The sequence below is a fragment of the Nesterenkonia flava genome, assembly GCF_031432335.1.
Lineage (GTDB): Bacteria > Actinomycetota > Actinomycetes > Actinomycetales > Micrococcaceae > Nesterenkonia > Nesterenkonia flava.
The window spans coordinates 1-57,671 of the sequence record NZ_JAVKGT010000007.1 but is presented as its reverse complement, the minus strand read 5'-3'; the positions used below and the strand labels follow the sequence as shown (position 1 = coordinate 57,671).

Annotated in this window: 48 protein-coding genes and 1 pseudogene (1 of these 49 running past the window's edge); 28 read left to right on the top strand and 21 right to left on the bottom strand. The window is 63.4% G+C overall.

The window, feature by feature from the left end:
- The 6 genes from RH857_RS03970 to RH857_RS03945 form a co-directional block, all read left to right on the top strand.
- A protein-coding gene (locus RH857_RS03970) for a pyridoxal phosphate-dependent aminotransferase (protein WP_310536680.1) crosses the window boundary here: on the top strand, window positions 1–66 show its final stretch. It extends 1,185 nt beyond the left edge of the window; 66 of the gene's 1,251 nt are visible here — the last part of the coding sequence; its start codon lies beyond the left edge, outside the window; it ends in the stop codon at window positions 64–66.
- 24 nt (window positions 67–90) lie between these two features.
- Complete coding sequence (locus RH857_RS03965; RefSeq protein WP_310536679.1) at window positions 91–1,329, top strand: pyridoxal phosphate-dependent aminotransferase; 1,239 nt, start codon at window positions 91–93, stop codon at window positions 1,327–1,329.
- Between the two features lie 107 nt (window positions 1,330–1,436).
- On the top strand, window positions 1,437–3,038 hold the full coding sequence (locus tag RH857_RS03960; protein WP_310536678.1) for an NAD-dependent epimerase/dehydratase family protein: 1,602 nt from the start codon (window positions 1,437–1,439) through the stop codon (window positions 3,036–3,038).
- A 191-nt stretch (window positions 3,039–3,229) separates the two neighbouring features.
- On the top strand, window positions 3,230–4,921 hold the full coding sequence (locus tag RH857_RS03955) for a catalase (RefSeq protein WP_310536677.1): 1,692 nt from the start codon (window positions 3,230–3,232) through the stop codon (window positions 4,919–4,921).
- Between the two features lie 168 nt (window positions 4,922–5,089).
- Window positions 5,090–6,313 carry a D-arabinono-1,4-lactone oxidase gene (locus RH857_RS03950; RefSeq protein WP_310536676.1) on the top strand — a complete coding sequence of 408 codons (1,224 nt, stop codon included), beginning with the start codon at window positions 5,090–5,092 and terminating at the stop codon, window positions 6,311–6,313.
- A gap of 2 nt (window positions 6,314–6,315) precedes the next feature.
- Complete coding sequence (locus RH857_RS03945; RefSeq protein ID WP_310536675.1) at window positions 6,316–6,756, top strand: sensory rhodopsin transducer; 441 nt, start codon at window positions 6,316–6,318, stop codon at window positions 6,754–6,756.
- 9 nt (window positions 6,757–6,765) lie between these two features.
- On the opposite strand, the gene RH857_RS03940 is transcribed toward RH857_RS03945, so the two are convergent.
- The 5 genes from RH857_RS03940 to RH857_RS03920 all read right to left on the bottom strand — a co-directional run bounded on the left by RH857_RS03940 (window position 6,766) and on the right by RH857_RS03920 (window position 10,821).
- Entirely contained in the window at window positions 6,766–7,617 is an 852-nt protein-coding gene (locus tag RH857_RS03940) for an NAD-dependent epimerase/dehydratase family protein (protein WP_310536674.1), read from the bottom strand.
- Window positions 7,618–7,761: 144 nt separating this feature from the next.
- The gene (locus tag RH857_RS03935; protein ID WP_310536673.1) at window positions 7,762–8,016 is read right to left on the bottom strand and encodes a DUF7218 family protein; all 255 of its coding nucleotides are present in this window, start codon (window positions 8,014–8,016) and stop codon (window positions 7,762–7,764) included.
- 36 nt (window positions 8,017–8,052) lie between these two features.
- Window positions 8,053–8,943: an SDR family oxidoreductase gene (locus tag RH857_RS03930; protein ID WP_310536672.1), complete on the bottom strand. Its 891-nt coding sequence runs from the start codon at window positions 8,941–8,943 to the stop codon at window positions 8,053–8,055.
- A 47-nt stretch (window positions 8,944–8,990) separates the two neighbouring features.
- A complete protein-coding gene (locus RH857_RS03925) occupies window positions 8,991–10,190 on the bottom strand; it encodes an alcohol dehydrogenase catalytic domain-containing protein (protein WP_310536671.1) in 1,200 nt (399 codons plus the stop codon).
- Between the two features lie 157 nt (window positions 10,191–10,347).
- Complete coding sequence (locus tag RH857_RS03920) at window positions 10,348–10,821, bottom strand: DUF3054 domain-containing protein (RefSeq protein ID WP_310536670.1); 474 nt, start codon at window positions 10,819–10,821, stop codon at window positions 10,348–10,350.
- 205 nt (window positions 10,822–11,026) lie between these two features.
- Between RH857_RS03920 and RH857_RS03915 the strand changes: the two genes are divergently transcribed.
- From RH857_RS03915 to RH857_RS03900, 4 genes are all read left to right on the top strand, one after another.
- A complete protein-coding gene (locus tag RH857_RS03915) occupies window positions 11,027–11,932 on the top strand; it encodes a putative RNA methyltransferase (RefSeq protein ID WP_310536669.1) in 906 nt (301 codons plus the stop codon).
- A gap of 68 nt (window positions 11,933–12,000) precedes the next feature.
- Complete coding sequence (locus tag RH857_RS03910; protein WP_310536668.1) at window positions 12,001–12,486, top strand: NfeD family protein; 486 nt, start codon at window positions 12,001–12,003, stop codon at window positions 12,484–12,486.
- 52 nt (window positions 12,487–12,538) lie between these two features.
- On the top strand, window positions 12,539–13,843 hold the full coding sequence (locus RH857_RS03905) for an SPFH domain-containing protein (RefSeq protein ID WP_310536667.1): 1,305 nt from the start codon (window positions 12,539–12,541) through the stop codon (window positions 13,841–13,843).
- A 56-nt stretch (window positions 13,844–13,899) separates the two neighbouring features.
- Window positions 13,900–14,241 (top strand): RNA polymerase-binding protein RbpA, encoded by a 342-nt coding sequence (locus RH857_RS03900; protein WP_310536666.1) that lies wholly within the window; start codon window positions 13,900–13,902, stop codon window positions 14,239–14,241.
- Window positions 14,242–14,294: 53 nt separating this feature from the next.
- Here RH857_RS03900 and RH857_RS03895 read toward each other — a convergent pair whose 3' ends face one another.
- From RH857_RS03895 to RH857_RS03885, 3 genes are read right to left on the bottom strand one after another with little or no spacing between them, the layout of a single operon-like run.
- Window positions 14,295–15,035, bottom strand: a complete 741-nt coding sequence (locus RH857_RS03895) for a polyprenol monophosphomannose synthase (protein ID WP_310536665.1) — start codon at window positions 15,033–15,035, stop codon at window positions 14,295–14,297.
- Window positions 15,036–15,066: 31 nt separating this feature from the next.
- The gene (locus tag RH857_RS03890; protein WP_310536664.1) at window positions 15,067–16,293 is read right to left on the bottom strand and encodes a hypothetical protein; all 1,227 of its coding nucleotides are present in this window, start codon (window positions 16,291–16,293) and stop codon (window positions 15,067–15,069) included.
- Entirely contained in the window at window positions 16,280–19,252 is a 2,973-nt protein-coding gene (locus tag RH857_RS03885) for a DEAD/DEAH box helicase (protein ID WP_310536663.1), read from the bottom strand. Before RH857_RS03885 ends, RH857_RS03890 begins: the two co-directional genes overlap by 14 nt.
- 152 nt (window positions 19,253–19,404) lie before the next feature.
- On the opposite strand from RH857_RS03885, the gene RH857_RS03880 reads away from it, so the two are divergent.
- Both RH857_RS03880 and gdhA read left to right on the top strand, forming a co-directional pair.
- A complete protein-coding gene (locus RH857_RS03880) occupies window positions 19,405–20,652 on the top strand; it encodes an MFS transporter (RefSeq protein ID WP_310536662.1) in 1,248 nt (415 codons plus the stop codon).
- Between the two features lie 105 nt (window positions 20,653–20,757).
- A complete protein-coding gene (gene gdhA / locus RH857_RS03875; protein ID WP_310536661.1) occupies window positions 20,758–22,116 on the top strand; it encodes an NADP-specific glutamate dehydrogenase in 1,359 nt (452 codons plus the stop codon).
- Window positions 22,117–22,162: 46 nt separating this feature from the next.
- On the opposite strand, the gene RH857_RS03870 is transcribed toward gdhA, so the two are convergent.
- Window positions 22,163–23,173 carry a LacI family DNA-binding transcriptional regulator gene (locus RH857_RS03870; protein WP_310536660.1) on the bottom strand — a complete coding sequence of 337 codons (1,011 nt, stop codon included), beginning with the start codon at window positions 23,171–23,173 and terminating at the stop codon, window positions 22,163–22,165.
- Between the two features lie 28 nt (window positions 23,174–23,201).
- Window positions 23,202–24,887 (bottom strand): glycoside hydrolase family 13 protein, encoded by a 1,686-nt coding sequence (locus RH857_RS03865; RefSeq protein ID WP_310536659.1) that lies wholly within the window; start codon window positions 24,885–24,887, stop codon window positions 23,202–23,204.
- Between the two features lie 200 nt (window positions 24,888–25,087).
- On the opposite strand from RH857_RS03865, the gene RH857_RS03860 reads away from it, so the two are divergent.
- The 4 genes from RH857_RS03860 (at window position 25,088) to RH857_RS03845 (ending at window position 30,793) form a co-directional block, all read left to right on the top strand.
- Complete coding sequence (locus tag RH857_RS03860) at window positions 25,088–26,365, top strand: sugar ABC transporter substrate-binding protein (protein WP_310536658.1); 1,278 nt, start codon at window positions 25,088–25,090, stop codon at window positions 26,363–26,365.
- 3 nt (window positions 26,366–26,368) lie between these two features.
- Window positions 26,369–27,991: an ABC transporter permease subunit gene (locus tag RH857_RS03855; RefSeq protein ID WP_310536657.1), complete on the top strand. Its 1,623-nt coding sequence runs from the start codon at window positions 26,369–26,371 to the stop codon at window positions 27,989–27,991.
- A 1-nt stretch (window position 27,992) separates the two neighbouring features.
- Window positions 27,993–28,874, top strand: coding sequence for a sugar ABC transporter permease (locus RH857_RS03850; RefSeq protein WP_310536656.1), 882 nt, complete (start codon window positions 27,993–27,995; stop codon window positions 28,872–28,874).
- A gap of 92 nt (window positions 28,875–28,966) precedes the next feature.
- Window positions 28,967–30,793 carry a glycoside hydrolase family 13 protein gene (locus RH857_RS03845; protein ID WP_310536655.1) on the top strand — a complete coding sequence of 609 codons (1,827 nt, stop codon included), beginning with the start codon at window positions 28,967–28,969 and terminating at the stop codon, window positions 30,791–30,793.
- Between the two features lie 37 nt (window positions 30,794–30,830).
- Here the strand turns inward: RH857_RS03845 and RH857_RS03840 are convergent, their stop codons facing one another.
- Together RH857_RS03840 and RH857_RS03835 are read right to left on the bottom strand one after the other, a co-directional pair.
- Complete coding sequence (locus RH857_RS03840) at window positions 30,831–31,220, bottom strand: DUF779 domain-containing protein (protein WP_310536654.1); 390 nt, start codon at window positions 31,218–31,220, stop codon at window positions 30,831–30,833.
- Between the two features lie 86 nt (window positions 31,221–31,306).
- Window positions 31,307–32,626: pseudogene (locus RH857_RS03835) on the bottom strand (aldehyde dehydrogenase family protein); the annotation flags it as partial.
- 183 nt (window positions 32,627–32,809) lie between these two features.
- On the opposite strand from RH857_RS03835, the gene RH857_RS03830 reads away from it, so the two are divergent.
- Window positions 32,810–33,328 (top strand): hypothetical protein, encoded by a 519-nt coding sequence (locus RH857_RS03830; RefSeq protein ID WP_310536653.1) that lies wholly within the window; start codon window positions 32,810–32,812, stop codon window positions 33,326–33,328.
- A 63-nt stretch (window positions 33,329–33,391) separates the two neighbouring features.
- A complete protein-coding gene (locus RH857_RS03825) occupies window positions 33,392–34,090 on the top strand; it encodes an IMPACT family protein (RefSeq protein WP_310536652.1) in 699 nt (232 codons plus the stop codon).
- Here the strand turns inward: RH857_RS03825 and RH857_RS03820 are convergent.
- The 5 genes from RH857_RS03820 to RH857_RS03800 all read right to left on the bottom strand — a co-directional run bounded on the left by RH857_RS03820 (window position 34,087) and on the right by RH857_RS03800 (window position 39,521).
- The gene (locus RH857_RS03820; RefSeq protein WP_310536651.1) at window positions 34,087–35,664 is read right to left on the bottom strand and encodes a DUF6297 family protein; all 1,578 of its coding nucleotides are present in this window, start codon (window positions 35,662–35,664) and stop codon (window positions 34,087–34,089) included. The two genes, RH857_RS03825 and RH857_RS03820, sit on opposite strands and share 4 nt — an antisense overlap.
- An 80-nt stretch (window positions 35,665–35,744) precedes the next feature.
- Window positions 35,745–36,248 (bottom strand): ABC transporter ATP-binding protein, encoded by a 504-nt coding sequence (locus RH857_RS03815; RefSeq protein WP_310536650.1) that lies wholly within the window; start codon window positions 36,246–36,248, stop codon window positions 35,745–35,747.
- A complete protein-coding gene (locus RH857_RS03810; protein ID WP_310536649.1) occupies window positions 36,245–36,385 on the bottom strand; it encodes a hypothetical protein in 141 nt (46 codons plus the stop codon). The genes RH857_RS03815 and RH857_RS03810 overlap by 4 nt, the downstream gene beginning before the upstream one ends.
- Window positions 36,382–37,326 (bottom strand): heme o synthase, encoded by a 945-nt coding sequence (locus RH857_RS03805; protein WP_310536714.1) that lies wholly within the window; start codon window positions 37,324–37,326, stop codon window positions 36,382–36,384. Before RH857_RS03805 ends, RH857_RS03810 begins: the two co-directional genes overlap by 4 nt.
- A 119-nt stretch (window positions 37,327–37,445) precedes the next feature.
- Window positions 37,446–39,521 (bottom strand): DNA gyrase/topoisomerase IV subunit B, encoded by a 2,076-nt coding sequence (locus tag RH857_RS03800; RefSeq protein ID WP_310536648.1) that lies wholly within the window; start codon window positions 39,519–39,521, stop codon window positions 37,446–37,448.
- 211 nt (window positions 39,522–39,732) lie between these two features.
- Here RH857_RS03800 and RH857_RS03795 point away from each other — a divergent pair, with 211 nt between their 5' ends.
- Window positions 39,733–39,942 (top strand): DUF7455 domain-containing protein, encoded by a 210-nt coding sequence (locus tag RH857_RS03795; protein ID WP_310536647.1) that lies wholly within the window; start codon window positions 39,733–39,735, stop codon window positions 39,940–39,942.
- Window positions 39,943–40,103: 161 nt separating this feature from the next.
- Here the strand turns inward: RH857_RS03795 and RH857_RS03790 are convergent, their stop codons facing one another.
- The 3 genes from RH857_RS03790 to RH857_RS03780 form a co-directional block, all read right to left on the bottom strand.
- Window positions 40,104–41,438, bottom strand: a complete 1,335-nt coding sequence (locus RH857_RS03790; protein WP_310536646.1) for an RNA polymerase sigma factor — start codon at window positions 41,436–41,438, stop codon at window positions 40,104–40,106.
- 154 nt (window positions 41,439–41,592) lie between these two features.
- Window positions 41,593–42,906, bottom strand: a complete 1,314-nt coding sequence (locus RH857_RS03785; RefSeq protein WP_310536645.1) for a DUF4192 family protein — start codon at window positions 42,904–42,906, stop codon at window positions 41,593–41,595.
- A 72-nt stretch (window positions 42,907–42,978) separates the two neighbouring features.
- Window positions 42,979–44,076, bottom strand: a complete 1,098-nt coding sequence (locus RH857_RS03780; protein ID WP_310536644.1) for a PAC2 family protein — start codon at window positions 44,074–44,076, stop codon at window positions 42,979–42,981.
- Window positions 44,077–44,163: 87 nt separating this feature from the next.
- Here RH857_RS03780 and RH857_RS03775 point away from each other — a divergent pair, with 87 nt between their 5' ends.
- From RH857_RS03775 to sucB, 3 genes are all read left to right on the top strand, one after another.
- Window positions 44,164–45,717 carry a leucyl aminopeptidase gene (locus RH857_RS03775; protein ID WP_310536643.1) on the top strand — a complete coding sequence of 518 codons (1,554 nt, stop codon included), beginning with the start codon at window positions 44,164–44,166 and terminating at the stop codon, window positions 45,715–45,717.
- A gap of 73 nt (window positions 45,718–45,790) precedes the next feature.
- On the top strand, window positions 45,791–47,155 hold the full coding sequence (gene lpdA, locus RH857_RS03770; RefSeq protein WP_310536642.1) for a dihydrolipoyl dehydrogenase: 1,365 nt from the start codon (window positions 45,791–45,793) through the stop codon (window positions 47,153–47,155).
- Window positions 47,156–47,201: 46 nt separating this feature from the next.
- Window positions 47,202–49,001, top strand: coding sequence for a 2-oxoglutarate dehydrogenase, E2 component, dihydrolipoamide succinyltransferase (sucB, locus tag RH857_RS03765; RefSeq protein ID WP_310536641.1), 1,800 nt, complete (start codon window positions 47,202–47,204; stop codon window positions 48,999–49,001).
- Between the two features lie 16 nt (window positions 49,002–49,017).
- Here sucB and RH857_RS03760 read toward each other — a convergent pair whose 3' ends face one another.
- On the bottom strand, window positions 49,018–50,373 hold the full coding sequence (locus tag RH857_RS03760; RefSeq protein ID WP_310536640.1) for a serine/threonine protein kinase: 1,356 nt from the start codon (window positions 50,371–50,373) through the stop codon (window positions 49,018–49,020).
- Between the two features lie 71 nt (window positions 50,374–50,444).
- On the opposite strand from RH857_RS03760, the gene lipB reads away from it, so the two are divergent.
- The 6 genes from lipB to ruvX all read left to right on the top strand — a co-directional run bounded on the left by lipB (window position 50,445) and on the right by ruvX (window position 57,422).
- Entirely contained in the window at window positions 50,445–51,185 is a 741-nt protein-coding gene (gene lipB / locus RH857_RS03755) for a lipoyl(octanoyl) transferase LipB (RefSeq protein ID WP_310536639.1), read from the top strand.
- A gap of 56 nt (window positions 51,186–51,241) precedes the next feature.
- Window positions 51,242–52,222, top strand: a complete 981-nt coding sequence (lipA, locus tag RH857_RS03750; protein WP_310536638.1) for a lipoyl synthase — start codon at window positions 51,242–51,244, stop codon at window positions 52,220–52,222.
- 202 nt (window positions 52,223–52,424) lie between these two features.
- The gene (locus tag RH857_RS03745) at window positions 52,425–53,219 is read left to right on the top strand and encodes a DUF4191 domain-containing protein (protein WP_310536637.1); all 795 of its coding nucleotides are present in this window, start codon (window positions 52,425–52,427) and stop codon (window positions 53,217–53,219) included.
- Window positions 53,220–53,452: 233 nt separating this feature from the next.
- Complete coding sequence (gene rpsD, locus RH857_RS03740; protein WP_310536636.1) at window positions 53,453–54,085, top strand: 30S ribosomal protein S4; 633 nt, start codon at window positions 53,453–53,455, stop codon at window positions 54,083–54,085.
- 117 nt (window positions 54,086–54,202) lie between these two features.
- Complete coding sequence (gene alaS, locus RH857_RS03735; RefSeq protein WP_310536635.1) at window positions 54,203–56,899, top strand: alanine--tRNA ligase; 2,697 nt, start codon at window positions 54,203–54,205, stop codon at window positions 56,897–56,899.
- A gap of 10 nt (window positions 56,900–56,909) precedes the next feature.
- Entirely contained in the window at window positions 56,910–57,422 is a 513-nt protein-coding gene (ruvX, locus tag RH857_RS03730; RefSeq protein WP_310536634.1) for a Holliday junction resolvase RuvX, read from the top strand.
- Window positions 57,423–57,671: the final 249 nt, after the last annotated feature.

Sequence of the window (57,671 nt, the reverse complement as noted above, 5' to 3'; positions counted from 1 at the left end):
GAGGAAGCGATTGCAGGGATCGCTGACTTTTTGAGCGAGTACCGCGACGCGTTCGCCAGGGCCTGACCCACGGCGTGTCAATATATAGGGATGCAGCAGTTCGAGGAGTTCACCCAGTCGCCCAAGCTTGCCCAGGTCCGCTACGACGTGCGCGGGCCCATCGCACAGGAAGCGGCGCGGCTGGAGCGAGCGGGCCACCGCATCACCCGCCTGAACATCGGCAACCCGGCGCCCTTCGGCTTCGAAGCGCCCGATTCGATTCTGCAGACCATGATCAAAGAGCTGCCCTCCGCCCAGGGCTACTCCGACTCCCAAGGAATCTACTCGGCCCGGGTGGCCGTGGCGCAGTACTACCAGTCCCGGGGAATGACTGAGGCGGACCCAGACGATATCTATCTGGGCAACGGCGTCTCCGAACTCATCACCATGGTCCTGCAGGCCCTCCTGGGCCCAGGTGACGAAGTGCTGATCCCTGCGCCGGACTACCCTCTCTGGACCGGCGCCACCACCCTGGCCGGGGGACGGGCAGTGCACTATATCTGCGACGAGCAGAACCGCTGGTGGCCAGACCCCGAAGCCATCGAGGCTCAGGTCACTGACCGAACCAAAGCTCTCGTGATCATCAACCCCAATAACCCCACCGGAGCGGTCTACCCCCGAGAGATCCTCGAGCAGCTGGTCGATATCTGCCGCCGCCATGATCTGATGCTGCTTTCGGACGAGATTTACGAGAACATCACGTTCGACGACGTCGAAATGGTCAACGCGTGCACTCTGGCCGACGACGTCCTGACCATCACCTTCTCCGGGCTCTCCAAGACCTGGCGCGTGGCCGGATTCCGCTCAGGCTGGATCTACGTCTCCGGCCCCAAGCACCGCGCGAAGAACTACCTCGAGGGCCTGACCCTCCTGATGAACATGCGCATGTGCGCAAACGTCCCGGCCCAGCATGCCATTCAGGCGGCTCTGGGCGGGCACCAGTCCATCCAGGACCTTGTGCTGCCAGCGGGCCGGCTCTATGAGCAGCGCAATGCCGCACATCGCCTGCTGTCTGAAATCGAGGGCGTCGATGTGCATCAGGCGGACGGGGCGCTCTACCTCTTCCCGCGGCTGGATCCCGAGATCTATCCGATCGAGGACGACGAGGCGTTCGTCATCGAGCTGCTGCGACAGCAGAAGATCCTGGTCTCCCACGGTCGCGCCTTCAACTGGATCGACTCTCAGCACTTCCGCCTTGTGAGCCTGCCCAGTGTGGAGGACCTCGAAGAGGCCATCGGTCGCATCGCCGACTTCCTCGGCGAGTACCGAGACGCTGCCGCGCGCCGGTAGCCCCGCCGCGGCAGACTTGGTGACCGCGCCCTGTCGGCCAGCACATATGCACGATCCTCCCAGGTAACGTCCGCCCTCACCCCAGACGGCAGTGGCACGGTGGGCATATGCGCATTGCAATCGTCGGAGCGACAGGAAACACCGGAACTGCCCTGCTAAGCGAACTTCAGCGGCGGCCTGAGGTGAGTTCGGTCGTGGGGGTTGCGAGGCGTCTGCCTGAGGTCGACGCAGCGCCCTACAACCATGCCGAGTGGGTCACCGCTGATATCCAGTTCCTCGAATCCAAGCAGACACTGGAGGATGCCTTCCAGGGTGTCGACGGCGTCGTGCACCTGGCCTGGCTCATCCAGCCCAACTCCAAGCGTGAGCTGCTGCGTCGGGTCAACGTCGACGGGACGCGGCACGTGCTGGAGGCTGCTGCGGCAGCTGGAGTGAAGAACGTTGCCGTGGCGTCCTCGGTCGGAGCCTACTCACCCGTGGAGGATGATGAGCCGCGGCGGGAGGACTGGCCCACCGGGGGAATCCCCACCTCGCACTACAGCGTGGACAAAGCCGCTCAGGAAGCCGTCTGCGACGATTTTGAGCAGGCTCATCCCGAAGTCAACCTGGCCCGGATCCGCCCGGCCCTGATCTTCCAGGCCGACGCTGGGTCTGAGATTCAGCGCTACTTCGCCGGTCGCTGGGCTCCGGTGCAGATCCTCTCGATGGTTCGCCCGCCCATGGTGCCCATGCCCCAGGGAGTGCGCAGCCAGGCGGTCCATGCGCGGGATGTGGCTGCCGCTTACGCTGAGGCCATCCTGCGCGGAGCCCGCGGTGCGTTCAACATTTGCGCTGACGACATCCTTGACGGCGAGACCATCGCACGAGTGGTCGCACGTCGCCAAGGCGGCAGGGCCGCGCTGTCGCTGCCGTCCCAGCCCATTCGTCCGCTGATTAAAGCGGCCAACCGCGCTCACCTGTTGCCCATGGACGAGGGTTGGCTCGATATGGCGACGCGCGTGCCGATCATGGACAATACTCGCGCCAAAGAGGAACTGGGCTGGAAGCCCACCATGACCGGAGCGGAGGCTCTCCAGGAGCTCCTCGAAGGAATGGGCTCGGGAGAGGGACGCCCCTCCATCCCCATGCGACCGCGCACGGCGGACAGCCCGAACAAGTACCCCCTGCCCTCACGGCACCATCGCGCGGACCCCGACCGGATCGATCTCGGGCTCCTGCGCCAGTACATGGCGGACCACCTCTCGGGTGCCACGGCAGGTCTTCAGCGCATCCGGGCCATGGCGGACGACTTCATCGACACCCCAGTCTTCCCCCGGCTCTCCGAGGTGGCTGAGGCCATCCGTGCGGAACACGATTACCTCACAAAGCTGATGGAGCGACAAGGCTTCCCACGCCCAGGGATCCAGGCTCCGCTGCTGTGGGCGGGGGAGCGGGTCTCCCGTCTGAAGCCCTACGGTCGCTCGCCCCTGCAGCGCTCACCCTCGGCTCTGGTGCTGGAGGCCGAACTCATGATGGGGGCAGTCACCGCCAAGAAGCACGGCTGGGTGGTGCTCCGGGAGCACGCTGCTGCACTAGGAGTTCCCGAATCCGTGTTCGACGAGCTGATTGACGCCGCCGATCACCAGCGGGAAGCTCTGGAGGAGGTCCACACGTACGCGAGAGAGCGGGCCTTTCGCACGGATCGTGAGACGTTCGTCCCGGGCCGCTGACACTGACAGCCACGGCGAGTCTCTCGGATTCACCACCACGTCCAGGTTGGCCCAAGAAAATTCCTAGTGAATTCTGAGCCAAACCTCCTTGGCACTACTTCTGAATAACTCAGATTAAGCGATAGGGTGGAGGGGTCCACCCGAATCAGTGCTCCGTCACCGCACCGTGCGGAGCAGGACCAAGGAGAAACATGGCAGAGCAGGACCAGATTCTCACGACTCGACAGGGTCATCCCGTCCAGTACAACCAGAACATGCGAACCATCGGTTCGCGTGGGCCGGCGACCCTGGAGAACTACCACTTCCTGGAGAAGATCTCCCACTTCGACCGCGAGCGCATCCCTGAGCGCGTCGTTCACGCCCGCGGATTCGTGGCCTACGGTGAGTTTGAGGCCACCGGCAAGATTGGCGATGAGCCGGCGTCGAAGTACACCCGCGCCAAGATTTTCCAGGAGGCGGGCAAGAAGACCGAGCTGGCCATCCGCTTTTCCACCGTGATCGGCGGACGCGACTCGTCCGAGGCGGCACGCGATCCTCGCGGCTTCGCCGTGAAGTTCTACACGGAGGACGGCAACTGGGATCTGGTCGGCAATAACCTCGCGGTCTTCTTCATCCGTGACGCCATCAAGTTCCCCGACGTCATTCACTCCCTCAAGCCGGACCCGGTCTCCTTCCGCCAGGAGCCTGCACGCATCCTGGACTTCATGAGCCAGACGCCGGAGTCCATGCACATGCTGACCCACCTCTTCAGCCCCCGTGGCATCCCGGCGACGTACCGGCACATGGAGGGCTTCGGCGTCAACACCTACAAGATGGTCAACGCAGAAGGCGAGACCGTCCTGGTGAAATACCACTTCCACCCGCGCGCCGGTGTGGCATCGCTCTCCAGCGAAGAGGCCGCCAAGGTGCAAGGTCAGGACACCGGCCATGCCACCCGCGACCTGTTCGACGCCATCGAGCGCGGCGAGTATCCCCAGTGGGACATGTACGTCCAGATCATGGAGGATCACGATCACCCCGAGCTCGACTGGGATCCGCTGGACGACACCAAGATCTGGCCTGAAGACCAGTTTCCGCTGCGCCACGTGGGCACCATGACGCTGAACCGTAACGTGGAGGACCACCACAACGAGAACGAACAGATCGCCATGGGCACCGGCGTGCTGGTGGACGGCCTGGACTTCTCGGATGACAAGATGCTGGTCGGACGGACCTTCTCCTACTCGGATACCCAGCGCTACCGCGTGGGTCCGAACTACCTCCAGCTGCCGGTGAACTCGCCCAAGGGCGTGAAGGGTCGCGTGCACACCAACCAGCGCGGCGGACAGATGAGCTACGGCGTGGACCTGGCTCCCGGTCAGAACCCGCATGTGAACTACGAGCCCTCCATCACCGGTGGACTCACCGAGGCGGAGAAGAAGCCCAACAACCCGCCGGCCGTCAACGGCACGCTGACTTCTTCCAACCTCGAGCGGACCAATGACTACGTCCAGGCCCGGGCCCGTTACAGCACCATGAACCAGTGGGAGCGTGACGAGCTGGTCAAGGAGCTCGGCGGTATGATCCAGGAGGCCGCGCCGCAGGTGCAGGAGCGCTTCCTGTGGCACCTGTTCATGGTGCACGACGAGTACGGCGCACGCGTTGGTGAGTACATCAACAAGACCGCCGAGGACGTGAAGCACCTTGAGCCGCTGCCGACGCAGAACCTCACCGAGGATGAGAAGAAGCGCCTGGCGAACCTCGGCAACAACGGTGACACCATCGATCCCACCGTGTGGGGTACCTGGACCTCCTCCGTGGTGAACCACCAGGTCACCGCCGAGCAGGTGCTGGGCGGTCTGGGCGACCTTGAGTACACCCGTGAGGACGCCCCCTCGAACTAATAGGGCAAGCTCCCTCGCGGCAGAACCCCGCGCGACGGCGCCAGGTCACGGTCCATCACGAGGACCGGCACCTGGCGCCGTCGTCGTGTGCAGGGGTCTTTGAGCGGCCGTCCAGGTCAGAGCGAAAGACTGGCAGCGGACACGCACGCAACCATCAAGGGTTCCTATATGGCTGAGACGTTCACCAACTGGTCCGGAAGCATCGAATTCACGCCCACGGCCCGTGCGGCGCCCGGCAGCGCGGACGACATCGTGCAGCTCGTCGCTGAGGCCAGGCGCACGGGCGGCACGGTACGCCCGGTGGGATCGGGACACTCCTCGGTCCCCATCTTCAACACTCCGGACACCCTGGTGTCACTGGAGAACCTCACTGGTGTCCTCGATGCGGACGCTTCCGCTCGGCAGGCGCGGGTTCTGCCCGGAACTGGCCTACGGGATCTCGGCTCACAGCTAGCAGATCGCGGCTTGGCAATGGAGAACCTGGGCGACGTCGACTACCAGGCCATTGCAGGGGCCATCGCCACGGGCACCCACGGCTCAGGGGTGCGTCTGGGAAATCTCTCCTCCACCCTGGTGGGCGGCCAGCTCATCAACGGCCTGGGGGAGGAGGTTCCGTTCGGCGTCGATGCGGGCGAGGGCGAGGATCACGACCTGCTGCGGGCGGCCCAGGTCTCCCTGGGCACCCTAGGCATCATGACATCACTGACCCTGCGCCTGGAGGAGGCTTATGACCTCCATCGGCAGAACTACATCACCCACATCGACTGGGTGCTGGAGAACTTTGAAGCACTCATCGAGTCCAATCGGAGCGTGGACTTCTACTGGTATCCCCGCAGCGATCTGGCCCAGGTGCGCATGCTGAACAAGCCGGGAGACGAGCCTGACCTTAAGCCTCAGGGTGAGCTCAAGAAGGATGAGACGGGCCCCAATTACGAGATCATTCCCAACGACCGGGCGCTGCATTTCGAGGAGATGGAGTACATGCTGCCGCTGGACACCCAGCTGGAGGCGTTCCGGCAGGTCCGCGAGCGGGTTAAGGCCAAGCACCGAGCAAGAGTCGGATGGCGTGTTCTGGTACGCACCATCGCCCCGGACCACGCGCTGATCTCCAACGCAGAGGCCCGGTATCGCGACGGATCGCCGACCATGACGATTGCGCTGCTGCAGAACAACACTCTGCCCTATAAGCAGTATTTCGATGACCTGGAACCGCTCCTGCAGGAGTTCGATGGCCGGCCCCACTGGGGCAAGAAGCACACCATGACCGCCGAGCAGCTTGCGCCCCTGTACCCCGAATGGGAGACGTTCCAAAAGATCAGGCGGCAGATGGATCCCGACGGCATCTTCATGAACGACTACCTGCGCAGTCTTCTGGGAGAGGAAGGGAAGTAGAGATGGCACTGAAGGAGACCCTGAATCAGGTCAAGGAGACCGTCACGCAGGCGGCTCAGCAACTGCCGCCGGCGGGAGGGCCGCTGGGGCGCACCACCTGGGTGTTCTCTGCCGGATTCGCCCCGAGCCAGAGCACAGGCCATGAACCCGAGTTCACCTCGCGGAATACGCTGTGCCTTCTCAACACGGCCGATCAGCCCGCCTGTGTGAGGCTGACCGTGTTTCACGAACAGGCCGACCCAGTGGGCCCCTACGAGGTGCTCGTAGACCCCCGGCGGGTCAAGCACCAGCGCATCAACGATCTCATTGAGCCCGAAGCGGTGCCCCTGGATTCCCCCTATGGCCTGGTGCTTGAATCAGACATCCCCGTGGTAGCGCAGCTCTACTACCTGGACAGCCGTGGGGGAGAGCTTTCCGTCTCCCATCTGAATCCCGCCCCCTGAGCTGGATCCTCAGAGCGTACTGATGACGTGAGCGTAGCCCTCGCGGTAGGTGGGGTACATGAGTCCGCCCGCCCCCAGCAGGCGATGTACCAGGGACCCGTCAATCACCTTTCCGCGAGGGGAGCGGGTGTCCGCGCTGGGTCCAGCGTGAGGTGGTACTGGCACCCCCAGTGTCGAGGCGATGAAGCGAAGGACGTCACCTAGAGGCGCTGGCTGGCGGTCGACGACGTGGACCAGGGGTACGATCTGAGGCGTTTCCAGCAGGGCGACAGCGGCGCTGACCAGGTCATCTCGGTGGATTCGGTTGGTCATCAATGCATGGTCAGCCACCTCGGCGCGCTGCACTTTGCTGATGGTGCGGAGTCGCCCCGGGCCGTAGATGCCTGCTGGGCGCAGGATAGTCACCTGAGGGAAAAGGTCGCGGGCGTCCTCTTCGGCGGCTTTCAGCACCCGCGCGGTGCTGCGGGTCGGGACCGCGGGTGTCTGCTCTGTGACAGTCTCGCCGTGATAGTCGCCCAGGACGCTGGTTGATGAGACGAAGACGAGTCGTTCCGGGGGTTGGCGCAGGGTTCGTGCCAAGCCGCGCAGGGTTTGGCGGTAGGCCAGTTCATAGCCGTCGGCATCGGGCCGGTCCGCGGTCAAGGCGACGACGACGGCGTCGGCCTCTGGCAGGCGCCGGACCCCTGGATCGCTCAGGTCTACTGTCTGTACGGGGAAGGGGAGTGGCGAGCTGGGAGGACGGCGTTTGACCCCGGTGACCTGCCATCCCTGTCGGTGTAGTCGCAGGCCGATGTGTGCACCGAGATCACCGCATCCGGCCAGCAGCACGCGGGGCGCACGGGCCTCCGGGAATGGTGTCATGAAGGGCCTTCCTGACGAGTCGATTGCGATCTCTCACCTTAGCGGTGGGAACGCCCATTCGGGCTGGTGAGAGCACGAGCAGACGCGGTTACGCCGCCAGGCACCTTTTGGGCCTGACGGCGCAACCGCGTCTGACAATGGGACCTAATGGTTGCGAAGGGCTTGGATGAGCTCGTCCTTGGTCATGTCCGAATAGCCGGTGATGTCCAGCTCTTTGGCGCGTTCCTTGAGCTCGTCGACAGTGCGGTCCTCATAGTTCTCCGCATTGCCGCCCTTCTTGCCTTGGTTTTCACGGCCCTCCTTGGCGGCGGAGTTGGCGATGCGGGCAGCCTTCTCCTTGGAGTTGCCTTCGTCACGGAGCTTCTCGTAGAGCTCCTCGTCCTTGACGGAATTCGCCATGGCTATTCTCCTTAAGTCACCTGGTGCTGGGGTGCGTTAGAAGCCCTTGCCGCCGGTCACCGGAATGATGGACCCGGAGACGTATGATGCTTCCTCGCTGGCCAGGTACACGTATGCTCCTGCCAGCTCGGCCGGCTGACCTGGCCGGCCCAGGGGAGTGTCCTGGCCGAACTCCGGAACGTTGTCCTCGCCGAAGCCCGTAGCGGGAATCAGGGGAGTCCAGATCGGCCCCGGCGCCACACCGTTGACGCGAATGCCCTTCTCACCGAGGTCCATGGCGAGGGCCTCGATGAACGCCTTCTGCGCTGCCTTGGTCATTGCATAGTCGAACAGTGGAGGCTTCGGCTCGGTGGCCTGAATGGAGGTGGTGACGATGAGGGAGCCACCCTTGGGCAGGTGGGGCACTCCCTCCTTCGCGAAGGCGATATGAGCCACGAGGTTCGTATCGAAGACCTTCTTGACTTCGTCGATCGGCGTTTCGTCGATGCTCGTGCGGGCCCGCTGGTACGCCGCGTTGAGAATAAGCACGTCGAGTCCACCGAGATCATCCAGGGTGCTGCGGATAATGCGCTCTGCCGCACCTTCCTCACGGATGTCCTGGCCGTAGGTGGCAGCCTTCTGCCCGGCGTCACGAATTAGCTGCGCCGTGGCTTCAGCGTCTTCGGCCTCCTCGGGGAGGTGAACGATGGCGACGTCGGCGCCCTCCCGGGCGTAGGCGATGGCCACCGCACGTCCGATGCCGGAGTCGCCGCCGGTAATCAGGGCTTTCTTGCCCTTGAGGCGGCCGTGGCCCACATAAGACTCCTCGCCGTGGTCCGGCTTGGGGTGGGTTTCGCTCGTGAGGCCGGGCTGCCCTACGTCCTCGTGCTGGGGCAGCTCCTCATTCTGGTGCTTGTCGCGGGGATCTTGGGTTGTCTCTGTGGTCATCGTTCTCCTCAGTTGGGTGGTGATGAGCTCTGCGGACAAACGTGGGTTCAGGCCTGCGCTGGAGCCTGTGGGTCCAGCACCACCTTGATGCAGCCCTGCTCCTTCTTCTGGAACATCTCGTAGGCTGCCGGGGCGTCGGCGAGCGGCAGTCGGTGTGTCACGAAGTCATCGACGCCGAGGGGATCAGTGGGGTCTTCCACAAGCGGGAGGATGTCGTCGATCCAGCGCTTGACGTTTGCCTGGCCCATGGTGACGTTGATCTGCTTATCGAACAGCGTCAGCATGGGCAGGGGAGAGGCTTGCCCGCCGTAGACACCGCTGAGGGAGACCGTTCCCCCGCGGCGCACCAGTTCGATGGCCGTGTACAGGGCGCTCAGGCGGTCCATGCCAAAGTTGTTCATCATGGGCTGGCTGATCGCCTTGGGCAGGAACTGTGCGGTCAGCTGGGAGAACTTGGCCATCGCGCCCTGCATATCGCCGTGGGCCTCCATGCCCACGGCGTCGATGACGGCGTCAGGCCCTCGGCCCTCGGTGGCGTCCTTAATAGCCGCCACAGAATCCTCTCCGGGCTCGTAGACGAGAATGCCGTGCCTAGCGGCCATCTCACGGCGATCAGCCTCGGGCTCAATGGCGTAGACGGTCATGCCCAAATGCTTGGCGATACGAGCGCAGAACTGTCCGATGGGCCCCAGGCCCATCACAGCGACCGAATCGCCCTGCTCGACCTTGGCGTAGGCGACAGCCTGCCACGCCGTGGGCAGGACGTCAGAGAGGAAGAGGTAACGGTGGTCCGGCAGCTCCTCACCCACCTTGATGGGACCATAATCGGCGTGAGGGATCCGGAGGTACTCCGCCTGTCCGCCCGGCACAGAGCCGTAAAGCTGGGAATACCCGAAGAGTTGAGCGCCCATGCCGTGTTCCCGAACTTGGGTAGTCTCGCACTGGGTCTGCAGTCCCTTACTGCAGTAGTAGCAGCGGCCGCAGGCGATCTGGAAGGGGACCACTACGCGATCGCCAACGCTGAGACCAGAGGCGCTGCCGGCTTCCACCACCCGACCCATGGGTTCATGACCCACAATGTCGCCCTCGTTCATGAACGGGCCCAGCACCTCGTAGAGATGGAGGTCGGAACCGCAGATGGCGGTAGAGGTGACTTCGATGACGGCGTCGTTGTCCGCCTGCAGTGTGGGATCTGGAACGGTCTCCACGGAGATTTTTCGGGTGCCTTGCCAGGTTGCAGCTTTCACGGAGAGAGTGCTCCTTATGTCAGGATGTCAGGTTGGCGTCTCAGTGCTGATCAGAACGGGATCAGCTGATGGCACCACCGTAGCGACAGTGACCTTGGTATCTCCTGGACATGAGCCGAGGATTGGGTCAGAGTATGAGAAGCGGCATTTCTCCTGGTCAGAGCCGGGCGCGACGGGCGATGATGCCGCTCAGTAAGCGACGCCCGAGCAGCAGGACGCTCAGGACGAGTGTTGCGACCATGACAAAGGAGACCTGAACTCCGCCGTCGGTGAACGCAACTCGCAGAATCATGCCAAGCGCCACTGTTCCGACCACGGTGAACACGCCCTGAGGCCAGAGCGAGTGAGGGCGCAGGAAGGATCGCGTCAGGCACCAGCTGAGGGCAAGCCCCACCAAGAACGGCCAGGCGGTAGAGAGGACATCCGCCGGACTCAGCCCGGTCTCATGCGAACGGTTGCCCGCGGCGGCGAAGGACAGGACAAGGACCGCGTCCACAGCGAACAGTCCAAGAGTGAGACCCCAGCTGTGATGCTCCCGCAGTGCTCCACTGCGCCCAAGAGCCTTTGGAGCGTCCGCGGGTGATGAGCCATGGGAGGAGGGAGCAGCGGTGCGGATGGTGTCATCGGCCATAGACCCAGCGTAGTCCGTCTACTTCCGTCCATTAGTTGACATAATGTAGATTATCGGTCATTTACATCACGGTATTTCTCGTCCCTGACTCGGCCTGGGGCGATCAGGCGCGAGGCGGTGCAACCCCGCAGAGCCGCGGCCGCGATATCAGCCCACGCGGTGCGAGCAACAGCGCTGATCGGTGTGCTCTCGTAGGCTTACGTCAGTGAGCGAAATTCCCGAGCAACCCTCCGCATCGCAGCATCCGGTGCCGCTGAGATGCCCGCACTGTCGCCAGACGCTGCAGGCCATCTTTCACGAGGACGCAGTGCCGCCGCGCCTGCGAGGAGTGCGCTGCCCCGCTGGGCACCGCTTTGACGCGGCCCGGCAAGGTTATGTCAACTTGCTAGTCGGCAGGCCCAGTAAGTTCACTCCGGACACCGCCGAGATGATCATGGCCCGGGAACGCGTCCAGTCAGGCGGCGTGTTCAGCCCTCTGACCGCTGCGCTCCGAGGGCTCCTGGCAGGGACCGAGCCCGCAGTGTTCTTAGACTGCGGCGCGGGCACCGGATACTACCTCCACGACCTGCTCGCACAGCGCCCCGAGAGCCAGGGCATCGCCCTCGACCTCTCCCCTGCGGGGCTCAAACGAGCCGCTAAGCATCCCCGCAGCACGGCCCTGGCCTGGGATCTCTGGCAGCCCCTCCCCCTGGCGGACGATGGAGTCGACGTCCTGCTCAACGTCTTCGCTCCGCGCAATCCGGAAGAATACGCCAGGGTCCTTCGCCCGGGCGGGGTCGCCGTCGTCGTCATCCCTGGACCCGGCCATCTCGCTGAACTGGCCCAGCGGGGACTGCTGAAGCAACAGCAGGACAAGCGTGAGCAGGTTGTAGCGCAGATGCGTCCGCACTTCGGCCCTCCCGAGGAGAACGTCCACCTCCAACACACGCGTCCTGTCTCAGTTCAGGAGGCAGCGGACCTGATCTTCATGGGACCCGCCGGCCACCACGGGACGCTCGCGGCGATTCGCGAGGAGATCGACTCCCACGAAGAGCTCACCCAGGTCAGCCTGGAGCTAGACATCCTGCTCTGGCGTAAGCAGCCCCTGGGCGAACATCCGCCAAATGGATAGGGTGGGTAGCAGGCCCAACGCCGCATGGACGCGGTGTACCCCACAGCGGCAGCAAGGAGGCAAGAGGCATGATCGAGTGGTTCGGTGAGAATCTGTGGGCCGCGTGGCTCTCGTTGGCCTTTGTCCTGCTAGTCCTGGAGGTCCTGATGCTGGACCTGCTGTTCCTGATGCTGGCTGCCGGGGCGATCGCAGCATTCACAGTGTCCCTGGCCGGCGGAGAAGCCTGGCTCCAGGTCGTCATCGGTTCCGTCACCGCGCTGCTGATGCTCGGCGCTGTCCGTCCGCTGGCGCTGAAGCACCTGCGGAAGGGCCCGGCTGATCAGCTGACCAACATCGCTCGCATGACCGGCGCTGAAGCCGAGGTTCTGGAAACGGTCACCGCCCATTCGGGTCTCGCTGAAGTCGATGGTGACACCTGGACCGCCCGTGCTGCCGGCGAATTCCGACTTGAGCCGGGCATGACCGCGGTGGTGCAGTCGGTGGACGGAGCCACCGTCTACCTCAAGCCCGCCCCCAGCATCGCGTGGGACGATCCGCAGACACGCGAAGCCTGATCAATGAGCAGAAAAGATATGCATCAAGCCCCTAGTGCAGGAACGGATAGCAATGCCTGATATCGCCGTAATAGTGGTCCTGCTGGCGCTGGTGGCCTTCGTGGTCGCCATCATCGCAAGCTGCGTGAAAATCATCCCCCAGGCGCGCGCCGGTATTGTCGAGCGCCTCGGCAAGTACCACAAGACCCTCGGCCCAGGTCTGACCCTGCTGGTCCCCTTCATCGACAAGTTGCGTCCGCTGCTGGACATGCGTGAGCAGGTGGTGAGCTTTCCCCCGCAGCCGGTCATCACCGAGGACAACCTCGTGGTCTCCATCGACACCGTGGTGTACTTCCAGATCACGGATCCAAAGGACGCCACGTACGAGATCCAGAACTACATCGTGGCCGTGGAGCAGCTGACCACCACGACTCTGCGCAACGTCGTCGGCGGTATGAACCTTGAGGAGGCCCTGACCTCCCGCGACCAGATCAACTCCATGCTGCGCGGCGAGCTGGACAAGGTCACCGGCCGCTGGGGAATCCGCGTCGCCCGCGTGGAGCTCAAGGCTATTGATCCGCCCCACAGCATCCAGGACTCCATGGAGCAGCAGATGCGCGCCGAGCGCAATCGGCGTGCGGCCATTCTGACCGCTGAGGGAAATAAGCAGTCTGCGATCCTCAACGCTGAGGGCGACCGGCAGGCCGCCATCCTGAAGGCCGAGGGTGAGGCGCAGTCCCGCATCCTCGCGGCCAACGCAGAGGCGCAGGCCATCGAGACGGTCTTCAACGCCGTCCACGCTTCGGAGCCGAGCCCCGAGCTGCTCTCCTACCAGTACCTGCAGACGCTGCCAGAAATGGCCAAGAGCGAGTCCAACACCATGTTCGTCATCCCCGGCGAGTTCGGCGAGGCGCTCAAGAGCCTCTCGGGCGCATTCGCGGCCGACGGAGGCTCAGACTCCAACGGGCTCTCTTTTGAGGAGCGGGAGAAGGCGCGGGAAGCCCGCGCCGAGAGGCTGCGCCAGCGCCGCGAGGCCGACGCCGAGGGCACCGGAGCCAAGGGCAAACCGGGGATCTCCGACGCGATCGCCAACTTGGCGGAGTCGGCCCGTTCACGTTCGGTGACCGACGATAACTCCCACTACCTGAGCTCCCAGGAGCTCGAGGCCGAGGCCCGCAAGGCCGAGCACGGCAACGCCGCACCGTCCCGCGGGAGTGCACCGGTGCCGGGTCTTGAAGAGGAGTCCAGCGCCGAGGCGCTCAAGCGGGTGGCGGAGTCCGCTCCCCCAGAGGCTGACACCTCACTGAACCCCAACGATCCGCCGCATCCTCAGGACGGTCCCGACCAGCAGGGCACGGAGAACCGGAATAACCAGTAGGCTGGTGCGGTTGAAGATTGGGAATACGACTGTCCCCTGGCTCTTAAGGAGAACCGATGAGCGATCGCAGCCTGCGCGGAATGCGCCTGGGCGCCCAGTCCATGGAGACCGAACAGGGCGTGGAGCCTGCGCCGCGCCAGGACGTGGAGTACGTCTGCGAGGATGGCGAGAAGATCACCGTGACCTTCGCCGCCGATGCTGAGATTCCGCCGACCTGGACCGCGCCGTCCGGCAAGGTCGGGGTGCTGGCCGAGGGCGACAAGCCCGAGGAGGAGCCGGAGAAGCCGGCTCGTACTCACTGGGACATGCTGCTGGAGCGCCGCTCCATGGAAGAGCTGGAGGATATCCTCCAGGATCGCCTGAAGATTCTGCGCGAACGCCGCGGCGAGAAGGTCTGAGCGAGGCTTCCCTCCCCCTGCCTTCCCGCCAGCAGCAGATCCGCGTCTTCGCCCTACGGGGTGAAGACGCGGATTTTCTGTGTGAGCGTCTCGGCCCGTGCGGCAAGTCCCCACTTGGTGACGTTTGCCACGGCCTCCAGGACGATGCCGCCGTTCATCTTGGACTCCCCCAGCGTGCGTTCCACGAACGTAATGGGAACCTCAGTAATGACTTTGCCCTGACGGGCCACCCGGAAGGTCATATCCACCTGGAACCCGTAACCTACGGATTCGATGGAGCTCAGGTCGATGTCTTCCAGGGTGGAGCGGCGGAAGACGCGGAACCCGGCGGTGATGTCCCGGACCTTGAGCCCCAGCATGGTGCGTGAATAGAAGCTGCCGGTGCGCGAGATGACCTCCCGGTGCAACGGCCAGTTCACCACCGAGCCGCCGGGGACCCAGCGCGAGCCGATTACCAGGTCTGACTCATCGAGCCGGGACAGCAGGTCCGGCAGCTGCTCCGGCTGGTGGGATCCGTCAGCGTCCAGCTCAACGAACGCGTCATAGTCGCGAGCAAGTCCCCATTGGAAGCCCGCGATGTATGCTCCGCCCAGCCCGTTTTTCTGCGTGCGGTGGAGCACGTGGATCATCTCATCTGCGGCGCTCATCTCATCCGCCAAGTCCCCGGTGCCGTCGGGGCTGTTGTCATCGACGATCAGCACCTCGGACTCGGGTACTGCTGCGCGCAGTCGGTCCACGGTCGTGGGGAGCGCGTCAATCTCGTTGTATGTGGGGATGACGGTGAGGATCTTCATGCACACCACATTACCCGCTCATCTGGGCGGATTATCGGGATCCGGCAATGACGGTGCTCACGATTCTTGGCAGCCGATCCTGCTCCTCCGGCGTGTTCAGATAGGGCAGCAGCGGGGTCCGTGCGCGGGTGTCCGTGCTCCAGGCCGCAGCGGTGGAATGAGGCGCCTGGACGGCCAGGGACTCCACCTGCCAGACCACGTAGGTGGCAGGTGACCCCAGGTTCAGCGCACCGGGCTGAGCTTGGGCCGCGTGCGGCAGTGCCGTGGTTCCGGAGGCGCCCTGCGGCAACGACCGGTAGGCCCCGCGGGTCTGTGCGTTGAAGCCGGCACGCCCCGAGACTGGATCAGTCTCAGCGTGCACGTGCTGGGAGATCAGAAGCCAGGGGTTCTGCCCCTGGGGCGGTGCTGCCGAGGTGGGAACCCCCACGCTGAGCGCCGTGGCCAGATGGCCTGGCCCGCTCAGGAGCACATGGGCGCCCGTATTGAGCAGAGCCTCCCACTGATCACGCTCGGCTGTGTCGAATCCCATGAGCACGGTGGGGGTCTCCGGCCTGGGGGTCTGCTTGAGCTCTCGCAGGTGCTTGGTGGTGGTCACCATCGCGTCCACCGTGTCAGCAGCTGCCACATCCCCCACCGCCAGAATCAGCTGGTGCCCGGCCTCCGCCGCCCAGGACCTCACACCCAACAGGTTCGGCAGAACCTCGGATAGATGTAACAGCGCAGCCGCGGGAAGTCCAGCGGCTTCCTGGGCGGGCACCAGCAGATCCAGCAGTTGGTTCACGGGGGCGATGGAGGGCGCTCCGCCGTCTGCCTGCACACCAGCCAGCTCCACCACCGGATAGGCGGTCACGGGGTGGGCCGCCGCGGCGTGAAAAGCCCGCGTCAGCGCCGCTGTTACCGCGCCGGACCCGCGGGCTGCGAGGTCCTCCACGCTGATCTGCAGACTCAGTCGCACGACAGCGTAGCCCTGCTCCTGTGCTTCATCCAGTAGTGCGGCAATGTCAGCGGAGTCACCATGCCCCAGAGGCATGGACGTGAAACCGACGAACGCGGGCGCGACCAGGGCACGGTCCAGGTCCTCGCGAATGAGGCCGGAAGCATCCATCCGTTCCGCAGTCTCGTCCGACCCCAGCCACGCGATCTGTCCGTCCTCCACCAGCATGGCCTCGGCATAGGGCTCCGCGGTGGAGTGGATGGTGCCGTTGACTAGCAGTCGGGGCGCGTGCCGATCGGCGGACGGGGTGCTACTCAGTGTCAATCTCTTCCTCCGTTGAAAGGGCGTCCTCTACGGACTGATACGCGACCGAGGAGTAGGCAACCACTCCCCTGGCGATGAGGTCCACTGCCTCTTGGCAGCGGGAGGCGAGCTTCGACGTCGTCGCGGGGACCTTCGAGAGCTGGTCCAGGACGTCGATGCACTGCTTGGCCCAGCGAACGAAGTCGCCTGCGGCCAATGGGGACTCCTCGAGGGCAGAGCGCAGGCTGGCACCCTGGGCCCAGTGGTACATGGGCAGACTCAGGCCGAGCTCGGGAGCGTCGGTGGGCTCCAGATGGTGCCGCTTCTCCAGGGCTTCAAGTTCGGCATGAACTTCAAGGGCGGAGCGTACGGCCTGGCTGAGCTTCTTGGTCGGCATGTAAGGCACGGTGCCCTCATCCTCGCGCTTGGCCTGGTAGACCAGGAGCGTGGCGAAGGCCGCTAACTCTTGCGAGTTCAGCTGGCTGAGGATGCCACGGTCCACGAGCAGCTCGGTGAACAGGTCACGTTCGCCGTAGATCCGCCGCAGGCGCTGGCCCCGCTCGGTGACCAAGAACTCCTCAGAGTGAAACTCCTCCGGCAGCGGGTCTGTGGTGGGAACCCGTTCGCCATCAGCCGCCTGGAGATGGCCCAGGTCAAAGAGGACGCCGCAGACGCGGTCAAAGGTCTTGGCGATGGAGCCGGTGCGCCGGTCGATCTTGGCCTTGAGCTGGTCCGTCTCACGTTTGAGCTTCCACCAGCGCTCAGCCCAGCGTGCATGCTCCTCGCGCTCCGAGCAGGAATGGCAGGGATGCTTCTTCAACGCGGTCTGCAGGTCCTCGACCTGCTGCTCGCCATCGGTCGGCTCGGCGAAGCCGAAGCCTGGCTGCGGCGCGTTCTTGCGCGGGGGCACCCGGTCGTGGAGCGCGGCTCTCATAGCCGAGGCGAGGTCTCGACGAATCTTAGGGACCTTGACCTGAGGTTTGCGTGGCAACCGGACAGTGGAGATCACCTCCGGAGGCTGAGAGAAATCCTCCACGGTGAGATTGCGCAGCTTGCCGTCAGCTGTGATGACCCCGGGCCGCGGATCATGTTCGGGTGCCGAATGAACGACCAGGCACTCCCCTAGTCGGCGTTTGCCACCTACCTCAATGACATCTCCAGGCTCCAGCGAACTGAGCACCCTGACGATCTCGCGGCGGCGCTGTCGGTTGCGCGCCTTGGCCTGGTCCTTCTGTTGCTCGTTCAGGGCCCGGCGCAGTTCCGCGTACTCTCGGAAGTCGCCCAGATGGCAGGCCATGGACTGCTCGTATCCGATGAGTGAAGACTCGCGCTTGGCAACGTCGCGGGCCAGGCCCACCACGGCTCTGTCAGCTTGAAACTGAGCAAAGGATGACTCGAGAATGGTCCGTGCCCGACGCCGCCCGAACTGAGCGGTCAGGTTGACTGCCATGTTGTAGCTGGGGCTGAAGCTGGAATTCAGCGGATAGGTGCGCTTGGACGCCAGACCCGCCACCTGTCGTGGATCCATACCGGGCTGCCAGACCACGACGGCGTGACCTTCCACATCGATACCTCGTCGTCCCGCCCGCCCGGTGAGCTGGGTGTATTCGCCCGGGGTGATGTCCTCATGAGTTTCGCCGTTGAACTTATCGAGTTTCTCCAGCACTACTGTGCGCGCAGGCATGTTGATGCCGAGGGCCAAGGTCTCAGTGGCGAATACCACCTTCAGCAGGCCCTCTGCATAGAGGTTCTCTACCAGTTCCTTGAAAGGCGGGAGCATTCCGGCGTGGTGGGCGGCAATGCCGTTGATCAGAGCTTCCCGCAAACTGTCGAAGCCGAGTACAGAAAGATCTTCAGCTGGCAGCTCCCAGCCCATTTCCTCAACCCGAGACGCGATTTCCGCGGCCTCTTCTTTGGAGGTCAGCTGGATTCCGGCATGCAGACACTGCTCCACCGCTGCCTCGCAGCCGGCGCGGGAGAAGATGAAGCTGATGCAGGGCAAGAGACCCTGACGATCAAGAGCTCTGATCATGCGTGGCCGATGCAGTCGGGGTCCGCCAGCAGGAGATCCAGAAATCTTGGAGACATCCTTGCCGCTGGTGCTGAGCTCACGTCTAGGTCCGCCGGGGCGGCCATAGCCGTGGCGGCCCCGGCCTCTACCGCGATGACCCCCACTTCGCCGTGAAGGCGGGGATTGTGAGAACGCCACGGCACGCTGCAGCTCCGGATTCACCAATTGGCCACCGGATGCGTCGTCGTTCTCCTCGGTGATGACGAAGAGGTCATAGATCTGGTGATCCACCAGCATGTGCTGCCAGAGCGGCACTGGACGGTGCTCTGAGACCACCACGGCCGTCTCGCCACGTACTGTGTCCAGCCAGGCGCCGAACTCTTCTGCGTTGGACACTGTTGCCGAAAGCGCCGCCACCTGAACGCTCTCGGGCAGGTGGATGATGACTTCCTCCCACACTGCACCGCGGAAGCGGTCGGCTAGATAGTGGACCTCATCCATGACCACGAACTTCAGGTCGTCCAAGGTTGAGGAGGACTGATACAGCATATTGCGCAGCACCTCGGTGGTCATGACCACAACCTGGGCCTCGGAGTTGATTGAGGTATCACCGGTGAGCAGCCCCACCCGGTCAGCACCGTAATCGGCCACCAGCTCCTGGTACTTCTGATTCGAAAGGGCCTTAATGGGCGTGGTATAGAAGGCTTTCTTGCCCTGGGTGAGGGCGAGATGGACGGCGAACTCACCGACGATCGTCTTACCGGCACCGGTAGGAGCAGCTACCAGGACAGCACGGCCAGCTTCCAGGTGCCGACAGGCCTCCAGCTGGAAGTCATCGAGGTCAAAAGCCTGCTCGGCACGAAACGCAGCCAGTTCGGTCTTGGCTTCTGCGGCCCGCCGGCGTGACTGGGCATAACGCTGTGCCGGTGATAGGCACTCATCAGAGGATCGATCAGCCGGTGAACTCATAGCCTCCACCCTATCGGTCCGTACTGCACAGACTCTGTTCACCTCGCATCCTGCATCGAGGTAATCAACAGCCGCGACAACGCCGCCGTGCCGAGCATCTGTGAGCGCGGGACTAGTTGCCCGCTGCAACAACAAGAGTAGGCTTGCGCTCTGTGAGCACCCCGGCCTCCCGCGAACCGATGTTCCCCTTCCGCACCGTAGTGCTTGGCGCGCTGATACCGGCTTTCATCTTCAGCACCGGCATCGGTGCCATGATCCCGGTGCTGGTCTCATTTTCCGTAGAACGCGGAGCAACTATTGCTCTAGCGGGTGTGATCGCGGCGATGCTTCCCATCGGGCAGATCGTCGCTGACCTACCTGCGGGGGCGCTAGCTTCGAGAATCGGGGACCGGCGGGCCATGCTGATCGCGGGAGCCTTCGCGGCCGCGGGGTTTCTGGCCGCCGGTTTTGCGCCGTCGCTGTTGACTCTCGGTGCCGCGATCTTCTTGGTGGGAGCGGCCAACGCAGTTTTCCATCTCGCCCGGCACTCCTACCTCACAGAAGTCACCAATCCCCTGCAGCGCGCGCGGGTTCTCTCTACGCTCGGCGGAGTACACCGGATCGGTCAGTTCGCCGGCCCCTTTCTCGGTGCAGCCCTGACCCTTGGTGGCGATCTGCGCTGGGTCTTCGCCCTGGCGGCAGTCACCTCCCTGGCCGCCGTCGCTACGGTGTTCACAGCGCGGGCGGCGAAAGGTGAGGATGATCCGGACCAGCGGACGCACAGGGCTGGCACTCCCCCAGTGCGGCTGAAACAGGTGCTGCGCGACTACCGGCATCTCTTGCTGACACTGGGCATGTGCGGAATGTTTGTGGGTGCCATCCGCGGGGCGAAGCAGCAGGTTCTGCCCCTCTGGGGTGAGCACATCGGACTGGATCCGACCACGATTTCGCTGATCTATGGCATCTCCAGCGGCATCGATATGCTGCTGTTCTACCCGGCCGGAAAAGTCATGGACAGCTTCGGCAGACTCTGGGTAGGAGTTCCGGCCATGCTCGCACTGGGGGCCGCGATAGCTATGGTCCCGCTCAGCAGTACAGCGGCGCAATTGGCAGTAGCAGGCATCTTCACTGGCTTCGCCAATGGCATGGGATCCGGCATTATGATGACCATCTCCTCTGATATCGCCCCTGCTGAGGCCCGGCCCCAGTTCTTAGGCGCCTGGCGGGTACTGACCGATATCGGCATAGGCCTGGGACCGCTGACACTGGCAGCCGGCGCGGCTCTAGGCTCGCTGGCCATCGGTGTGCTGATAGCTGCCAGCTATGGCCCGATGGGCGCGGCAATTATGCAGCGCTGGCTGCCGCGGTATTCAGATCACGCCAACCGGTCCACGCGGCGTCGAGCCGGCATCACCCGCTAAAGGATTCCGTTGGGCCGAGTCTCAGCATGTGACACGCGGCGCCGACCAAGGGCAGCCGCCGGATAGCATGTTCCGCAATGCGGAAACGCCTTTGAGAGGAATTGTGTGAGCCCTAGCAGTCAGCGGATCGAGAAGGTCTACGAACAGGTCATCAGCCGAAATCCCGGCGAGATTGAGTTTCACCAGGCGGTTCGGGAAGTTTTCGACTCCCTTCCTCAAGTCCTCTCCCGGCACCCTCAGTATGTGGAAGCGTCCATTCTGGAGCGCATCTGCGAGCCCGAACGGCAGATCATCTTCCGAGTCCCTTGGACTGATGATGAGGGCAATGTGCATATCAACCGCGGCTTTCGAGTTCAGTACAACTCTGCACTGGGTCCGTATAAGGGCGGTCTGCGTTTCCATCCCAGCGTGCTGCTGGGGACAGTGAAGTTCTTGGGCTTCGAGCAGATCTTCAAGAACGCCCTCACCGGACTCCCCATCGGCGGAGGAAAGGGCGGCAGTGATTTCGATCCCAAAGGCCGCAGCGACGCTGAGATCATGCGATTCTGCCAGTCCTTCATGACTGAGGCTTATCGTCACCTCGGCGACCGCGTCGATGTTCCAGCCGGAGACATCGGCGTGGGCGGACGCGAGATCGGTTACCTCTTTGGCCAGTACAAACGCATCACCAACAGGTATGAATCCGGTGTCCTGACCGGTAAGGGCATCAGTTGGGGCGGCTCTCTGGTACGCACGGAAGCCACCGGCTACGGCACGGTCTTCTTCACCCAGCACATGCTGGCCACGCGCGGACGCTCATTCGACGGCGCCAAGGTGCTGGTCTCAGGCTCAGGCAATGTCGCCATCTACGCCATCGAGAAGGTCACCGAACTCGGCGGCACCGTAGTGGGCGCATCAGACTCCTCCGGCAGCATCTACGATCCAGACGGAATCGACCTTCAGCTGCTGCGCCAGATCAAGGAGGTCCGCCGTGGCCGTATCAGCGAGTACGCTCAGGAACGCGACCGGGCAGAGTACATCGGCGGTGCCCCGGTCTGGGCGGTGGCCGAGAAGACACCCGTGGATGTGGCCTTGCCCTGCGCCACTCAGAATGAACTTGATGAGCACGACGCCGCACTGCTCATCGCCGCGGGAGTACAGGCCGTAGCTGAAGGCGCGAATATGCCGACCACGCCTGAGGCCATCCGTGCCCTTCGCGATGCCGGTGTTCTCTTCGGCCCCGGCAAAGCAGCCAATGCCGGCGGTGTAGCCACCTCAGCATTGGAGATGCAGCAGAACGCCACGCGGGACTCATGGAGCTTCGAATACACCGAGCGGCGCCTGGCAGAGATTATGGAGAACATCCATACGCGCTGTGCTGAAACCGCAGAAGAGTACGGGGTACCCGGAGACTACGTCTCGGGGGCTAATATCGCCGGCTTCACCCAGGTGGCCGATGCCATGATCGCCCAAGGCGTGATCTAAGGCTAATGGCGTAGGGACCAGGGAAAGCCTTGGCAGGCACCTCGGCCTATCCGTCAATCAACGGTGCTGCGCTGCTGCCGCGGACTACCAGCTCATAAGACAGGGTGGGCTGGCCGTCATGTTCGCCATCAACCTGACGCAGAATACGTTCTGCCGCCCGTCGGCCCTGATCGGCTGGCTTCTGATCCACTGTGGTCAGCGTGAATAACGCTCCGAGTTCGTGGCCGTCCACGCCCACCACAGATAGCTGCTGCGGAACTCCCAGTCCCAGGTCCCGGGCTGCCAGGATGGCGCCGATGGCCATCTCATCCGAAGCCGCGACTATACCGGTCAGACTGTGCCCGGGAGTGCCCAGCAGCTGCTTGGCGGCCTCGTATCCGCCTTCGATGGTGAAGTCTGCCGCCCGCACCCGTGCCGCATCCGGGTCCGCATCCCAGGCTTCTAACGCTTGGTTGAACCCTTCGCGACGGCGCGTGGGAACGTGAAAATCAACATCAAAGGCCTGGTCGCCGCCGATGTACCCCAGCCGCCGGTGTCCTAACTGCAAGAGGTGTTCAGCAGCTAACCGGGTGACCGCACGGTCATCGATGGCCATTCCAGGAATGCCGCGCTGGGACCCGCCGATGATGATCACCGGCAGATCAAGCTGCTCCAGCTGCTCGGCCTCCCAATCGTCGAGTTCCAGGGCTATCACAATGACGCCGTCAACCCGACGTCGCCGCAGGAATGCCTGGAAGATCTCGCGGCGCAACTTGGGGTCCGCCGTCACGTTGTACAGCGTGAGGTCATAGCCGGAGCGGGTCAGCGTGTCTGAGATGCCAGTCAGCACACTATTGAAGAACCATCGGTGCAGATCGGGGGTAATCACCCCGATACTGCGGCTGCGACCTGAAGCAAGACTGGATGCGGCGGAGGAGACGACGTAGCCCAGCTGCTCGGCAGCAGCCAGAACCTTCTCTCGGGCTACAGCTGAGACCTGACCTCGACCACTTAGTGCCCGAGAGGCCGTGGCGGAGGACACACCGGCTGTTCGGGCGACTTCGTGGAGGCTGACCATTGGGCGCCGCTCCTCCGCTCGCCTGTCACTAATGAGTAATCTCTTTCAACCATACTGTGACGTCACGGGGCACTGTTCGATTCTCAATCGGCGTACTGGTGGCTAGGACCTCGTGCCCGTCAGGAAGAGTGACGTCTGTACCGCTGATATTTGCCACCACCAGCACACCCGAGTTCTTAAACGCCAGAACACCGCTGCCGAACTCCGGCGCCCATTCAAGCGTGCCGCTGCCCAGGTCGGCCTCGCGGCGCAACTGCAGGAGCCGGCGGTAGAGATTCAGTGTAGACCCTGGCTGCTGAGCCTGGACTGACCGGGCTAGAGGCGCCCAGCGCTTTGGCTGCGGAAGCCAGGACTCGCCGGTGTGGCTGAAGCCAAACGCTGGCGCGGAATCTTCCCAGGGCAGCGGCACCCGGCAGCCGTCACGTCCGTAGCGTTCCCCCTGCGTGCGGAACCAGGTGGGATCCTGACGCGCCTCCCCCGGCAGATCATGGACCTCATCGAGCCCGAGCTCCTCACCCTGGTAGAGGTAGGAGGAACCTGGCAGAGCCAGCATCAAGGTGGTGGCAGCCCGGGCCCGGCGTACCCCGTCCTCATACTCTGGAATCCCGGGGAAGTCTGGGCCGATGCCTGTGCCCTGGGGATTCTCGCCGGTCAGTGAAAGCCGGGTGGCGTGGCGTACGACGTCGTGATTGGAAAGTACCCAGGTGCTGGGCGCGCTCACGCCGCTGAATGCGGCCAGGGATCGGTCAATAATGTCTCGCAGTTCGGCCTCATCCCAGGAGGCCATGAGGTATTCGAAATTGAAGGTCTGGTGCATCTCGTCTGGGCGCACCCACAGCGCCATCTTCTCCACTGAGGAGACCCATGCCTCTCCGCACAACGCCCGGTCGCCGTCATATTCACTCAGAATGCGATGCCAATCCCGGTAGATCTCATGGACACCGTCCTGCTCGAAGTAGGGAGCCGGAGTCTCCTCCCCGCCCATGGATGCCGCATCAGGTGACGGGGTATAGTCCGGCAGCGCCGAATCCTTGACCAGACCATGGGCGACATCAACGCGGAAACCGTCCACGCCGCGGTCCAGCCAGAAGCGCAGGATTCGGCGGAACTCTTCTTTGACCTCCTCGTTATCCCAGTCGAAGTCGGGCTGGCTGGAATCGAAGAGGTGGAGGTACCACTGGCCGGGAACGCCATCAGGGTCGGTGACACGAGTCCAGGCGGGGCCTCCGAAGATGGACTGCCAGTTATTCGGAGGCAGCTCGCCGTTCTCGCCCCGGCCGTCACGGAAGATGTAGCGGGCACGCTCGCGGCTGCCCGGTGCTGAGGCCAGCGCCTGCTGGAACCAAAGGTGCTGGTCCGAGGAATGGTTGGGGACAAGGTCCACGATGACACGGATGCCGCGTTCATGGGCGGCTCGCAGCATGTCGTCGAAGTCCTCCAGAGTGCCAAAGAGCGGGTCTACATCGCAGTAGTCCGCCACGTCATAGCCAGCATCCTTTTGCGGGGAGGTCATAAAGGGGCTCAGCCACATGGCATCGATGCCCAGTTCAGCCAGTGAGTCCAGGCGGGAGGTGATGCCGGGCAGGTCCCCGATGCCGTCACCGTTGGAGTCGGCGAAGGAGCGCGGATAGATCTGATAGATGACGGCACTGCGCCACCACTCATGACCGACTGCCGCGGGCGTTGCGTGATCCACATCATGTTCGAGCGTCATGCCACCACTGTAGCTGCAAGCGCTTCCACTGACCAGCGCACTTCCGGCGACGTGGGGCGCCTGCGGTTTTGCTGCAGCAGCAGAAATGACCCCTCGGCATAACGAGAGTTGCATACGTCACACTCTGCGTCCATACTGGAAGCGCTTGCAGTCAGCTGGCACGACTGCGCACCTTACGACTCAACGAAGAGAGGCACATCATGAGGGCTACATTCTCAGCACCTATCCGCCTGGGTGCCCTGCTCGGCGCCGGCGCTTTCGCCCTGACCGCCTGTGGCGGCTCCGGCAGTGAAGAACCCAGCGGATCCCCCGCCCCGGAGCAGAACGGTGAATCCTCCAATGCGGCCCCGGAAGCCGCTGGCGAACTGACAGTTTGGGTAGACGCCGACCGCGCCGATGTTCTTGCAGATGCTGCGGAGGACTTTGAGGCCGATACCGGGATCGCAGTCAATCTGGTCCAGCAGGATTTCGGTGAGATCCGCGACCAGTTCGTTTCTCAGGTCCCCACAGGTGAGGGGCCGGACATCGCAGTCGGTGCCCATGACTGGCTGGGCGTCTTGGTGACCAACGGTGTGGTCGCGCCCGTAGAACTCGGAGATAGTGCCAATGACTTTGAGCAGGTCACTGTGGATGCCTGGTCCTATGACGGTCAGACCTACGGTGTGCCCTACTCGATCGAGAACATTGCTCTGCTGCGCAATACCGAACTAGCACCTGAGGCCCCTGAGACTTTCGATGAAATGATCGAGATGGGAGAAGCCTCCGGCGCCACATACCCCTTCCTGGTTGGCCTTGATCCTCAGAACGCAGACCCCTACCACCTGTACCCCTTCCAGATGTCCTTCGGAGCACCAGTCTTTGGCACCAATGAGGACGGCTCCTACAACCCCGAGGACCTGCAGATCGGGAATGAAGGCGGCCAGGAGTTCGCCCAGTGGTTGGCCGAGCAGGGTGAAGCTGGAGTGCTGAACACTAATATCGATGGCGACCTGGCACTGGAGAACTTCAACTCCGGTGACTCGCCGTTCTATCTGACCGGTCCGTGGAACGTTCCAGCCGCCCAGGAGAACGGCATCGACGTTGCTGTTGATCCCATCCCGGCTCCCGGGGACAGCCCGGCACAGCCCTTCGTCGGAGTCCAGGGCTTCTTCCTCTCCGCCCAGAGCGAGAACGTGGTAGCGGCGACGAACTTCCTGATCAACTACATCGGTTCCCCTGAGGTGCAGACCGCACTCTATGAGGTGGGTGGTCGCGCACCGGCCTTGACCGAGTCCTTCGACGCAGCCCTCGCTGACGATGAAATCGTTGCCGGCTTCGGTGCCGTAGGCGCAGATGCCGTCCCGATGCCTTCCATTCCGGAAATGGGAGCCGTGTGGGATTTCTGGGGAGCAACTCAGACTGCCATCATCAACGGTGAAGGCGATCCGGTTGAACTCTGGGACCGCATGGCAGAGGACATTGAAGGAGCGCTTGACTAAGCCATGACTGAACCGACCACCACCTCGGACCCCCGGCCGCCGGCAGCAAGCCGGAAAAACCGACGACGACACCAGGCCGCCCGCATTGTCGACGGCACCACAGGCTGGAAGCTGATGCTCTTGAAGATCATCGTGCTGAGCATCCTGTGCGCTACAGCGGTCTATGCCGCCCTGGTGCTGTTCATGAACGATCGCTGGCTCATCGGGTCCCTGGTGGTGGTCGGCGCTGCAGCGCTGACCTGGATATATCTGCAGCGTGGAGCGCTTCCTGCGAAGTATCTGGCACCAGGTCTGGTTTTTCTGCTGATCTTCCAGATCTTTGTCGTTCTCTACTCCGGATATGTGGCCTTCACCAACTACGGAACCGGTCATAACAGCACTAAGGATCATGCGATCCAGGCAATTTTGCTGCAGACACAGGACCGAGTACCTGACTCCCCCACCTATCCCTTGACAGTGACCGAGTCCGACGGCGAGATCCACTTCGCCATCATCAATGACAACGGTGAAGTTCTCATCGGTGCTGAAGAACAGCCCCTGGAACCGGCGGAGGGGGCCGTCGTCGACAATGGCACTATCACCGCGATTGAAGGACATCACGTCCTCAGCTTCGCTGACCTGCTGAACCGCCAGCAGGAGATCACCAACTTGGCCGTACCGCTGGAGGAGGACCTCAACGCCGGCTACCTCCGCACCCAGGATGGCCAGCGCGCCTACCTCTATACCTCCCGCTACGTGTATGACGAGAACGCCGATACGCTCACCAACTCCGAGACCGGTACCGTGTACCGAGATACCGGCGAAGGCGCTTTCATTGCAGAGGACGGCGAGAAGCTGATGCCGGGGTGGAGGGTCAACGTAGGCTTCGACAACTTCGTGCGGGCCGTGACAGAAGAGTCCATCCGTGGACCGCTCATCTACGTCACGCTCTGGACCTTCGCCTTCGCTCTGCTGTCCGTAGCGACGACTTTTATCCTGGGTCTGTTCCTGGCGATCGTCTTCAATGACCGAAAAATGGTGTCCCGTAAGTATTACCGACTGGTGATGATCCTCCCCTACGCCTTCCCGGGGTTTCTTTCTGCCCTGGTATGGGCGGGGATGATGAACCAGGAGTTCGGATTCATCAATAACGTCCTCTTCGGCGGAGCAGCAATTCCCTGGTTGACCGATCCGTGGCTTGCCAAGCTCAGCATTCTGATAGTGAATCTTTGGTTGGGCTTCCCATATATGTTCTTGGTCTGTACCGGTGCCCTGCAAGCGATCCCCGATGAACTCACCGAGGCGGCCCAGGTGGACGGCGCCAAGCCGTTCCAGGCTTTCCGGATGATCAAACTTCCTCTGCTGCTGACAGCTATCGCTCCGCTGCTGATCTCCTCCTTCGCCTTCAACTTCAACAACTTCAATCTGATCTACATGCTCACCGGCGGCGGTCCGCGCGATGTCAGCGCAGGTGTCAATGTGGGGTCCACCGACATACTGATCTCGATGGTCTACAAGGTCGCTTTCGTCGGTGCGCGGGCGGACTACGGCCTCGCCAGCGCATTCTCCATTCTGATCTTCATCATTGTGGGAACTATCTCGATAATGGCGTTCCGCAAGACCAAGGCCCTTGAGGAGCTGAATTGATATGGCAGAGACGCTCACCCATCATCGGCGCCCAATGCGCCGCTGGTTCCGGGAAACCGGATGGAGGCATCTTGTCGGGGCGGCCGTGGTGCTGTTCTCCGTGTTCCCGCTGATCTACGTGTTCTCAGCGTCGCTGAACCCAGCCGGTACGCTCATCACCGCGAACAGACTCTTCGCCACGGTGAGCCTGGACAGCTACATCGACTTGTTCAACCGACCGCAGCAGCCCTATGCCGCCTGGTTTGTTAATACCCTGGTCATCGGCCTCAGCGCCTCAGCCGGATCTGTGCTGCTAGGAGCGCTGGCGGCTTACGCCTTCTCCCGGATGCGTTTCACCGGACGCCGCGTCGGACTGATCACTCTGGTGCTGGTGCAGATGTTTCCCCAGCTGCTGGCGATGGTCGCGATCTACCTGCTGATGCTCGGTATCGGCGAGATCTTCCCAGCCATCGGCCTCAACAGCCAGGCAGGGCTGGTCATGGTCTACCTGGGCGGTGCTCTGGGTGTGAACACCTATCTGATGTATGGGTTCTTCAATACCGTCCCACAGTCCATCGATGAAGCAGCGTGGATCGACGGCGCCGGTCACGCCCGCATCTTCTTCACCATCATCCTGCCACTGGTCTCCCCCATTCTCGCGGTGGTCGCGCTGCTGTCCCTAGTGGGTACCCTCAGCGAGTTCGTCATCGCCTCGGTACTGCTGCGCGACCCGCACAAACAGACTCTTGCGGTGGGCCTCTACCAGTTCATCTCCCAGGAAACCTCGCAGAACTGGTCGGTCTTTGCAGCCGGTGCTGTTCTCGCGGCCATCATTCCGGTAGCGCTGTTCCTGCTGCTTCAGCGCTATATTGTCTCCGGCCTCGTGGCAGGAAGTGTGAAATGACCCCTCAGCCGTTGCCCCATCACGATGGTTCACCGCTCCACGTCTCCACTGCGCATCCAACGCTGGGTGAAACCGTTACCCTGCGCCTACGTGTGCCGCAGCAGTACCCGAAGTTACGCAACGTCATGGTCAGGTCCAATCCCGATCATGAGCCGCACTGGGATACTGCCACCGACCTAGGTATCCACAACGGCTGGCGTTGGTGGCAGGCGCAGGTCAAGGTGGCCAATCCGCGCCACGGCTACCGGTGGCTGCTGATACACGATGAAGACACGCTAGGAGGTTCGGCCCCAACTATTGAATGGCTGAATCAGTCTGGTATTCACTCCGGCGAAGTGCTCGATGCCGAAGACTTCGCGCTGCTGGCCTATCCGGCACCGCCGCTCTGGCTTTATGACGGGGTGATGTATCAGATCTTTCCGGACAGATTCGCCCGTTCTGCTGGTGCCGACTCACGCGAGATCCCGGACTGGGCGGAGCCAGCTGATTGGGCTGATCCGGTCAACCCGGTGATGCCCTCCCGGGTATGTCAGTTCTACGGAGGTGACCTCGACGGCGTCGTCGAGCACCTTGATCACCTCCAGCAGCTGGGTATCAACATTCTCTACCTGACCCCGTTCTTCCCGGGTGCGTCCAATCACCGTTATGACGCGTCGAGCTTTGAACAGGTGGATCCGTTGCTCGGCGGCGATGAGGCGCTGATCAGGCTGACCGATGCAGCTCATCAGCGAGGCATGAAGGTGATCGGAGACCTCACCACCAATCATTCCGGTGATCGCCATGAGTGGTTCCAGCGAGCACTTGCGGAGCCAGATTCAGATGAGCGCGGCTTCTACTATTTCACCGACGACGGCGACTACGAGTCTTGGCTGGGAGCAGCCAGCTTGCCGAAGTTTGACTGGTCCTCGCAGAAGCTGCGCAGGGCTTTCATTGAAGGTCCCGATTCAGTAGTGGCTAAGTGGCTGAAGCCGCCGTTCAACCTGGACGGCTGGCGGATCGATGTGGCCAACATGACCGGTCGCCTTCGTGATGTAGACCTCAACGCCGAGGTCAGGCAGATCCTGCGTCGCACCATGGAGGAGGTCAAGCCGGACTCCATCCTCTTGGCTGAGTCCACCAATGATGCCGCCAGCGACCTCACGGGGGATGCTTGGCACGGAGCTATGACCTATCCCTCCTTCACCCGACCGCTGTGGGCTTGGCTGGCAGAGCCCACAGGTCAGTCCTATACCACCGCCCAGGGCAGTCAGGAATCCGAGCCATGGTTCTTCGGCCAACCTCTCGGCGGCATTCCCCGTGGAGACGCCCACTCCTTCCGCGAGGCTGTGGAGCGGTTCAACGCAGTGATCCCCTGGCGGATTCGACTGGGCAATATGCATCCGCTGGACACTCACGACACCGCCCGATTCGCCACCCACGCCACCGGTGAGCGGGTAGCGGTGGCAGTGGGACTCCAGCACTCGCTGCCGGGCCTGCCAACCCTCTTCGCGGGTGACGAATTCGGACTCACCGGCGAAGACGGCGAGATCAGCCGCACACCTATCCCTTGGTCCTCGAGCCACCAGCCAGAGGTTGCCGAGCGACTTCGTCTCTACCGGGAGTTCATAGGGCTGCGCCATCAGCACCCGGTGCTCTCTACCGGTGCGATGCGGTGGCTCTTCAGCGATGCGGACACGATTGTCTTTATCCGTGAATCCGAGCAGGAGTCCTTGCTGGTTTTCGCATCCACCTCACCGGATGAGCAGACCACAAGCCTGCCGGTAGACCTGGTGTGTTCAAGTCCGCTGAACCCAGCTGTCGATGTGCAGAAGCTCTATGGCGCAGTGGAATTGCGCGTCGAGGATGACCACCTCCTGCTGCGTAGCGGCGGAGTCCGGTTCGGCATGTGGCAGCTGCCCGGGGTGAAAGTTCCCCGGTAACGATGACTGCAGTCCCTGGAGCGTTGTGGGTCGACCATCAGCCGCTGCGCACTGGTTCCAGCGACTGAGTCTCCTCGTCAGCGAAAAGCCGCGAACGGATGATGAACCGATGTCCGCTAGGCCCTTCGATGCTGAAACCAGCACCTCGTCCTACCGTCACGTCGACGGTGATATGCGTATGGGACCAGTACTCGAACTGTGCTCTGGAGATCCACACCGGCACAGGCTCAGGGGTGCCCGGGGTGAGCTCACCGAGCAGAACATCTGCAGAGCCGGTCAGGAATGGTCCCTGGGTGTAGCACATGGGGGCCGAGCCATCGCAGCATCCTCCGGACTGGTGGAACATCAGCGGCTTACCGTGCTCTTGGCGCAAGCTGCGCAGAAGCGCAGCGGCTTCTTCCGTGATCGATACTCGCTCCGCCCCCATGACTTGCCTCCATTGGAATCGGTGATTTCAGACCTGTGACCTCAGTCCACCAGTGGTGGCCCGACTAAGGCATCGGGCCACCACTTCTAGAAGAAACCGAGCTTGTCCTCTGAGTAGCTGACAACGAGATTCTTGGTCTGCTGATAATGGGAGAGCATCATCAAGTGGTTCTCTCGTCCAACACCAGACTGCTTGTATCCGCCGAACGCGGCGTGGGCGGGATACTGGTGGTAGCAGTTGATCCAGACTCGTCTGGCCTGGATATCCCTGCCGGCGCGGTAGGCAGTATTCGCATCGCGGGACCACACACCGGCACCCAGACCATAGAGGGTGTCATTGGCAGTGGAGATCGCGTCGTCGTATTCGGAGAACTCTGTCACCGAGACCACCGGACCAAAAATCTCCTCCTGGAAGACCCGCATGGAATTGCTGCCGCGGAAGATCGTGGGTTCTACGTAGAAACCCTCCGCCAAATCCCCGTCCAGTTCCGCGCGGGCGCCGCCGGTCAGCACCTGCGCCCCTTCAGCCTTTCCGATATCGATATAGCTGAGAATCTTCTCCAGCTGGTCGTTGCTCGCCTGTGCGCCGACCATGGTGTCGGTATCCAGCGGATTACCCTGCTTCACAGCCTTAGTGCGCTCGACTGCATCACCGAGGAACTGGTCATAGATACTCGACTGGATCAGCGCACGTGATGGGCAGGTGCACACCTCACCCTGATTCAGGGCGAACATGGTGAAGCCTTCGAGGGCCTTGTCATAGTAGGCGTCGTTCTCCCGGGCGACATCTTCAAAGAAGATACTCGGGCTCTTGCCTCCAAGCTCAAGGGTGACCGGGATGAGGTTCTGCGAGCCGTACTGCATGATGAGTCGCCCCGTGGTGGTCTCGCCAGTAAAGGCGATCTTGCGAATCCTGGGACTCGACGCCAGCGGGGCCCCTGCTTCGGCTCCGAAGCCGTTGACCACATTGACGACTCCGGGAGGAATGATGTCTGCCATCAGTTCCATCAGCAGCAGAATCGCCGCTGGTGTCTGCTCTGCTGGTATGAGCACGACGGCGTTCCCAGCGGCCAATGCCGGGGCCAGCTTCCAGGTCGCCATCAGCAGCGGGAAGTTCCACGGGATGATCTGACCCACCACGCCAAGTGGCTCATGGAAGTGATAGGCCACCGTACTGGCGTCGATCTCGCTGATACCGCCCTCCTGAGCACGAATGACTCCGGCAAAGTAGCGGAAATGGTCAACGGCCAGGGGCAGGTCAGCGGCCAAGGTCTCGCGAACTGGTTTGCCGTTCTCCCAGGTTTCGGCCACTGCAAGGGCATCGAGATTTTCCTCGATGCGATCTGCGATCCGGTTCAACACGACGGATCGCTCTGCTACGGAGGTCTTCCCCCACGCGGGCGCGGCCTGGATCTGACCGGAGATGAGAAGGCGGTGGCCACCCATTCTCTGCCGCTGATTCAGGCGGCTATTTCAGCTGCCGAAGCGGAGTTGAAGGCCTTACCAGCGGTATCCGGATTGCCCCAGCTCATCACCTTGGGGACCTTTCGGCCCCAGCTCGGTGGCGCGGTGGCACGAGAATGCCTGAGTTTGCGGCACGCTGAAATTCTCACCCTGCTTTCCTGGGATATGGCCAGTACTGGGAGAGGGTGCGGCGCCCAGGAGCTTGCCGAACTGGTTTACGGTGAGTCTCGCCATCAGATAGCGATGCGTGCCGAGATGGTCCGACTGCGCAAACAGCTGCGCAGCTCACCTGCAGCTGCAGGCGTAGATGTGGCGTCGAAACCGTATCGCTTGACTTCGGCGATTGATCACGACGCTGCCGCAGTACTGACCGCGCTCACCGCTGGAGATCGCATGGCCGCTCTAGACCTCTACGGCGGCAGCCTATTGCCTGCCTCCGAGGCCCCGGGGATCCTCTCGATTCGTCATCACCTTGCCGCAGCGCTGCGCGAGTCGCTGCTCGCCGATGGGAGTGCCGAAGAGCTCTTCCGCTATCTCCAGCTGCCCGAAGCCATAGAGGACGAGGAAGCCGCATACACGGCACTGCGTGTGATGCCGACTGAGTCTCCACTGAGGGCGGCTCTCGTCGCTCGGATGCAGACCTGAATCATGAATGATCGTGGCTTCTCGGTCCAGATAACGTCAAGGCAGCACCTAGACTCGTAGCTGATGGATTCCCCCTCGACCGCCGCTTCTGCCTACACCGTGCTCGCCAGTGATACTGAGATCATCACCGAGATCGACCGCAAAAAGTCACGCTTCCTGACTGTCATGCGCCGGGCAGAATCCTCAGATCGCGCGCACCAGTTGGTCGATGACCTCCGGCGCACTCACCCAACGGCTCGGCACCACTGCAGTGCCTGGGTCATCGGCGCTGGCCGCCGCATTCAGCGTGCCAACGATGACGGTGAGCCCTCCGGCACAGCAGGCGCTCCCATGCTCGAAGCCCTGGTGAAGGCCAGCATGCCCTCCGGGCGGGAAGACCTCAGCGACGTCGTCGTGGTGGTGGTGCGCTGGTTTGGCGGCACACTGCTGGGGGCTGGAGGGCTGGTCAGTGCTTACTCGGATTCGGTAATCGCCGCCTTGGACAGCGCGGGGGCCTCCGGGGCTTTCCGGCGGCACCAACGCTTACGCCAGTACAGTCTGCTCGCCCCGATTGCTGAAGCAGGACGATGGGAGAACGAACTGCGCAGCACAGGTGTCTCCGCGCTCAATACTGATTATGGCAAGATCCCTGGCAATGCGGCGCTGACTCTTGCGATTCCCGATGAGATGGACCAGGCGAATCAACTGGCGGCTAAGGCCGCCGCCGTCAGCTCTGGTACTGCATCCCTGGAGGAACTCGGCACCGCCTGGGTAGACCTCTAGTACGACGACTCGGGCGGGGCAGTCTGCCTGTGTTGCCAATGCCGCAGAGGACTGGCCGCAAAGAAGCGCTGACCCGTGCGTATCCATCCCCACAGCGCCGTGCCCATAACAATCACCAGCATTGTGAACGCGAGACTCGGCAGCTTCCAGGGAAGCACGATCAGAGCCAGCGTCCCGGCGACGGTGATGATAATTCCATCTCCGATCCACGCCAGGATCTTTACGGCAGAGAGGTCTACTCCTCCTGGGATCGCTGTCGGTGCTAAGAACTCCACCGGGATATCCCGGTTGCGCATGGTTTGGAAGAACCGTGCGGTCAGGGCTAGCAGGCTCACGGCTGCCACGCAGAGGGCGCCGCTGAGAAGCTCACGGTGAAATGCGCCCGCCAGGACCACGCCGATACCACTGAGCAGACCAGTCCCTAGCAGCGGCCAAAGCAGGCGTCGTCCCAGCGCGTCACGGGCGCTCCAGCCGTAAAGGGAAGCGGCATCGAACTCGTTCTTCAACGTGCGCCACCCTTCAGTGAGGCTGCTCGTGCCGAAGAACACCAGAAGTGCACCGGCAAGTCCAGCCGGTACCGTGAGAATCAGCCGGCTCTCATCGAAGCCGTAGCCCACGGCCGTCGCAGCAACGCTCAGAGCTGTGGCACCAACGGGGATGCATACTGCGGCAGCAATCAGAGATGCAGGTGAACGGATAGCGACGTGGACCTCCTGCCGCAGTCCGGAAAGTCCGGGCACGCCAGAGTGCACGGCAGCTCCGGGCCGATGGCGTCGTGGGGGCTGTCGAAACAGCTGTACGGCGTCGTGAACGTTGCCTGTTGAGGTGAAAAGCCTGGCATCAGCCAGTCGACTGCTTTGGCCTATCACCCGCTGTTCAGGCAGTTCACCCAGTGCCGCGGGATGCAGAGCCAGCATGGCCAAAGCAACGCACAAGCTCAGCGCCAGCGGCACAAGCCACCACCACGGTCCCTGTGACCAGAGCAGAGCGAACCACCCCGCCGGATGCAGCATGATGAACAGCTCCTGGCCGAATCCCGCGGCTGCGAGTAGTACTGCAGCGGCGCTGAGCACCGCCATACTCGCTACGGTGACTCGCTGACCCAAGAAAGCCAACAGCGCAAGAATCGCCCCACCCGATAGTGCGGCCGCACACATCAGGAAGAAACGGTCCCAGCCCCATAATCCGGCGGCAGTCAGGGCGAAGAAGCCGACTGCACCGCAGGCTGCCGTCACCGCGGCGACCAAGGCCACTGAGCCAGCCGTTGGGGCGAACAAGATCCGGCGGCGGTCAATGGGTGAACTCAAGAGAGTCTGCGCCAAGAACGGCGGCATATAGGCAGGCCCCTGCACCCGGCCCGCCCACAACGCTGTCATACCGAGGGCAGTACACAAGCTGGCAACCCAGGGGCGAGTATCTGCAGAGCTGATGCGCCGGGCAAACTCCGGGTCCAGATAGTCTCCGATGACATAGGCCACCGGGATCACAAAGAAGCCGGTGACCAATCCAATGAGATACAGAGCAAACCAGCGGTCACCGGCGGTCGGAGTACCCTGTCGGCGTCGGTAGTGCACCTTCGCCGCATGTAGGACTTCCCTACTAGTCGCCCTCCCAGCCGAGTGCACCTGGGCATGGGCCTGGTTCTCGGTCCGGCTCAAGACCGTGCGTCCCGCACCAGATGGATGCCGTGGGTGGTCCGGTCAATGATCTCCTGACGGTGCGTGGCCGTGATGATCAAAGCACCGCGATCCAGATGTTCGTCCAGCACATCTAGTAAAGCCACGACGCGCTCGGCATCTAGGTGACGCTCTGGTTCATCCAACAGCAGCACCTCGAATGGGCGACTGAGTGTCAGCGCGAGGGCAAAGAGCTGCAGCTGCCCGGAAGACAGTTCATAGGGGAACCGGTCCCCCAGATGCGGGATCGTCAGCTGCGCCAGGCACTGCTCAGCGCCGAAGCGGGCCTCGTCGTCGTCATCTCCCCAGGAAAGCCGGACCAGCATCAGCTGCTCGTTCAGCGTCATATCGCGCGCCATCGGCGGAGTGTCAATGAGGGACGCCACCGCGGCACGAAACGCTGGGTCGAACTCGTAGGCGGTGAGGTTACCGATCAGACATTGGCCCGAACTGGGCAGCTGCCTGCCGGCCAGCGTCTTCAACAGGGTGGTTTCCCGGCCCAGTGGGGTCCAGTCAGCGCTATCAGCCCCGGGGCCTGCAGGGTGAAGGAGGTCTCAGGCAGCAGCACCGACTCGCCCGCAGCGACTTCGAGCTTCTCGGCCTGAACCTGCAGGGTCACAGCAGCGGCGAGCCGATAAAGGGATCGAGGAACAGACCGATGAACAGCAGGGTGAGGTACAGGATGGACAGGTGGAAGACCTTCATGGCCTTCTTATCGGTCAGCGTCTCGTTCTGCGCCTTGTTGTACAGGACATGGCACTCCCAGATAAACCAGCCACCTGCTGCCAGTGCCACCGCGGTATACGTGATCCCGGCCCAGCCCAAGGGAATCAGCAGCAGCGAACACATCACGGTGGCCCAGGCGTAGAGCACTACCTGTACGCCCACGGTCTTTGCGCTTGCCACCGCACCAAGCATCGGCACCGAAGCGGTTTGATAGTCCGTGCGGTATTTCATGGACAGTGGCCAGTAATGGGGCGGGGTCCACAGGAAAATAATGACGAACAGCACCAGGGCCGGCCATTCCAGTGTCTCGCGGACCGCAGCCCAAGCGATGACCACCGGGAAGCATCCGGCAATGCCGCCCCAGATGATGTTCTGCTCAGTGCGGCGCTTGAGAATCAGGGTGTAGACGACGACGTAGAAGAACATCGCCGCCGCGCCCAGCGCAGCTGCCAACGGGTTCGCACCGAACCAGAGCACCACCAATGCCGCCACACCCAGCAGGGAGGCGAAAACTAGGGCCTCCCGCGGGGTGAGTTCGCCGGTGACCAGCGGCCTCTTCTTGGTTCGGTTCATCAACTTGTCCATATCGCGATCGATATAGCAGTTGAAAGCACCTGCGGATCCGGCAGCCATGGCGCCGCCGATCAGAGTGGCGATGGTCAGCCAGAAGTTGGGAAAGCCGCGCTCGGCGAAGACCATGGTGGGGAACGTGGTGACCAGCAACAGTTCGATGACACGCGGCTTGGTCAAGGACCAATAGGCTGCCGCTTTACGCCGCCATCCCAGACGCGGACGGGCATCACGGTCAGCGGGCACACGAGAGTGCGTGGTCAGTTCGGTCACCGGTCCAGTGTAGCGGGGATAACGCGTCCGACGACGGCTGGCTCGCCTATCTGCGAAAATATTTCTACAAACGGTAGAAATTGCGCAGTGAGACGATGCCGACCTCGCCCTCAGGCATCGATCATGTCCCGGTCCAATGCCCGGGCTCCTTCGATGATGAAGTCCTTGCGCGGGGCCACCACCGAGCCCATCAGCAGGTCAAAAACTCGCTCCGCCGCCTCAGCATCTTCCACACGAATCCGGCGCAATGACCGATGCTGGGGATCCATGGTGGTCTCCGAGAGCTGGTCAGCGTCCATCTCGCCCAGACCCTTATAGCGCTGGATGGGTTCCATGTACTTCAACCCTTCGGCTTCCAGGGAGCGCAGCAGTTTATTCAGCTCGGCTTCGGAATAGGTGTAGCGCACTTCATTGGCTTTACGTCCCGGGTGGATGACTTCAACTCGATGCAAAGGCGGGACGGCAGCGAAGACACGGCCAGCTTCGATCATTGGACGCATATACCGGAAGAACAGAGTCAGCAGCAGGGTCCGGATATGTGCACCATCAACGTCAGCGTCGGTCATCAGCACAACCTTCCCGTAACGGGCTGCCTCCAGATCAAAACTCCGCCCGGTGCCGGCGCCGATGACCTGAATCAACGCCGCGCATTCGGTATTCGAGAGCATGTCCGAGACCGAGGCCTTCTGAACGTTGAGGATCTTTCCACGGATAGGCAACAGCGCCTGGTAATCCGAAGATCGTGCGAGTTTGGCGGTACCCAGCGCGGAGTCGCCCTCCACAATGAACAGCTCGGAGGACTCGACCTCCTTGGCCCGGCACTCCACCAGTTTCGCTGGCATCGTGGAGTTCTCCAGAGCGCTCTTCCGGCGCTGGGTCTCCTTATGCATGCGCGCAGAAATCCGCGACTTCATTTCAGCCACAACCTTCTCCAGCAGAGCTGTGGCTTCCTGCTTCTCAGCGCGCTTGGACGAGGTCAGGCGGGCTTCGAGCTCCTTAGCAACCACCTTGGAGACAATCTGCCGGGCAGCCGGGGTACCGAGAATCTCCTTGGTCTGGCCCTCGAACTGCGGTTCAGCGATGCGCACGGTGACCACGGCAGTGAGCCCGGCCAGCACATCGTCCTTCTCGAGCTTGTCATTTCCCGCCTTCAGGCGTCGGGCGTGGGCTTCGACGACGTTGCGGAACGTCTTCAGCAGGGCCTGTTCGAAGCCTGCCAGGTGTGTGCCTCCCTTAGGGGTGGCGATGATGTTGACGAAGCTGCGGACCGTCGTGTCGTAGCCGATCCCCCATCGCAGCGCGATGTCAACCTCACAGTCGCGCTGAACGTCTTCCATCTGGCTGCGGCCGTCCTCGCCGATGACGGGGATGCGCTCGGTGAAGCTGCCGTGGCCCTGGATGCGCCAGATGTCAGTCACTGCGGTATCCGGTGAAAGATGCTCGACGAATTCGCTGATACCGCCGTCGTACTGGAAGACCTCTTCAGCCGGCTCAGATCCGCGCTCATCACGGATGGTGATGCGCAGACCGGGCACCAGGAAGGCTGTCTGCCGGGCGCGGTTGGCAAGCTCGGTGTCGTCGAATCGTGCCTCCGGAGTGAAGATGTGGCGGTCGGCCCAGTAGCGGATGCGGGTGCCGGTGACTCCCCGCTTGGCCTTCCCCACAACCTGCAGGGGCGACCCGGCCTCGGCGGCAGTGAAGTCAGTGTCGGGGCCCTTGCCGCTGAATGTCCCCGGCTCTCCGCGGCGGAAGGACAACTGGTGGACCTTCCCCCCGCGGGTCACCTGAGCATCCAGCCGGGCGGACAGCGCGTTGACCACAGAGGCGCCCACACCGTGCAGACCGCCCACCGCGTTGTAGGATCCCCCGCCGAACTTGCCGCCGGCGTGCAGCTTGGTGAACACGACTTCCAGGCCGGAGAGCCCAGTCCTGGGCTCGATGTCCACGGGGATGCCACGGCCGTCGTCGGCGACCTCTACCGAATCGTCAGGGTGCAGGGTGATGTCAATGCGAGAGGCGTAGCCGGCCAGAGCCTCATCCACGGAGTTATCGATGATTTCCCACAGACAGTGCATCAGACCACGGGAGTCGGTGGAACCGATGTACATGCCCGGACGCTTCCGGACGGCCTCGAGTCCCTCCAGCACCGAGAGGTGCCGGGCGTTGTACTCATCGCGCTGAGCCACTCAACCTCCATGTCCTGCACGCTGACGGCGCGCATGATGAAACCACAGTCACCTCCCAGACTAGACGCAGCGGCCCACTGCGGCCTGCTGAACCGCCGGAGGCGGTACGCGGTGAGCGAAAGACGCGCCCGGGTGCGGAATTTCCAGAATTCTTTCAGGGGTCCCGTGGTTGTATGGGGTGCACATCAACGCAATTGAGGAGGCGAAGAGCATGACCGGCATCCCTGGGACCCTCGAAGCACAGACCCCTACCCTGACTGCCCTGGACCGCTGCGACCGCTGCGGTGCCCAGGCCTACGTCCGCGCCGAACTCGCCTCCGGCGGTGCGCTGCTGTTCTGCAACCACCACGCCCGCGAGGTGGAGGCCAAGCTGCGTCCGCAGGCGGCACGCTGGATCGACGAGTCTGATCGCATTCGCTGACAGTGCGGCAGGCGCCGCTGACAGAAGAAGGCCCCCGGATCTCCGGGGGCCTTCTTCTGTGCTGGACGACTTTCTGGGGAGACGCTTTCCCGCCGTCACGAACGAGGGCTGAGGCGAGCCATCGAGAACACGGCGGGAGACGCGCCCGCCGGCGGAAGTGACTAGTCGAGGTAGTCGCGCAGGACCTGACTGCGGGAGGGGTGCCGCAGCTTCGACATGGTCTTGGACTCGATCTGCCTTATACGCTCACGGGTGACACCGTAGACCTTGCCGATCTCGTCCAGGGTCTTGGGCTGGCCATCGGTGAGACCGAAGCGCATGGCGACGACGCCGGCCTCGCGCTCGGCCAGGGTGTCGAGCACGGAGTGCAGCTGCTCCTGGAGCAGCGTGAAGCTGACCGCGTCGGAGGGAACCACGGCTTCGGAGTCCTCAATGAGGTCGCCGAACTCGCTGTCACCGTCTTCACCCAGCGGAGTATGCAGGGAGATGGGCTCCCGTCCGTACTTCTGGACCTCCACGACCTTCTCGGGAGTCATGTCCAGCTCCTGGGCCAGCTCCTCGGGAGTGGGTTCGCGCCCCAGGTCCTGCAGCATCTGACGCTGGACACGGGCCAGCTTATTGATGACCTCCACCATGTGCACCGGGATGCGAATAGTGCGAGCCTGGTCAGCCATGGCACGGGTGATCGCCTGGCGGATCCACCACGTCGCGTAGGTGGAGAACTTAAAGCCCTTGGTGTAGTCGAACTTCTCGACTGCACGGATCAGACCCAGGTTGCCCTCCTGGATCAGGTCCAGGAAGAGCATGCCGCGGCCGGTGTAACGCTTGGCCAGGGAAACCACCAGACGAAGGTTCGCTTCGAGGAGGTGGTTCTTGGCGCGCTTGCCGTCGGCGACGATGAGCTCAAGATCGCGGCGGAGGCGCTTGTCCTTGATGTCCTCGTTGGCGATCTTGTGCTCGGCGAACAGACCCGCCTCGATGCGCAGAGCGAGGTCGACCTCCTGCTCGGCGTTGAGAAGCGCGACCTTGCCGATCTGCTTGAGGTAGTCCTTGACGGGATCAGCGGTGGCGCCGGCGGAGACCACCTGAACGGCGGGTGCGTCATCATCATCAGCATTGGAGATGACGAAACCGCGACCTGAGCTGGATTCCTCCTCGGATTCCTCCTTCGCGGCTTCCACCGCGATGAGGTCCTCAGCGTCCTCGCCGGCGTTCTCTGCCTTGGCGACAGCGCTGGCCAGAGCATCAGTGGGCAGCTGATCCTCTTCGGCATCAGCCTCAGCCAGGATCTCGTCCACCGGGTCAGCGGCCTTCTTCCGGCCTCCGGTCTTCTTGGGCGCAGTCTTGGTGGTCTTCTTGGCCGTGGACTTAGCAGTGGTGCGCGAGGACGACCGGGCGGTCTTCTTAGCCGCGGGCTTGTTATCCGCCTCGGCGGCCTCGGTCTCTGTTTTCGACTTCGACGCAGTAGTGGGCACGGTGACCTTCCGACTTGACACTTGGGGTACGGCGACTGACCTGTGGCCAACACACCTATGACCCTGTCAAGCCCCGGTTCAAAGATGGACTTCTCGCCGGGCTGCAGGGTCTGTGCGTGTGCTAACACTACTGGGCCGGGCGCCATTCCCGAAACGCAGGAACTTTTTCGGTGCGTCATGGTAGCGGCGGTGGCGCGTGCTTTTCTGCCTGTCCTCTGAACCGCGCAGCCCACCAGCTGTAGCTGTGTCTTTTGACCCTGGCCCAGCGTGAGGGGCCGATACTGAAGTACTGCCGCATCAACTGTGCCAGCTCATAGCGGGGATGCGCCTGGCAGCATTCCTCGATCATGCGGGCGGCCCGGCTGCCTTGTCCCTTGGCCCAAGCTATCCAGGCGAGCATCGTGGTGACCGCGGCCTGCTCCTCTCCCTGGGCATAGGGCGCCATCGCTCCCAGGATCCGATGAAGGGCTTCGATCCGCTGCCAGTTTGGCGCGTGCTCTGTGAGACCCATGCTTGCCTCATTGCACTGAGCGAAGGCCCGCAGATGCTCCTCGGTGTGCCTGTTCAGATGAAGATAGCCCAACTGGACAGTCTCGAAGCCCAAAGCTGCAAGGGGCACGATGGCATCCCGCAGGCGCAGCCACCGAAGACTCTGCAGAAGCCGCGCCAGCCGATCTGGCTGCAGCATCCATCGCGCCGAGTGAGCACGAGCCGACTCCGCCAGTGCCGCCTCCCAGAGAGCCGCTGCCCGGTGCAGCTGGGCCAGCACCTCCCGGTCCATGCCCTGCTCCGAGAAGTGGGGCAGGGGAGGAAGATCGTACCGGCTCGCCTCCAGCTCTGCTTCACTGGGCCCGAGGTGTTCAGCAGTGACCAGCTCCTCGAGGGCCTCATCCACCAGACCGGCACCGCCGCAGCATGCCTCGGTCGAGTCCTGAGCTGCGAAGGGGCTTTCCCGCAGGGCCTTCTCGATCGCCCAGGAGGGGCCCACACGCAGTGTCCAGTCTCCGTTCCAAGCGTCCTCTCGCTCATCGACCTGGAACGGTTCTAGGAGGATGCGTCTGACGGCAGTAGCCTCTGCCCACCACGCTGAGACCACAGGGACTCCGTGGTACTCCTCGAACGCACCTATCAGCAAGGCGGCGTAGGCCGCCGCGGCGGCGTCCTGGCTGAAGACAGCCAGCATGATCGCTTCGGGACGAGGGTCCGCGCCCGATCCGGCGAACCATTCGGCGACCCGCTCAGCGTGGGCCGTCGCGGTCACACTGTCTGCCGGCCCCTCCTGCACCTCGGACAAGCACGGCAGGTCCGCCCGCAGGTGGCCGCTCGTTGTGCCGTCGACTATGCCGATCGCCACCACGGAGTCCGCCGGCAGCGTTCCAAAGGCAGTACGCACCAGGATCAGCACATCACCAGGGTGCTCGGCGCGGACGCTCGGGGGTGCCGGTTCACGTGATGGTTGGGGACGCCCGGGGGCAGCATCTGAGGTCATGCCCCCAGCATCGAGGAGACCACCGCCTCAACTGAGGCTCTTGAGGTCGCCAGTCAGGAAGGCAGCGCGTCGCTACCGTGTCCTCTCGTCTGGGGAAAAGTCGTCGTCCTCCCGGCCTTCGTCGTCCGCCTCGGTGCCGAAGTCCTCCGCAGTGAAGAAATCCTGCGGAAAGTTCTCCGGGGAGGTCCGGTCCGGCGTCTCTGGGCTGAGCTGAGCCTCCTCGTCCTGAGACCTCAAAAACGCCTCGACGGCTGCGCCCAGCTCCTCGGCGTCGGGGATCTCCTCGTCCTGGTTAACCAGCAGAGACCGCGAGGCAGGCTTGGCGTACTCGTCGTAGTTGCTTTCGAGTCGCTGGATGAGGCCGCTGATCTCTGGGCTCTGACTCACCTGTCGGGAGATGTCCATATCGACCATCCGCGCAGCCTCGCGCAGCTCGTCGGTGGGCAGCATCAGCTCCATCGCAGCGCCGGTGTACTCCAAGGCAGCCACCGCAACCTGGGGGTACTTGCCGCCGGCCAGATAGTGCGGAACATGCAAGGTGTAGCCGACAACGTCCCGGCCAGCCTCATCCAGACGGAGCTCCAGCATCTGCGCGAGCCCCGCCTCGATCTGGGCGGCTGGCGACCAGGTGGAGATGCCCTCGGTGAGGTCCTGCCGGTTACCGTGCGCCGTGACACCCAGCGGCCGCGTATGCGGAGTCGGCAGGCCCAAGGCGTCTACGAGCACGACCAGCTTCACATCCAGACGCTCCACGAGCTCTAGGATCGTGCCCGAGACCCGCTCCCACTGGAAGTCCGGCTCGTCACCGGTGAGCAGAAGAAAAGGGCGATCCATGGCATCACGCACTTCGTAGAGGTCGAGCCTGGGGCCCTGCAGATCCGAGAACCGATTATCGGAGAAGGTGACGCGAGGGCGCCGCGACCGGTAGTCGAAGAGCTCATCGACGTCGAAGCTGGCAATCTGCCGGTGCGGAAGCGTGCCCAGCAGAGCGTCGGCCAGCTGCTCGCTCAGCGTGCCGGCATCGGTATGCCCGGACCATGAGACCAGCATGGTCATGTCCCGCTCCGCCTCAGCATGAGGCTGGTGCAGCACCAGATCAGTGCTCTGGCCGGGCTCGTCTGCGGACTCCGGGTCCGCGTGAACACGAAGCAGATCGAAGGGGTCATTCATGCCAGAGCACAACAGCGGCCTGTGTCCTGACATTCCCGTCCTCCACCTACTGACACGGGGCGGGACCTTATGGATAGGATCAATTCCGTGATCAACGACTTTAAGCCCACAGTGTCCGCTGTCTCCTCCGCCGTCGAGAAGGTCAATGCCGATGCGCTCGTGCTCGGCGTCGCCAAGGGCCCTGAGGGCCCTATCCTGCTGCCGAACCCGCTGGCCGACAAGGCTGCCAGGGGTGTGGCCGACTCCCTGAAGGCGCTGGGTGCCTCGGGAGCCGCTGATCAGCTGCTGCGTCTGCCCGGTGTCGACGGCTTCAAGTCCGAGACGCTGGTGCTCATCGGCGTTGGCCCTCTGACCGGGGAGCCCGACGGCGGCGTCTCCTGGGAGGCTCTGCGCCGTGCGGCCGGCTCCGCGGTACGCCAGCTCTCCGCAGCCTCCTCCGTCGCGCTGGCCCTGCCGGCTGCCACGCTTGAGCAGGTGTCCGCCATTGCCGAGGGCGCCGCACTGGGGGCCTACAGCTTCCCACACTTCAAAGGCAGCGAAGAGGCACGCGCTAAGACTCCGGTCCGCGAGATCGCTGTGCTCACCGAGCTGAAGGAGAAGCACACCAAACCGGCGGTTGAGCGAGCCTCGGTCATCGCCTCGGCGGTGCGCGCCACCCGAGACCTGGTCAACACTCCTCCCAGCCACCTGTACCCCGAGTCCTTCGCCGACATCGTCAAGGATCAGGCCAAGGCCGCAAAGGTCAAGGTCAAGGTCTGGGACGAAGATCAGCTGAAGAAGGAAGGCTTCGGCGGCCTTCTAGGTGTCGGGGGCGGGTCCTCCCGCGGCCCGCGCCTGGTCCGCGTCGAGCACTCCCCCGCCAAGCCCATCGCGCACGTGGCTCTGGTGGGCAAGGGCATCACCTTCGACTCCGGCGGACTGTCACTGAAGCCAGCATCCGCTATGACCACGATGAAGCTCGATATGGCTGGAGCGGCCACAGTCGCCGCCGTCGTCAAGGCAGCGGCAGAGCTGAACCTCCCTATTAAGGTCACCGGCTGGCTCTGCCTGGCCGAGAACATGCCCTCCTCCACCGCTCAGCGACCGGAGGACGTCATCACCATCTACGGTGGCAAGACCGTTGAGGTCCTCAACACCGACGCTGAAGGCCGCCTGGTCCTCGCCGACGGCATCGTGGCCGCCAGCGAGGAGCACCCCGACGCCATCATCGACGTGGCCACCCTCACCGGGGCGCAGATGATCGCTCTGGGCACCCGAACCGTGGGCGTCATGGGTCAGGAGGACCTCCGGGAAGACCTCGTCGAGGCGTCCGAGGACGCCGGAGAGTCCCACTGGGGCATGCCAATCCCCGAGGAGGCCCGCAGCAGCTTTGACTCCGAGGTCGCGGACCTGACCAACCTGGGTGACCGCTTCGGCGGCATGCTCAATGCTGCAGCATTCCTGCGCGAGTTCGTCGGTGAGCGCCCCGATGCCGACCCCAAGGCCCTGGATCCAGAGTCCAAGCGCATCCCCTGGGCCCACATGGACATTGCCGGTCCGGCATTCAACGAGAAAGCCCCCTACGGCTATACCCCCAAGGGCGGAACCGGTGTGAGCGTTCGCACTCTCATCACCTACCTGGAGGGGCTGCGTCGGGCATAGTTACGCCCCTGAAGCGCTGATAGGCTGACCAGCAGAAACGACTTCACACGTACCACCCAAGGAGCTATTGATCGTGGCCGAAGAATTCGACGTCCTTGTCCTCGGCGGAGGCAGCGCAGGATACGCCGCCGCACTCCGCTCAGTGCAGCACGGCTTCACCGTGGGACTGATCGAAAAGTCCAAGCTCGGCGGCACCTGCCTGCACACCGGCTGCATTCCGACCAAGGCGTACCTCCACGCGGCAGAACTGGCTGACGAGGCCCGCGAATCTGAGAAGTACGGCGTTAACGTCGACTTCAAGGGCGTCGACGTGGCCAAGGTCCGTGAGTACAAGGACGGGATCGTCGCCGGTAAGTACAAGGGCCTCTCCGGCCTGCTGAAGATGCGCAAGGTCCAGGTCATCGAAGGTGAGGGCAAGCTCGTCTCGGAGAACGAGATCGAGGTCGAGGGTACCCGCTACAAGGGCAAGAACATCGTGCTTGCCACCGGTTCCACCTCCCGCACCATGGGCCTGTCGATCTCTGACAAGATCATCACCTCTACCGAGGCCCTGGAACTGGACTACGCCCCCAAGTCCGCCATCGTGCTGGGCGGTGGCGTCATCGGCTGTGAGTTCGCCTCCGCGTGGACCTCATACGGCACCGACGTCACTATCATCGAGGGCGCACCGAGCCTCGTTCCCAACGAGGACCCGGACATCGTCAAGCAGCTGGAGAAGACCTTCAAGTCCCGCGGCATCACGTTCAACACCGGAACCTTCTTCAAGGATGTAGAGGAGACCGCCGACGGCGTCAAGGTCACCCTGGAGGATGGCAAGACATTTGAAGCAGACATTTGCCTCGTGGCTGTCGGCCGTGGACCCGTGACCGAGGGCTTCGGCTTCGAGGAGCAGGGCGTAACACTGGATCGCGGCTTCGTGATCACCGATGAGCGGCTGCACACCGGGGTCGGCAACATCTATGCCATCGGCGACATCGTCCCCGGACTGCAGCTCGCCCACCGCGGTTACCAGCAGGGCATCTTCGTCGCCGAAGAGATCGCAGGCAACAACCCGATGATCGTCGAGGACATCAACATTCCCAAGGTGACCTTCTGCGAGCCTGAGATCATGTCCGTGGGCTACACCCAGCCCAAGGCCGAGGAGAAGTTCGGCAAGGACAACATCGAGGTGACCAAGTACAACCTGGCCGGCAACGGCAAGTCCTCCATCCTCGGCACCGGCGGCATCATCAAGATGGTCGGCGTCAAGGGCGGTCCCATCGTGGGCGTCCACGGCATCGGCACCCGCATCGGCGAGCAGATCGGTGAGGCCCAGCTGATCGTCAACTGGGAGGCCTACCCCGAGGACGTGGCCAGCCTGGTCCACGCCCACCCCACCCAGAACGAAGCCCTCGGAGAGGCCGCGATGGCCCTCTTCGGCCACCCCCTCCACGGCTGATACACGGCTGAGCCCGCTGAAAGATTACGAGTAGGAGTCGGACATCATGTCTGAGACTGTCAACCTTCCCGCACTCGGTGAATCCGTCACCGAAGGCACTGTCACCCGCTGGCTCGTCGAGGTCGGAGAGGAGGTCGAGGTCGACCAGCCCATCGTGGAGGTTTCCACCGATAAGGTCGACACCGAAGTACCCTCCCCCGTGGCGGGCACCATTGAAGAGCTGCTCGTCGGCGAGGACGAGACCGTCGAGGTCGGCGCCCCGCTGGTCAAGATCGGCGACGGATCCGGCGCATCCTCCTCCGAGGCCTCGGGATCGTCCGATGCCGAGGCCCAGGAAGAGGCCGCCACCGAGGCTGAGACGCCTGAGGAAACTCAGGAGGCCGCAGAAGAGGAGGCTCCCACCCCTGCCGCCGGTGAGTCCGGCGGGGCCGAGGCGACCCCTGAGGAGGTCAGCCCCGCTGAGGACACCGAAGGCGGTTCGGCAGGCGACGCCGAGGAGGTCAAGCTCCCGGCACTGGGTGAGTCCGTCACCGAGGGTACTGTGACCCGATGGCTCGTGGAAGTCGGCGACGAGGTCGAGGTCGACCAGCCCCTCTTGGAGGTCTCCACCGACAAGGTCGACACCGAGGTCCCCTCTCCCGTGGCCGGTACGGTCCAGGAGCTTAAGGTTGGTGAGGACGAGACCGTCGAGGTCGGCGCAGTGCTGGCACTCATCGGATCGGGCGCTCCGGCCGCCAAGTCTGCGGAGCCGACGGAGGAGGCCGAAGAGGCTCCTGCCGAAGAGCCCACTAAGGACGAGCCCGAGGCTGCGGCTCCGGCCCAGGACGAGCCGGCCTCCGAGCCCGCCCCGCAGGAGCGTGTGGAGAAGAAGAGCGAGTCGCCGGCGGCCTCCAGCTCCGACGCCAACGCCGACTCCTCCGCGGAGGGCTATGTCACGCCGCTGGTGCGCCGTCTGGCTAAGAAGGAAGGCATCGACCTCGCCGAAGTCAAGGGCACCGGTGTCGGCGGTCGCATCCGTAAGCAGGACGTACTCGACGCCGTCGAAGCCAAGAAGGGCTCTGCTCAGGAGGCCCCCGCTGCATCTTCTGCGAAGCCGGCACCGCAGGTGGAGGTCGACACCACCAAACGCGGCACCACGGAGAAGGCCCCGCGCATTCGCCAGGTCATTGCCCAGCGTATGATCGAGTCCTTGGACACCTCCGCACAGCTCACTCAGGTGCACGAGGTGGACATGACCCGCATTGTGAACCTCCGCAACAAGGCCAAGGACCAGTTCAAGAAGGACAATGGAGTCAACCTGACCTACCTGTCCTTCATCGCCGTGGCCACCACCGAGGCCCTGAAGCAGCATCCGGTGCTCAACGCGCAGTACGACGAGAAGAATCAGCAGGTCACCTACCACGACGCCGAGCACCTGTCCTTCGCCGTGGACACCGAGAAGGGCCTGATGGTTCCCGTCATCGCCGACGCCGGAGATCTGAGCCTGGCCGGAATGGCCAAGAAGATCTCGGATGTGGCTGAGCGGACTCGCAGCAACAAGATCGGTCCTGAGGAACTTTCCGGAGGAACGTTCACCATCACGAACCTGGGATCGTTCGGTGCTCTGTTCGACACGCCGATCATCAACCAGCCGCAGGTGGCCATCCTCGGCCCGGGTGCCATCGTCAAACGCCCGATGGTCGTGACCGATGCCGACGGCAATGACACCATCGGTATCCGCCACATGATGTACCTGTCGCTCACCTACGATCACCGCTTGGTCGACGGCGCCGACGCCGGACGTTTCCTGCAGACGCTGAAGGCGCGGCTGGAGGACGGTAACTTCGAGGCTCAGCTGGGTCTGTAACCGCCGAGTTCCGATCTCACCGGACGTCGACAGAATAGAGAAGCCAGGAGGTCCCTTCGCGCACCAGCGTGAGGCGGACCTCCTGGCTTTCTTGCGTGCCCGTCACCAGGCTGTCCGCTGTCACGACGGCGGCGATCTGCTGCCGCTCCCCTCTGAGAGTTTCCGCCTCCAGCGGATGCATCCTCACAGGAGCGCCGTCGTAACGTAGGCCCGCAGCGGCCATCTCACCCATCAGGTCCCGATCCGCCTCGTAGACAGGAGAGCCGACCACGGCGTAGTCCGAAATCCTCTCAGCGTCAGAAGCCTGCAGCGCTGCCGTGCGCTTGGCAGCCACCCGCTGCAGGACCCTCTCTGCCGACACCGCCCCGTCAGCGCTGCGGACCATGACCTCTGCCACCTCAGTGGCAGGAGGAACGGGATCCTCGTCGTCCCGTGAGACACTCACGCCCGCCATCAGGAGCCCGGCGGCCAGCACCAGCCCTGAGGCCGTGATCGTCAGTGCGGTCCTGCTCCAGGCTCTACCTCCGCTGCGGCGCTCGGCGGGCAGCCGCGTCGGCACCTCTGCCAAAACCGTGCCATCTGAGTACTGTTCCATTCCCAGTGCCGAGGCCGGGGCGCAGCGATAGAGATCCGCAGCGAACTCCGCGGCGCTGGGGCGCACCTGGTCAGACTCCGCCAGGGCGTCCTCCACCAGTGTGGCTGCCGCTTCCGGCAGGTCCGGACGCTGCGCGAGGAGCGGAGCACGTGTGGCTTCTCCCTCCGGCACCTCGCCAGTCAGGGTCTCCCAGAGCACCGCTCCGAGACCTCGCACGTCGTCTGAGGGGTCAGCTGTGCGAGCTGCCATACCCAGCAGATGCGCGTCTCCCAGATCGCCAAGGGCAGGGCGCCCCTCGGGGGAGAAAAGAATATTCGCGGCACTCACGTCGCCATGGGCTGCGCCCTGCGCGTGGAGGTGTTCCAGCGCCGCAGCAACCGGCACCAGCACAGTAATGGCCTCGCCTATCGACAGCGGGCCGTTGTGCTGCAGAATCCGCGCGAGTGAACCCGCCGGGTATGCATCCAGCAGAAGACCCCTCCCCTGCGAGGTCTCTACACACGCCCATGCGCGCACAAGATGCGGGTGGTGCAGCGAACGCATCGCCTCCAGCTCCTCCTCTACCGAATGCACCGAGACCGGACTGCGCGGCGCCGCGAGGGGCACCTTCAGCGCCAGATCTGAGGCCTGTCGCTGCAGCCCGGCGCCACCGCCATCCCCACCAGAGCGCCGCACCAGCCAGACAGCACAGCGACCACCTACTCCGAGAAGGCGCTCCACAGAGTAGCCCTCGACGACCGGTGGCGCCGGAATGTGGTGATTCTCATACCCGTTCATAGTCCCAGAATGCCGCGGAACCTCGAATCCTGCAGACGTTATCCACAACCAACAGGGACTAGGCTGGGGGCATGACTTTGGAATTCCGCACTCTCGGCTTCGATCCGGAGCTGGTGGACTACACCGAGGCCTTCCAGTTGCAGCAGCGGCTTCACGATGACGTGATGGAAGACCCTTCCCGCTCCACTGTCCTTCTCCTGGAGCATGCCGACGTCTACACCGCAGGAAAACGCACCGAACCCCACGAGCGCCCGCAGGACGGCACACCGGTGGTGGACGTTGACCGTGGCGGCAAGATCACCTGGCACGGTCGTGGACAGCTGGTGGGCTACCCCATCCTGCACCTTGAGCACCGCACTCTAGTCAAGAAATACGTGTGCACGCTTGAGGACGTCATCATGAAGGTGCTCAAGGAGGACTACGGCATCGAGTCCACCCGAGTTGAGGGCCGCACCGGCGTGTGGATCCTCGGGGATCCCGCCGCAGGTCGTCCCGATCGCAAGATCGCCGCCATCGGCATCCGGGTTCATCGCGCCGTGACTACTCACGGTTTCGCCCTGAACTGCTCGAACGAGCAGACGCCGTTCGAAAACATCATTCCCTGCGGTATCACCGATGCCGACACCACCAGCATCACCCGTGAGATCGGCCGCACGGTGACGCCCGCTGAGGTTGCTCCTCGCATCGAGCAGGAATTGCGGACAGCACTTCCGCCGTTGATCCTCAAAGACCCTGCTGAGGCCCACGGTGACACCACCACACTCGTCACCGATTGCTCAGTTTCGACGCAGAAGAAAGAGGTGCCCGCGTGAGCGGCTGTGGAGTCACCAGTGCCCAAAGCACCAACGTAGCCCCCGAAGGACGGCGCATGCTGCGGGTCGAGGCCCGCAACTCCCAGGTGCCCGTGGAGCGCAAGCCGGAGTGGATGCGCACCAAGGTCAAGATGGGCCCGGAGTTCGCTGAGATGAAGAAGCGAGTCGGCTCCAAGGGTCTGCATACCGTCTGTGAGGAGGCAGGCTGTCCCAACATTTTCGAATGCTGGGAGGACCGCGAGGCCACGTTCCTCATCGGCGGTTCAGCCTGTACCCGCCGCTGCGACTTCTGCGAGATCGACACCGGGCGACCCGCGGCCCTGGACGAGGCAGAGCCGCTTCAGGTTGCCCAGTCCGTCAAGGAGATGAACCTGCGCTACGCCACGGTCACCGGTGTGGCCCGCGATGATCTGCCTGACGAAGGTGTGTGGCTCTATGCGGAGACGATTCGCAAGATCCACGAACTCAACCCAGGCACCGGTGTGGAGATCCTCATCCCGGACTTTTCCGGCAAGGAAGAGAACATCGCCGGCATCTGCGAGGCACAGCCAGAGGTCTTCGCCCACAACGTGGAGACGGTACCGCGCATCTTCCGCCGGATCCGGCCCGCGTTCCGCTACGAACGTTCCCTCGACGTGCTGACCCAGGGCCGGCGCCATGGCATGATCACCAAGTCCAACCTCATCCTGGGCATGGGCGAGACGCGGGAGGAGATCTCCGAAGCCCTGCAGGATCTGCACGACGCCGGGTGTGACCTGATCACTATCACCCAGTACCTCCGGCCTACCCCGCGGCACCTCCCTGTTGATCGTTGGGTCAAGCCCCAGGAGTTCATGGAGATCTCCCAGGAGGCAGAGGAGATCGGGTTCCTCGGGGTCATGTCCGGCCCCCTGGTGCGGTCCTCGTACCGAGCCGGTTCCCTGTGGGCCAAAGCCATGCAGAAGAAGGGACGGACGATCCCTCCCGAGCTGGCGCACATCGAGCCTTCGGGCCAGACCAAGCAGGAGGCGGCTACGCTCGTCGCTGCCGGCTTCTGAGTTAGTCCCGCTGGTGCGCGCCTGCCGCACCAGCTCTCGGCGAGCTCGCACTCGCCTTCACGCCTGAAGCGTTAGTCCCGCTGGTGGGTGCCTGCCGCGCCAGCTCTCGGCGAGCTCGCACTCGCCTTCACGCCTGTGGCGTGAGGGTTGCAGACGAGGAAGCGGGGCGCACCACAGGGCGCTCGGGTAGGATGGGGCCACTATGGCAGCGAAGTCCTCCACCCCCCAGGTTACGTCCAAAGAGCAGGCGAAAGCCGAGCTGAAGAAGCTGCGCGCGCAGCAAAAGATCGACAAGAAGGAACGCAAAGCCCGCCGTAAGGCCAAGGGCGGCGACGGTCTGTTCTCGCGCATCAAGCAGGTCTTCAACATGACCCGCCAGCACGACCCCAATATCGGGTGGTGGATGGCGCTGGCCGCCCTGGTGACCTTCACCGTTATTTTTGTGCTCGTCACCCTGTGGCTGAACTGGATTATCGCGCTGTTCATCGCGCTTCCCTTCTCCCTGCTTGCCGCGATGATCATCATGAATCGTCGTGCTGAGAAAGCGGCATTCGCACGGATTGAAGGCCGGCCCGGCGCCGCTGCCGCAGCGCTGGGTACGCTGCGCCGCGGTTGGGTCGTCACCGAGGAGCCGGTGGCCATGGATCCCAAGACCCAGAACGCCATCTTCCGCGTGGTGGGCAAACCGGGCCTTGTACTCGTCACCGAGGGTGTTTCCGCCAACTCCAAGCTGGTGCAGAAGACCCGCAAGCGCTTCAGTCCCATTCTTCGGGACTCCGGGGTTCCGGTGCATATTGTGGAAACCGGTCGCGGCGAGGGACAGGTTCCGCTGCCCAAGCTCACCAAGCACATCAAGAAGCTGGACAAGAAGCTCAATAAGCACGAGGTGCACGAGGTTGAACGTCGTCTCTCCGCACTTCCCATCAGCCGTCCCCCGATTCCCAAGGGCGTAGATCCCTACCGGGTGCGCCCTGACCGTAAGGCCCTGCGCGGCTGATTGCGCCGGACTGCCTTTTTACTTTTCGCACGCTTTTGTCCCCGGTGCCCTTCGTCCCGTAGACTGGACTGCTGTCTGGCAGGCGCGGACCTCGTTCCGGCGTCGTAGTCACCGAGCAATCGGCAGCTCGGGCTCTCCACCGATGGTTGTCACCGGAGGCCAGGATGCTGTTCATCGTCTTTGTGCCGTGAACGGCTGATCAACAATTGCCGACCGACAAGAAAGGCACACCCATGCCCACCACCCCCCTGCGCGGTCGTCGCACCGTGAAGGCCAGCCGCGCCCTTGGTGTTGCGCTGACCCCCAAGGCCCAGAAATACCTGGACCGCCGTCCCTACGGCCCCGGTCAGCACGGCCGTACCCGTCGTAAGACCGATTCCGACTACGCAGTGCGTCTGCGCGAGAAGCAGCGTCTTCGCGCCCAGTACGGCATCCGCGAGGCTCAGATGACTCGTTACTACGAGGAAGCCAAGCGCATGTCGGAGGGCCTGACCGGTGAGAACCTCATCGAGCTGCTTGAGTCCCGCCTGGACGCCCTGGTGCTGCGTGCCGGCTTTGCCCGCACCATCGCTCAGGCTCGTCAGTTCGTGGTTCACCGCCACATCCTGGTCAACGGCAAGCGCGTGGATCGCCCGTCCTTCCGCGTGAAGCCCGGCCAGATGATCCACGTCCACGAGCGCTCCGAGAAGTTTGAGCCCTTCCAGGTGGCCGCCGCCGGCGCTCACCAGGACGTGCTCCCGGCCGTTCCCGGCTACCTCAACGTGGAGATCGACAAGCTGCAGGCCACGCTGGTGCGTAAGCCCAAGCGTGAAGAGGTCCCGGTGACCTGCGAAGAGCAGCTCGTGGTCGAGTACTACGCACGCTGATCTTCTTCAGCTGCATCCTCGAAGAACCCGTCGGCGCCCTGTGGGCCCGGCGGGTTCTTTGTTTCCCGTAAGATTGAGCGCGCGTATCCACCACCAGCAGGAGGACAGAAGCACTCCATGAAATCCCAGGACATCACCGCCACCTGGTACGACTACTTCGCCGCCAAGGGGCACACCAAGGTGCCCTCAGCGTCCTTGGTCTCCCCGGACCCCTCACTGCTGTTCACCGTGGCGGGCATGGTGCCGTTCATCCCTTACTTCCTGGGACTGGAGACGCCCCCGTATTCGCGAGCCGTCTCCGTGCAGAAGTGCATTCGCACCGCGGACATTGAAGAGGTCGGCAAGACCGCACGCCACGGTACGTTCTTCCAGATGTGCGGGAACTTCTCCTTCGGGGATTACTTCAAGGAGACGGCCATTCCGATGGCCTGGGAGCTGCTCACGACCCCGGTGGAGGGAAATCCCGAGACCGGCTTGCGCGGCTACGGGCTGGACCCGGAGCGCCTGTGGGTGACCGTCTACGAGGATGACGATGAGGCCTATGCCATCTGGCGCGACCAGGTGGGCGTACCGGAGGAGCGCATTCAGCGCTTCGGACCCGAGGACAACTACTGGAACACAGGCCAGCCTGGACCGGGCGGCCCCTGCTCCGAGATTTACTACGACCGTGGTCCGGCCTACGGCGCCGAGGGCGGACCCGCCGCCGACGAAACCCGCTACGTGGAGATCTGGAACCTGGTCTTCATGCAATACCGGCTGTCCGCCGTGCATTCCAAATCTGAGTTTGAGGTGGCCGGTCCCCTCCAGAACAAGAACATCGATACCGGCTTGGGCCTGGAGCGCCTGGCGATGATTCTGCAGGGCGTCGAGAACATGTATGAGACGGACCAGGTCCGTCCCGTGCTCGACCGTGCAGCCCAGTTGGCAGGTGTCACCTACACCTCCACGGAGGACCCGGCCGACCCCAAGCACTCCACCGACGTGCGGCTGCGCATGATCGCCGATCATGTCCGCAGCGCCCTGATGCTCATCTCAGACGGGGTGCGACCCTCGAACGAAGGCGGAGGCTTCATCCTTCGCCGTCTCATCCGCCGCGTCATCCTGGCCATGCGTCTACTCGGCGTGGAGAAGCCGGTCTTCGGTGAACTGATCGAGGTCTCCAAAAACGCCATGCAGGGCGTCTACCCAGAAGTTGCGGAGAAGTTCGAGACCATCCAACGCGTTGCCGTGAAGGAGGAGCAAGCCTTCCTCCGTACCATTTCGGCCGGAACGGAGCGTCTCCAGACCGCCGTCACCCGCGCCAAGTCCTCGGGGTCCGCCCTCTCGGGTGAGGATGCCTTCGCGCTGCACGACACCTACGGCTTCCCTCTGGATCTGACCCTGGAGATGGCCGAGGAGGCGGGAGTCTCCGTCGACCAGGAGAAGTTCCGGGAGCTCATGACGGAGCAGCGTGAGCGCGCCCGCGCCGACGCCAAGGGCAAGAAGTCCGGTCACGCCGACACCGAGGTTTACCAGGAGCTCTACGCCGGTCGCCCCACCCACTTCACGGGATACACCGAACACACCACGGAGTCCCGTATTCGTGGCCTCGTGGTCGCTGGTGAGGCGCGCGATCGCGCGGCCGAGGGCGAAGAAGTCGAGATCGTCCTTGACGCCACTCCCTTCTACGCTGAGGCCGGTGGTCAGGCGGCCGATACGGGACGCATCACGGGCGACGGTTTCGAGCTCGAAGTCACGGACGTCCAGTCCCCCATTAAGGGACTGTCAGTGCACCGGGCACGCGTCCTCTCAGGTGAGGTACCGGCCGGAGCGCAGGCACTGGGGCAGATCGATGTGCGGCGCCGGCTGGACGCACAGAAGGCCCACTCGGCCACTCATATCCTCCACGCGGCCCTGCACGATGTGCTGGGCCCCGAAGCGGTCCAGGCAGGATCGTTCAACAAGGAGGGGTACCTGCGCTTCGACTTCACGCACGACGACGCCCTCTCCCCCGCTGCGCGCCAGGAGCTCGAGGAGATCTCGAATCTGGCGATCCGTGACAACTACGCCGTTGAGACCAAGCTGATGTCACTGGACGAGGCCCAGGCGCTCGGCGCCATGATGCTCTTCGGCGAGAAGTACGGCGACGAAGTCCGCGTAGTGGAGATGAACGGAGAGTGGTCACGGGAGCTGTGTGGCGGCACCCACGTAGGCTCAACCGCTGAGATCGGTACCATGGCGCTCCTGTCGGAAGCCTCTGTCGGTTCCGGTAACCGCCGTGTGGAGGCTCTCGTCGGCTTCGACGCCTTCAAGCACTTCGCCGCCGAGCGCACCCTGGTCAATCAGCTCACTGAGATGCTGAAAGTCCCTGCGGACCAGGTGCCCGATCGGATCTCGGCGACCTTGGCCAAGCTCAAAGAGACCGAGCGTGAACTCGAGCGGCTGCGAACGGAGCAGCTGAAAGCACAGGCCGGCTCGCTGGTAGAGCAGGCCGTCGACGCGGACGGCATCTCCGTACTGGCCCACCATGCAGGTTCCGCCGATGGCAATGAGCTGCGTCAGCTGGTGATGGACCTTCGCGGACGATTTGGCACGCGCGGTGCGGTGGTGGCCCTCGCGGCAGAGTCTAAGGGGCGGCCGGTCGTGGTCATCGGTACCACCGATGAAGCGCGCCAGCAGGGCATCTCTGCAGGTGATCTCGTCAAGACCGCCTGCGGTGTACTGGGCGGCGGAGGCGGCGGTAAGCCGGATCTCGCCCAGGGCGGTGGGCAGGATGCGTCCAAGATCTCCGAGGCCCTGGACGCCGTCGTCGCTGCCGTGCGCAGCCGGGACTGAGGTCGAAAGGATGACTGATGCACCCGTCCCCGTTGGGGGTGCTCGCGCCGGGGTGCGCCTAGGTGTAGATGTCGGCGAGGCCAGGGTAGGGCTGGCCGCCTCCGATCCTGATGCCCTCCTGGCGACCCCGGTCATGACTCTGCGCCGTGACCATACCCGCAACTCCGATCTGAAGATGCTCACGCGTATTGTACGCGACCGTGGGGCTCGGGCGGTGTACGTAGGACTGCCACTGTCCCTGTCCGGTGAAGAGACCCTCTCAACCCAGAAGGCACGCAGCTATGCGCAGGCACTGGCAGACGCACTACATGATGCCGAACTGCGCTGCGAGGTCCGGCTGGTCGACGAGCGACTGTCCACCGTCTCCGCCGCTGAGAAGATGCGCGCATCCGGTGTCCGATCCAAGGAGCAGCGGGACCGCATCGACCAGGCCGCCGCGGTAGAGATCCTCACCCAAGCCCTGGAGATGCGCAGTTCACTGGGCACGGATCCGGGTACGCCCGTCACGACGACCGCTGGCTGACGCCGCACCGCGTTCTCCACAACCGACCGGGGGCCTCTTGTCGAGGCAGGCAGTGCGATGGATGCTGATCGCTATGACAGGCATCTACCGCCCTCCTTCACCCTTCAGCGCCTCCGAGCTTCAGAGCCTCGCCCACGCGGGTGTGCTCTCCTGGGTGCTCGGTGACGTCTATGCCGAAGTGAGTCTGCCGCAGGGTGGCACGTAGCGGGAGTTGGAAGCGGTGGTCTGCGTAGTTGTAAGCGACATTCC

Coding starts and splice junctions, on each gene's coding strand:
- RH857_RS03965 (WP_310536679.1), top strand. CDS start 91: ATGCAGCAGTTCGAGGAGTTCACCCAGTCGCCCAAGCTTGCCCAGGTC.
- RH857_RS03960 (WP_310536678.1), top strand. CDS start 1,437: ATGCGCATTGCAATCGTCGGAGCGACAGGAAACACCGGAACTGCCCTG.
- RH857_RS03955 (WP_310536677.1), top strand. CDS start 3,230: ATGGCAGAGCAGGACCAGATTCTCACGACTCGACAGGGTCATCCCGTC.
- RH857_RS03950 (WP_310536676.1), top strand. CDS start 5,090: ATGGCTGAGACGTTCACCAACTGGTCCGGAAGCATCGAATTCACGCCC.
- RH857_RS03945 (WP_310536675.1), top strand. CDS start 6,316: ATGGCACTGAAGGAGACCCTGAATCAGGTCAAGGAGACCGTCACGCAG.
- RH857_RS03940 (WP_310536674.1), bottom strand. CDS start 7,617: ATGACACCATTCCCGGAGGCCCGTGCGCCCCGCGTGCTGCTGGCCGGA.
- RH857_RS03935 (WP_310536673.1), bottom strand. CDS start 8,016: ATGGCGAATTCCGTCAAGGACGAGGAGCTCTACGAGAAGCTCCGTGAC.
- RH857_RS03930 (WP_310536672.1), bottom strand. CDS start 8,943: ATGACCACAGAGACAACCCAAGATCCCCGCGACAAGCACCAGAATGAG.
- RH857_RS03920 (WP_310536670.1), bottom strand. CDS start 10,821: ATGGCCGATGACACCATCCGCACCGCTGCTCCCTCCTCCCATGGCTCA.
- RH857_RS03910 (WP_310536668.1), top strand. CDS start 12,001: ATGATCGAGTGGTTCGGTGAGAATCTGTGGGCCGCGTGGCTCTCGTTG.
- RH857_RS03905 (WP_310536667.1), top strand. CDS start 12,539: ATGCCTGATATCGCCGTAATAGTGGTCCTGCTGGCGCTGGTGGCCTTC.
- RH857_RS03900 (WP_310536666.1), top strand. CDS start 13,900: ATGAGCGATCGCAGCCTGCGCGGAATGCGCCTGGGCGCCCAGTCCATG.
- RH857_RS03895 (WP_310536665.1), bottom strand. CDS start 15,035: ATGAAGATCCTCACCGTCATCCCCACATACAACGAGATTGACGCGCTC.
- RH857_RS03885 (WP_310536663.1), bottom strand. CDS start 19,252: ATGAGTTCACCGGCTGATCGATCCTCTGATGAGTGCCTATCACCGGCA.
- RH857_RS03870 (WP_310536660.1), bottom strand. CDS start 23,173: ATGGTCAGCCTCCACGAAGTCGCCCGAACAGCCGGTGTGTCCTCCGCC.
- RH857_RS03865 (WP_310536659.1), bottom strand. CDS start 24,887: ATGACGCTCGAACATGATGTGGATCACGCAACGCCCGCGGCAGTCGGT.
- RH857_RS03860 (WP_310536658.1), top strand. CDS start 25,088: ATGAGGGCTACATTCTCAGCACCTATCCGCCTGGGTGCCCTGCTCGGC.
- RH857_RS03855 (WP_310536657.1), top strand. CDS start 26,369: ATGACTGAACCGACCACCACCTCGGACCCCCGGCCGCCGGCAGCAAGC.
- RH857_RS03850 (WP_310536656.1), top strand. CDS start 27,993: ATGGCAGAGACGCTCACCCATCATCGGCGCCCAATGCGCCGCTGGTTC.
- RH857_RS03840 (WP_310536654.1), bottom strand. CDS start 31,220: ATGGGGGCGGAGCGAGTATCGATCACGGAAGAAGCCGCTGCGCTTCTG.
- RH857_RS03825 (WP_310536652.1), top strand. CDS start 33,392: ATGGATTCCCCCTCGACCGCCGCTTCTGCCTACACCGTGCTCGCCAGT.
- RH857_RS03795 (WP_310536647.1), top strand. CDS start 39,733: ATGACCGGCATCCCTGGGACCCTCGAAGCACAGACCCCTACCCTGACT.
- RH857_RS03785 (WP_310536645.1), bottom strand. CDS start 42,906: ATGACCTCAGATGCTGCCCCCGGGCGTCCCCAACCATCACGTGAACCG.
- RH857_RS03780 (WP_310536644.1), bottom strand. CDS start 44,076: ATGAATGACCCCTTCGATCTGCTTCGTGTTCACGCGGACCCGGAGTCC.
- sucB (WP_310536641.1), top strand. CDS start 47,202: ATGTCTGAGACTGTCAACCTTCCCGCACTCGGTGAATCCGTCACCGAA.
- RH857_RS03760 (WP_310536640.1), bottom strand. CDS start 50,373: ATGAACGGGTATGAGAATCACCACATTCCGGCGCCACCGGTCGTCGAG.
- lipB (WP_310536639.1), top strand. CDS start 50,445: ATGACTTTGGAATTCCGCACTCTCGGCTTCGATCCGGAGCTGGTGGAC.
- lipA (WP_310536638.1), top strand. CDS start 51,242: ATGCTGCGGGTCGAGGCCCGCAACTCCCAGGTGCCCGTGGAGCGCAAG.
- RH857_RS03745 (WP_310536637.1), top strand. CDS start 52,425: ATGGCAGCGAAGTCCTCCACCCCCCAGGTTACGTCCAAAGAGCAGGCG.
- rpsD (WP_310536636.1), top strand. CDS start 53,453: ATGCCCACCACCCCCCTGCGCGGTCGTCGCACCGTGAAGGCCAGCCGC.
- alaS (WP_310536635.1), top strand. CDS start 54,203: ATGAAATCCCAGGACATCACCGCCACCTGGTACGACTACTTCGCCGCC.
- ruvX (WP_310536634.1), top strand. CDS start 56,910: ATGACTGATGCACCCGTCCCCGTTGGGGGTGCTCGCGCCGGGGTGCGC.